General features: G+C 45.1%; 48 protein-coding genes (1 of these 48 running past the window's edge). 20 read left to right on the forward strand and 28 right to left on the reverse strand.

The genetic code is table 11. The features are described from left to right. Nucleotides 1–295: 295 nt before the first annotated feature. From AB1401_08685 to AB1401_08700, 4 genes are all read left to right on the forward strand, one after another. Nucleotides 296–1003: a respiratory nitrate reductase subunit gamma gene (locus AB1401_08685; GenBank protein MEW6615524.1), complete on the forward strand. Its 708-nt coding sequence runs from the start codon at nucleotides 296–298 to the stop codon at nucleotides 1001–1003. A gap of 12 nt (nucleotides 1004–1015) precedes the next feature. Further along, the gene (locus AB1401_08690) at nucleotides 1016–2359 is read left to right on the forward strand and encodes a (Fe-S)-binding protein (protein ID MEW6615525.1); all 1344 of its coding nucleotides are present in this window, start codon (nucleotides 1016–1018) and stop codon (nucleotides 2357–2359) included. Between the two features lie 48 nt (nucleotides 2360–2407). Next, complete coding sequence (locus AB1401_08695; GenBank protein ID MEW6615526.1) at nucleotides 2408–2848, forward strand: response regulator; 441 nt, start codon at nucleotides 2408–2410, stop codon at nucleotides 2846–2848. 63 nt (nucleotides 2849–2911) lie between these two features. Then, nucleotides 2912–4969 carry an ATP-binding protein gene (locus AB1401_08700; protein MEW6615527.1) on the forward strand — a complete coding sequence of 686 codons (2058 nt, stop codon included), beginning with the start codon at nucleotides 2912–2914 and terminating at the stop codon, nucleotides 4967–4969. Nucleotides 4970–4982: 13 nt separating this feature from the next. Here AB1401_08700 and AB1401_08705 read toward each other — a convergent pair whose 3' ends face one another. The 6 genes from AB1401_08705 to AB1401_08730 all read right to left on the reverse strand — a co-directional run bounded on the left by AB1401_08705 (nucleotide 4983) and on the right by AB1401_08730 (nucleotide 8641). Further along, on the reverse strand, nucleotides 4983–5417 hold the full coding sequence (locus AB1401_08705; GenBank protein MEW6615528.1) for an Rrf2 family transcriptional regulator: 435 nt from the start codon (nucleotides 5415–5417) through the stop codon (nucleotides 4983–4985). 9 nt (nucleotides 5418–5426) lie between these two features. Then, nucleotides 5427–6101 carry a hypothetical protein gene (locus AB1401_08710; protein ID MEW6615529.1) on the reverse strand — a complete coding sequence of 225 codons (675 nt, stop codon included), beginning with the start codon at nucleotides 6099–6101 and terminating at the stop codon, nucleotides 5427–5429. 139 nt (nucleotides 6102–6240) lie between these two features. After that, nucleotides 6241–6873, reverse strand: coding sequence for a PHP domain-containing protein (locus tag AB1401_08715; GenBank protein MEW6615530.1), 633 nt, complete (start codon nucleotides 6871–6873; stop codon nucleotides 6241–6243). Between the two features lie 5 nt (nucleotides 6874–6878). Beyond that, nucleotides 6879–7370 carry a DUF2889 domain-containing protein gene (locus AB1401_08720; protein ID MEW6615531.1) on the reverse strand — a complete coding sequence of 164 codons (492 nt, stop codon included), beginning with the start codon at nucleotides 7368–7370 and terminating at the stop codon, nucleotides 6879–6881. Next, the gene (locus AB1401_08725) at nucleotides 7370–7882 is read right to left on the reverse strand and encodes a DUF2889 domain-containing protein (GenBank protein ID MEW6615532.1); all 513 of its coding nucleotides are present in this window, start codon (nucleotides 7880–7882) and stop codon (nucleotides 7370–7372) included. Before AB1401_08725 ends, AB1401_08720 begins: the two co-directional genes overlap by 1 nt. Before the next feature lie 102 nt (nucleotides 7883–7984). Then, nucleotides 7985–8641 carry a CBS and ACT domain-containing protein gene (locus tag AB1401_08730; protein MEW6615533.1) on the reverse strand — a complete coding sequence of 219 codons (657 nt, stop codon included), beginning with the start codon at nucleotides 8639–8641 and terminating at the stop codon, nucleotides 7985–7987. Nucleotides 8642–9167: 526 nt separating this feature from the next. Between AB1401_08730 and AB1401_08735 the strand changes: the two genes are divergently transcribed. From AB1401_08735 to AB1401_08750, 4 genes are all read left to right on the forward strand, one after another. After that, complete coding sequence (locus AB1401_08735) at nucleotides 9168–10373, forward strand: ABC transporter substrate-binding protein (GenBank protein ID MEW6615534.1); 1206 nt, start codon at nucleotides 9168–9170, stop codon at nucleotides 10371–10373. 167 nt (nucleotides 10374–10540) lie between these two features. Beyond that, nucleotides 10541–11740 (forward strand): ABC transporter substrate-binding protein, encoded by a 1200-nt coding sequence (locus AB1401_08740; protein ID MEW6615535.1) that lies wholly within the window; start codon nucleotides 10541–10543, stop codon nucleotides 11738–11740. A 172-nt stretch (nucleotides 11741–11912) separates the two neighbouring features. Next, entirely contained in the window at nucleotides 11913–13118 is a 1206-nt protein-coding gene (locus tag AB1401_08745) for an ABC transporter substrate-binding protein (protein ID MEW6615536.1), read from the forward strand. A gap of 146 nt (nucleotides 13119–13264) precedes the next feature. Beyond that, on the forward strand, nucleotides 13265–14476 hold the full coding sequence (locus AB1401_08750; GenBank protein ID MEW6615537.1) for an ABC transporter substrate-binding protein: 1212 nt from the start codon (nucleotides 13265–13267) through the stop codon (nucleotides 14474–14476). Nucleotides 14477–14678: 202 nt separating this feature from the next. Here AB1401_08750 and AB1401_08755 read toward each other — a convergent pair whose 3' ends face one another. Continuing rightward, the gene (locus AB1401_08755) at nucleotides 14679–17090 is read right to left on the reverse strand and encodes a sodium-translocating pyrophosphatase (GenBank protein MEW6615538.1); all 2412 of its coding nucleotides are present in this window, start codon (nucleotides 17088–17090) and stop codon (nucleotides 14679–14681) included. Between the two features lie 527 nt (nucleotides 17091–17617). On the opposite strand from AB1401_08755, the gene AB1401_08760 reads away from it, so the two are divergent. The 11 genes from AB1401_08760 (at nucleotide 17618) to AB1401_08810 (ending at nucleotide 29526) form a co-directional block, all read left to right on the forward strand. After that, entirely contained in the window at nucleotides 17618–19408 is a 1791-nt protein-coding gene (locus tag AB1401_08760) for an ATP-binding protein (protein MEW6615539.1), read from the forward strand. Between the two features lie 16 nt (nucleotides 19409–19424). Then, on the forward strand, nucleotides 19425–19835 hold the full coding sequence (locus tag AB1401_08765) for a response regulator (GenBank protein MEW6615540.1): 411 nt from the start codon (nucleotides 19425–19427) through the stop codon (nucleotides 19833–19835). A gap of 6 nt (nucleotides 19836–19841) precedes the next feature. Beyond that, nucleotides 19842–20234, forward strand: a complete 393-nt coding sequence (locus AB1401_08770; protein MEW6615541.1) for a response regulator — start codon at nucleotides 19842–19844, stop codon at nucleotides 20232–20234. A gap of 149 nt (nucleotides 20235–20383) precedes the next feature. After that, complete coding sequence (locus AB1401_08775) at nucleotides 20384–21874, forward strand: ATP-binding protein (GenBank protein ID MEW6615542.1); 1491 nt, start codon at nucleotides 20384–20386, stop codon at nucleotides 21872–21874. After that, the gene (locus AB1401_08780) at nucleotides 21852–23291 is read left to right on the forward strand and encodes a sigma-54 dependent transcriptional regulator (GenBank protein MEW6615543.1); all 1440 of its coding nucleotides are present in this window, start codon (nucleotides 21852–21854) and stop codon (nucleotides 23289–23291) included. The genes AB1401_08775 and AB1401_08780 overlap by 23 nt, the downstream gene beginning before the upstream one ends. A 479-nt stretch (nucleotides 23292–23770) precedes the next feature. Next, complete coding sequence (locus tag AB1401_08785; protein MEW6615544.1) at nucleotides 23771–24331, forward strand: hypothetical protein; 561 nt, start codon at nucleotides 23771–23773, stop codon at nucleotides 24329–24331. Further along, entirely contained in the window at nucleotides 24328–25416 is a 1089-nt protein-coding gene (locus AB1401_08790; GenBank protein MEW6615545.1) for a sulfite exporter TauE/SafE family protein, read from the forward strand. The genes AB1401_08785 and AB1401_08790 overlap by 4 nt, the downstream gene beginning before the upstream one ends. A gap of 156 nt (nucleotides 25417–25572) precedes the next feature. After that, on the forward strand, nucleotides 25573–25773 hold the full coding sequence (locus AB1401_08795) for a hypothetical protein (protein MEW6615546.1): 201 nt from the start codon (nucleotides 25573–25575) through the stop codon (nucleotides 25771–25773). Continuing rightward, nucleotides 25766–26419, forward strand: coding sequence for a hypothetical protein (locus AB1401_08800; GenBank protein MEW6615547.1), 654 nt, complete (start codon nucleotides 25766–25768; stop codon nucleotides 26417–26419). The genes AB1401_08795 and AB1401_08800 overlap by 8 nt, the downstream gene beginning before the upstream one ends. Beyond that, nucleotides 26406–26777, forward strand: a complete 372-nt coding sequence (locus AB1401_08805; GenBank protein MEW6615548.1) for a response regulator — start codon at nucleotides 26406–26408, stop codon at nucleotides 26775–26777. The genes AB1401_08800 and AB1401_08805 overlap by 14 nt, the downstream gene beginning before the upstream one ends. Before the next feature lie 85 nt (nucleotides 26778–26862). Next, entirely contained in the window at nucleotides 26863–29526 is a 2664-nt protein-coding gene (locus AB1401_08810; protein ID MEW6615549.1) for a PEP/pyruvate-binding domain-containing protein, read from the forward strand. Here the strand turns inward: AB1401_08810 and hypE are convergent. The 21 genes from hypE to acs all read right to left on the reverse strand — a co-directional run bounded on the left by hypE (nucleotide 29523) and on the right by acs (nucleotide 56958). Next, nucleotides 29523–30521 carry a hydrogenase expression/formation protein HypE gene (gene hypE / locus AB1401_08815; GenBank protein ID MEW6615550.1) on the reverse strand — a complete coding sequence of 333 codons (999 nt, stop codon included), beginning with the start codon at nucleotides 30519–30521 and terminating at the stop codon, nucleotides 29523–29525. The two genes, AB1401_08810 and hypE, sit on opposite strands and share 4 nt — an antisense overlap. Continuing rightward, complete coding sequence (gene hypD / locus AB1401_08820; protein MEW6615551.1) at nucleotides 30514–31596, reverse strand: hydrogenase formation protein HypD; 1083 nt, start codon at nucleotides 31594–31596, stop codon at nucleotides 30514–30516. The genes hypE and hypD overlap by 8 nt, the downstream gene beginning before the upstream one ends. A 44-nt stretch (nucleotides 31597–31640) precedes the next feature. After that, nucleotides 31641–31853, reverse strand: a complete 213-nt coding sequence (locus tag AB1401_08825) for a HypC/HybG/HupF family hydrogenase formation chaperone (GenBank protein ID MEW6615552.1) — start codon at nucleotides 31851–31853, stop codon at nucleotides 31641–31643. Continuing rightward, nucleotides 31853–34162, reverse strand: a complete 2310-nt coding sequence (gene hypF, locus AB1401_08830; protein ID MEW6615553.1) for a carbamoyltransferase HypF — start codon at nucleotides 34160–34162, stop codon at nucleotides 31853–31855. Before hypF ends, AB1401_08825 begins: the two co-directional genes overlap by 1 nt. A gap of 28 nt (nucleotides 34163–34190) precedes the next feature. After that, nucleotides 34191–34841, reverse strand: a complete 651-nt coding sequence (hypB, locus tag AB1401_08835) for a hydrogenase nickel incorporation protein HypB (protein MEW6615554.1) — start codon at nucleotides 34839–34841, stop codon at nucleotides 34191–34193. Nucleotides 34842–34875: 34 nt separating this feature from the next. After that, a complete protein-coding gene (gene hypA, locus AB1401_08840) occupies nucleotides 34876–35217 on the reverse strand; it encodes a hydrogenase maturation nickel metallochaperone HypA (protein MEW6615555.1) in 342 nt (113 codons plus the stop codon). An 18-nt stretch (nucleotides 35218–35235) separates the two neighbouring features. Continuing rightward, a complete protein-coding gene (locus AB1401_08845) occupies nucleotides 35236–37107 on the reverse strand; it encodes a GAF domain-containing sensor histidine kinase (protein MEW6615556.1) in 1872 nt (623 codons plus the stop codon). A 93-nt stretch (nucleotides 37108–37200) separates the two neighbouring features. Then, the gene (locus tag AB1401_08850; GenBank protein ID MEW6615557.1) at nucleotides 37201–37614 is read right to left on the reverse strand and encodes a response regulator; all 414 of its coding nucleotides are present in this window, start codon (nucleotides 37612–37614) and stop codon (nucleotides 37201–37203) included. A 175-nt stretch (nucleotides 37615–37789) separates the two neighbouring features. Next, nucleotides 37790–38428 carry a hydrogenase maturation protease gene (locus tag AB1401_08855; protein ID MEW6615558.1) on the reverse strand — a complete coding sequence of 213 codons (639 nt, stop codon included), beginning with the start codon at nucleotides 38426–38428 and terminating at the stop codon, nucleotides 37790–37792. Between the two features lie 3 nt (nucleotides 38429–38431). Then, nucleotides 38432–39862: a Ni/Fe hydrogenase subunit alpha gene (locus AB1401_08860; GenBank protein MEW6615559.1), complete on the reverse strand. Its 1431-nt coding sequence runs from the start codon at nucleotides 39860–39862 to the stop codon at nucleotides 38432–38434. 12 nt (nucleotides 39863–39874) lie between these two features. Further along, nucleotides 39875–40417: an NADP oxidoreductase gene (locus tag AB1401_08865; protein MEW6615560.1), complete on the reverse strand. Its 543-nt coding sequence runs from the start codon at nucleotides 40415–40417 to the stop codon at nucleotides 39875–39877. A gap of 62 nt (nucleotides 40418–40479) precedes the next feature. Beyond that, nucleotides 40480–42540, reverse strand: a complete 2061-nt coding sequence (locus AB1401_08870; GenBank protein MEW6615561.1) for a molybdopterin-dependent oxidoreductase — start codon at nucleotides 42538–42540, stop codon at nucleotides 40480–40482. Nucleotides 42541–42587: 47 nt separating this feature from the next. Further along, complete coding sequence (locus tag AB1401_08875) at nucleotides 42588–45746, reverse strand: NADH-ubiquinone oxidoreductase-F iron-sulfur binding region domain-containing protein (protein ID MEW6615562.1); 3159 nt, start codon at nucleotides 45744–45746, stop codon at nucleotides 42588–42590. Nucleotides 45747–45959: 213 nt separating this feature from the next. Further along, complete coding sequence (gene nuoE / locus AB1401_08880; GenBank protein MEW6615563.1) at nucleotides 45960–46463, reverse strand: NADH-quinone oxidoreductase subunit NuoE; 504 nt, start codon at nucleotides 46461–46463, stop codon at nucleotides 45960–45962. A gap of 351 nt (nucleotides 46464–46814) precedes the next feature. Further along, nucleotides 46815–48776 (reverse strand): cache domain-containing protein, encoded by a 1962-nt coding sequence (locus AB1401_08885; GenBank protein MEW6615564.1) that lies wholly within the window; start codon nucleotides 48774–48776, stop codon nucleotides 46815–46817. A gap of 48 nt (nucleotides 48777–48824) precedes the next feature. Then, nucleotides 48825–49634, reverse strand: coding sequence for a hypothetical protein (locus AB1401_08890; GenBank protein ID MEW6615565.1), 810 nt, complete (start codon nucleotides 49632–49634; stop codon nucleotides 48825–48827). 23 nt (nucleotides 49635–49657) lie between these two features. Then, nucleotides 49658–50713 (reverse strand): AAA family ATPase, encoded by a 1056-nt coding sequence (locus AB1401_08895; protein MEW6615566.1) that lies wholly within the window; start codon nucleotides 50711–50713, stop codon nucleotides 49658–49660. A gap of 26 nt (nucleotides 50714–50739) precedes the next feature. Then, the gene (locus tag AB1401_08900; GenBank protein MEW6615567.1) at nucleotides 50740–51105 is read right to left on the reverse strand and encodes a response regulator; all 366 of its coding nucleotides are present in this window, start codon (nucleotides 51103–51105) and stop codon (nucleotides 50740–50742) included. Beyond that, entirely contained in the window at nucleotides 51098–53521 is a 2424-nt protein-coding gene (locus AB1401_08905) for a PAS domain S-box protein (protein ID MEW6615568.1), read from the reverse strand. The genes AB1401_08900 and AB1401_08905 overlap by 8 nt, the downstream gene beginning before the upstream one ends. 68 nt (nucleotides 53522–53589) lie before the next feature. After that, nucleotides 53590–54888 (reverse strand): OFA family MFS transporter, encoded by a 1299-nt coding sequence (locus AB1401_08910; GenBank protein ID MEW6615569.1) that lies wholly within the window; start codon nucleotides 54886–54888, stop codon nucleotides 53590–53592. 105 nt (nucleotides 54889–54993) lie between these two features. Continuing rightward, nucleotides 54994–56958 (reverse strand): acetate--CoA ligase, encoded by a 1965-nt coding sequence (gene acs, locus AB1401_08915; protein MEW6615570.1) that lies wholly within the window; start codon nucleotides 56956–56958, stop codon nucleotides 54994–54996. A gap of 450 nt (nucleotides 56959–57408) precedes the next feature. On the opposite strand from acs, the gene AB1401_08920 reads away from it, so the two are divergent. Then, nucleotides 57409–57671, forward strand: partial view of a cache domain-containing protein gene (locus AB1401_08920; protein MEW6615571.1) — the 5' end (the start) only. It continues 961 nt past the right edge of the window; the window shows 263 of its 1224 coding nt (coding positions 1–263); it begins with the start codon at nucleotides 57409–57411; the stop codon falls past the right edge of the window.

Raw genomic sequence — 57671 nt, forward strand, 5'->3', positions numbered from 1 at the left:
TTGTCATCAGTGGAGGTATTGCCAAGAATATAGGGGTAGTGAAAAGGATAGAAGAGAAGGTAGGGTTAAAGGCAAATATATGTTTTGAGCCTCAGATAGTAGGAGCCCTTGGCGCGGCAGTTTTTGGCAGGGAAATCCTCGAAAAAAAGGCTAAAAAGCAAATGATATAGTACTTTTAACCCTATCTTATAGGGGGAGGTAAGCCTATTTCAAGTAACATGTTGGGAATAAAGGGGTTTTTGCCTAAAAGATAAAAATATTTTGACAATACGAAATTAGTTTTAAGGAGGATATTATGACAGTGATTAAACTAGTTGTTGGTGGGATACTCCCGTATATTACATTGGTTGTTTTTTTATGGGGTATTATTTACAAAATCCGCAAATGGAACAGGGCTGCCCAGGGGAAGATGACCCTCTACCCTACTTCCTCAACCCCAGGTGGGAAATGGAGAAAAATTATTAAAGAAGTTTTTATTTTCCAGAGCCTTTTTAAAGGCAACAAGACTCTGTGGGGTGGGACTTGGATATTTCACGCTAGTCTTGCCCTGATTTTCATCGGTCATTTCAGAGTGGTAACCGACTTTCCTATTCTATGGCATGCACTTGGAATGGGAAAGGATGATGTGGACACTTTCTCTGACACGGTTGGGGGAATAGCTGGGTTAATTATTCTTGCGATGGGAATATACTTGCTTTTTCGACGAATTGTGATTCAACGTGTTAAGGAAATCTCTGATTGGGAAGATTACTTCACATTAGGTTTGGTCCTCGCCATTATCACTAGCGGAGATATAATGCGGTTTATAACCCATTTTGATCTTGCTCAAACCAGGGAGTACTTTGCAGCCCTTGTCACTTTTAGTATAGTATCTGTCCCTGCTGATCCTGCTTTTCTTGTGCACTTCTTTTTGGGACAGTTATTGATAATCTACATACCTTTTAGCAAATTTTTACATATACCCGGCACATTCTATAGCAAATCAATAATTTATCAAGAATAGAGAGGTGTTATAATGAGCGAAGAAAGAGTGATTTCCCATAGTGATATCGAAAAAGTAATCAACTCTGTAAATGCCATCAAGGATGGCCCCAGAGCCCTTCAACTATATATGGACATCTGTGCTAAGTGTGGAACGTGTGCTGAGCAGTGCCATGTGGCTAGGGCCAACCCTAATCGTCGAACAAACCCGGCTGCCCGATCTGACCTTATCCGAAAGCTGTATAAACAAGATGGTTCAATACTCACAAAGATCAGTGGTCTCTTAAACGGCGACAACAAGAATTTAAGTGCAGATGACGTGCAAATATGGGTGCGAGACTTCTACGAGTGTTCTGGTTGTCGCCGCTGCGCATTATACTGTCCTTTTGGTATCGACAACTCCGTGATCACGCGTAAAGGTCGTGCTGTTGTTCATGCTCTTGGCCTCTCCCCAAAGATGATGGTGCAAACCCAAGAGACATCCGATAAATTCGGAAACGATGAAGGGCAAACTTATAAGTCCTTCTTGAATGCCGTTGAATTCCTCGAATCGGAGTTAGAGGAAGAGCACGGCATTCCTATCAAAATACCTGTTGATCAGGAAGCAGACATTCTATTTGTGCCGGCTTCGGCAGACTTAATCTCATTTCCCGAAACTCAGATGGGATCTGCAACGTTTTTCCATGCAGCTGGATTAAACTGGACAATGAGCTCAAAGGCCTTCGACGGCGCAAATTTTGGGCTATTTACTGGTGACGATGCCCACATGAAGCGCAAGAATAAGGTACTCCACGACGCTTGCCTGGAGCTTAAGGTAAAGAAACTTGTAATTGGTGAGTGTGGTCATGCTTATCGAATCGCTAAGCGTATCGGGGGACCTTTCTATTGGGGCAATGATATTCCTTATGAGGTTACTAATATATTTATACTCGCGGCAGAAAAGCTAAACAAAGGAGCCTTTAAGCTTGACCCAAGTAGAAATGCAGAACCTGTAACCTATCATGACCCGTGCAACTTCGCACGAAGCACTGGGGTAATTGAAGAACCACGAGCTTTATTGAGGGCATGCGTAACTGATTTCCGGGAAATGACCCCAAACCGGGAAAATAACTGGTGCTGTGGAGGCGGAGGTGGCCTGGCAGTTATGGATGGCAAAGAAGGGGTAGAGAAGAATGAGGTTACTTTTATGGAGTATAGAATGAATGTAGGGGGAAAGATGAAGTTGAATCAAATTAAAGAGACGGAAGCAAAATACGTGGCAGCTCCATGCGCTAACTGCAAACGACAGATTATGCAACTTATGGACTACCACAAGATGGATGTTAGGGTCGGAGGGGTGTTCGACCTCTTTGATAAAGCTGTAATCTTGGATAAATAAGTAATGAACGCAGAAAAAGTAAGAGTTTAAAAAAGGAGGGGCATTAAAATGGGACATTTGGAAAAGGAAAATTTAAGAAAAAGAATTGTTGTCATCGATGATGAGGAAGACTTGACAACCTACTTCTCAACAATATTGGAAGAGAATGGTTTTTCCGTTAAAACAGCCAACAATGCTGTGGACGGGGAAAAATTGATAAGAGAGGACCCTCCTGATTTGATTTGCCTGGATTTATTAATGCCCGGTAAAACAGGTGTAAATCTGTTCCTATGGTTACGTCGACCAGAAGAGCCGTTAAGGGATGTTCCCCTGATTATAATTACGGGTATTAAGGAACAAATCAACGTCGATTGGAAAGATATCATCTCTAAATCCAAAGTTCGAGTACCTGATGGTTTTATTGAGAAACCTGTAACGCCGCAACGCCTTATGCGTGTCGTCAACAATGTTCTCAGCCGTGGATCTGAAAAGGAGGTTGTATTTGGATAAGAAATGAACATGGTGTTAAATTTATTGGGTTGATTCCCTCAATTTATTCTTTGCAGGTTTAATATGCAAGTCTTGCCACCTTTATCGCGCCTTCAGTTTCACGGAAATCGCCCTACTCTCATATACAGCAAACTGTCATTTCACAACAAAATACTGCTTATTGTCTTCCTCCTGCTGATTCTTTTTGGCCTAGTGGGGGCGATCGCTCTTCAATGGGCACTTAAGGTTCATCTTATAAAGGAATACGAGAACCACTTCCAAACTATCACCGATTCATTGTCTCATCACCTGGTGTCTCTGGTTTTGATTGGAGACAGAACTGGAGTGACACATTTGCTTTCAGAAGAGAATAAACTCTATGGAAGCAGTCTCTATATGATTGTTAATAACAAAAACGGAGAAACGCTGGGGCAATCGTTAGACCGAGAATTACCGTTACAACATACCCAAAATAATCTTGGGAACGAAGCCACCGAAAATAAAAACAGCCAAAACATTAAAGCCCACGATAAAACCATCATGGAGATAGTTTCGCCTATTATTCATGAGGGGAAAAACATCGGTGCAATAAAGATCGGTTTTTCTACATCATCGATGAACGCTTTCCTCAGGCAGTTTATGACCATCTATCTATCGATCTTCGGTGCCATGATTTTTATTTTCTTCCTCATCGTAAGACCTTTTCTGCGATATACTACACGCCCAATAGTTACTTTGACCCGTGTTGCAGACGAAATATCAGTGGGTAACCTGGATATGGATATTTTCTTTGGGAAGCATGTCAATTGTTGGGAGATTAAAAAGTGCGGGCATAGGGACTGTGCAGCTTACACAAATATAGCGGTTCAATGTTGGTTTGTCGATGGTACGCCTTGTGAGGGTTATGAACCCAAATTCCCCGAAAAGCTCAAAGGATGTCAAAAATGTGAAGTCTACAAAACCCACAAAGGAGATGAGATTGTTCAACTGGCGGATTCATTTCAGCACATGATATACATGCTCAAGACTTCCAGTACCGAACTTGAGAAGTCTTACAAATTTCAGAGCAACATGATTCAGAATTCTTTAATGGGAATCATTGCAGCAAATGAGGTTGGGACTGTAAAGATTTTCAATCTCGTTGCAGAAAACCTCACCAAATATTCCGAATCAGAGGTCATCGACAAACTGTCTTTAAATGACTTATTTTCCGAAGAGATTGCTGTAAAGATTAACCGTCCACTTATATATGATTATGGTGTAGTGTTGCGCGGTTTTAAACCCATGGAATCTGAAATTATGGACAAGAACAAAGAGCCAATACCAGTTAGACTCTCGGGTATAAACCTGTACGAGGAAGAAGAGCATTTAGGGAAGGTTTTCTTTTTTCAGGATCTTCGAGAGATAAAGAAACTTCGTCAAGAACTGATCCAGTCTGAAAGACTTAGCGCTACTGGTCAGGCTGTAGCCAGTATCAGCCACTCGATCAAGAACATCCTGGATGGCCTTTTGGGAGGTGTGTACATTTACAAGAAGGGGAATATGATAAATGATAGAAAGGATACTCAAAAGGGTTGGAAGATGATCGAAAAGAACATCGACCTCATTTCTGAGCTTGTGATTAACCTATTGAACTATGCAAAAGACCGTGAGTCTATTTTTGAGAAGTATGACCCCAAAAATATAGTTGAGGATGTAATTGAAACAATGGAGAATAAAGCCCATAATAAGAATATCGAAATTATCTCGGAATACGAGGGGGATTTCGGTGATATTTACGTAGATTCACACGCCCTGTATCAATGCCTAATGAACTTGGTGTCTAATGCAATCGATGCTACCCCTCCTGGATATCCGGGCCAAATTGCCATTAGACTAAAATCGGAAAATCAGGGGGGGATTATCTTCGAAGTATTAGACAACGGCATTGGAATGAAAAAAGAAATCCGGGAAAAGATTTTTCACGGAATGGTTAGCACCAAGGGTTCAACAGGTACAGGTCTTGGACTATTAGTTGTAAAGAAAATCGTATCAGAACATGGAGGAATTATAAAAGTAGAATCTGAAGAAAATAAAGGCTCGTGCTTTAGAATCTGGCTGCCTAGCAATAACTCAAATGCCCAAGTCTTCGGTTCCAAATAGGTAATCATCTTATTTACTTATTCGCATTAGACATTTGCAAGAAGATCCCCTTTTTAAGAATGTCTTCTAAAGTCGTAGTTCTTAAATAGTCCTTGATTAGCTCACTAAGCTCAACCCATGTTGGACGCGATATGCATTCGTCAGATCGGTAACACAATTTTGCATCTTTAACACAGTCAATAAGCGACATATCTCCTTCGACAGCATAAAGGATGTCAGCTAGGGTTATTTCTGAAGGGGAGCGGGCAAGCAGATATCCCCCGTTTTTTCCTCTAACGACTCTTATGAGCCCGGCCAGTTTTAGAACACCCATTAATTGAGTCAGGTATTTCTTTGAAATGCCCTGATTTTTCTCTATTGTTGCTAGTGGGAGCGCTTCTTTCCCATGATGAAGTGCAAGTTCAATCATCGCTCTAGTGACATATCTTCCTCTACAAGACAATCGCATTTATTTAGATTACAACTCCTCCTTTGGCAAAAATGCTCGTTCTATAACGAAACGAAATGACTGTGTCATGTGTACCATACTTCCCAAATGTGTCTTTGCTGCCACCTTTCTTGCTTGTTCAATGGGAGAATAACAAACAAGCAGTATATCGCTACATGATGCATCAATGTCGGTCTCGTCAGCAAGGGTAATTGGTGCCCAGATTTTTCCAGCTCTGTCACAAAGCACAGGGCATCCTTTCAGACTGAAATTGCTGTCTGTCTGATTCAACATTTCTCCTTCCTTTCCTATACGAAAGACCAAAGGGAAAGAAACATGGGAAATATCCATGACGCTCCATGGGCACATGGATTTCAAAGAAAGAAGGTCTCTGAAGATCACACCTGGCTTTTCAGCCTGAATACCCTGACCACTAAAAACTCTTTTAGCTAAGAGTTCGAATGACGATACACACCTCTCCTTGGAAAGTCCCCCCTTCATTAAAAGTGAACGAGTAGAGAGAACAACAGGTTCCTCCATATACGGTTTATCAAAGAATTTTCTTTGAAATATAGAAACTGCCCCATCGATGGCAATACGCAAGACAGTCTCGTGTTCTCCATTCATTAACCGCAGCCATGCGAAATGGAGGCGCCATCCTGTCAGTTTGTTGAAGCATTCTATTTCTGTAGAAGATGGTAACATCTTATTAGAAATGTCCAGTTAAATGATTATATATAGTATATGGGTAAATATTAAAAATGTCCAGTTAATTTCCAAAAATCGCCGCAGATATTAGTAATTCATCACCTAGATATGTCCATATCTCTCCCTAATCTTAATACTAACCCCTTTGAAAATACCCGGCATTAAATCTTCCCGTCTTTAACTCTCTTATGAGGTCTTCCTGGCTAGCTATCTTATTTTCAAATATGGTAACACATCTGCCAATATCCTTTGTAGAGTGGGCATCACTCCCCCCAACCGGTCTTAGATTCAGTCTATCGCATACCTGGCATGAAAAATCATTCTCCTTGGGCGTCTGCCTCCCACTGAATATTTCAATGCCGTCAACAAACTTAAAGAGATGGTTTTTACTGGCATCGTCCACATTCATCTGCAGTTTGGAAAAACCAAACAATAAAAAACCCCTAAAGGGATGGGCTGCTATCATAAACCCATTAACGTTATTCACCATTTGACGCAAATCTTCAATAGGAGTTATCCCTTGAAAGTTTTTCTGAAGCCCAAAAACCAGTACATGTCCTTCTGTAGTATCTATCTCAACTCCTTGAAAGATCGAGATTCCAGATTTTTTCTCAATCTTCAAAATCTCCTGGGGATCCCAGACCTTATTGTGTTCCGTAAAGCATACCCCGTCCAACCCGATCCTTTTAGCCTCTGAGGCAGCTTCTTCCGGTTCCATCTCACTGCAAGGAGAGAGCCTTTTTGTATGAATATGAAGGTCGACTACCATTTTAATCACCAGGAAACATTAAGTTTTTTAATCAGGCTACTATCCTTGGAATACGTTATGCATCGGTCTCTGATTTTAGGCTCATTGTTTACCAACCCTTTAATAAAATCATCTTTACTGATCCCTTTAGATTTAGCATCTTTCCATTGGGTCTGTATAAGGGCAGGAAAAACAGCATTGCAGCACTCGATAAAGAGGTCTGCCAGATGCCGGCATCCTCCCCTGCCAACAAGCTTCTTTATCTTTGTCTCAAAATCAGAACCGCCTATCTGAATGCCCACCGCATCACTAAGGATGCTCGGGGCTTTAGTACACTCCGGAGTGGTGTATCTCTTCATATTGCCCCTGGCACTGAATATGGTAAGTTCGGGAGTCTTTACCTCTATGTCCAGCTCTATGGTGTAGACATTATCATCCAGAAACCCATGTACCAGAAATATACCACCTTCCCTCTTCTCCACACCTATGGACTTGGTTCTTGTAAATTCAAACATCATTACACCCCCAGTCTTCTTCTCAGTTCGTTACCCTCGGTGAAGGCTATACAGCTCGCAACCCTTGGATTGTGTTCCAGCATGTCCCTGAGTACCTGCTCATAACCTTCATCGGTCTCCGATGCAAGCTGCTTGTCAAGTTCCTCAACGGTAAATCCCATTATCATCGCATTGCAGCCTTCGAGTATCATATCAGCAAAGACATTACACCCATTAGGCCCCCCTATTGTTTCTTTTACCAATCTGGTGACTCCTGCCCCTACACGCATACCAATTGCACGTTTCAAAATCTCTACGTTGTTTTTACACTCCTCGGCAAAGGATCGAATTATTCTGCCCTGTATCGATACGATCTTTAAATCAGGTATTTTAACTTCTATTTCCATCTCGGCAGACATGAACGTATCATCTGCTCTGACCCTTGCTATGGTGTTCCCATTATCCATGTTCTCCGCAGCTGCATGAATATTCTTTGTGTAGCTGAGTACCCTGTTGTCTACATAACCTTGAACCATTGTTTTACCTCCCGTAAGAATCCCTTTTCTTTTTCTGACCTCCCTGGATATATCTCAGATATACACATTCATTCAGGAACTGATAAACAGGGATCTTTTTGTCTACCCTTTACTGTCCGATATATACATCAAATTGAATTTTTGTAACTCTTTCTTCAAAGTCTCAAGCTTAACCCTCTCAATGTTCTTCATTCTTATGTAAGCGTGACGGTATCCTTCTTTTGCCTGTTCATACGATGTCATTATACAGAGCATACGCCCCCCGTAAGACCGCAGTACATCGGCAACTTCTTTAATAGAGCCGGGCTTATCTTGAAGTTCAAATGCAAACTGGATACCCCCTTGTCGGACACCTGTCATACTGATGAGGACCTTAAATAGGTCCGATTCTGTGATAATCCCTACCAGCCTTCCATCCTCCACTACGGGAAGTACCCCAATCTTTTCTTCTGACATAATCAAAGCCGCTTCCTCAACTGTATCTGTTGGAGAAATGGTTTTTAGGTTTTTCTTTGTCATAATATTTTTAATCTTTATCTTATCTATAAGATAATTCAACTCGTTAATAGCCAGGGTTGTAGCCTTGGATGCTGATTCTCTGTTAATGTCAAGATTCGTTACAATCCCTATCAACTTTCCTTTTTTCACAACAGGCAGACGTCGTATATTGTTTTCCTTCATCAGCTTTATAGCCGTGTGCATGGATTCCTCTTCATCGATAGTAATTAAATTCGTATTCATCCAATTTTTTACTAACATATTAAAGCCTCCATTTAATGTTATTCGTTAAGCTCCACCTTCAAAACATCCATACTAATCGTATAGCCTTCTTATATTTTCTTTTTTCTTATTTCCAGGATAACTTAAAAATCCTTTTGAACCTTACACCTCCTTTCTCCTTGAATATCTTCAATATATCTTCATTTCGGAAATTGCTTATAACCCCTATCCTATTAAAATTGAATAATAATAACAGTTCTGCACTGCCATTTCAAGGATTATTCATTAAAAATTAAGGGTGCTTTCAACGTTTCTTTCTATTTTATGCAACTTTCCTTTGACACAGTGTAACCTGTGCGTTTACAATAAAGTTGTTTGCCTTTACTATCCTTATTCTTAGTAGTTGCCAATACCTTGTCTACCATGATTTTCCCACTGATTCTTATTTCATCAGCTGCCTTTTCCTTTTGGCACAATTATTGAACTTAGAATGCCTAGAGAAAGATTACAATGCATATGAAGAAAACGGTGGTTATAAAAAGCATAAATGGAAAGGAGATTGAAAATGAAACTAAAAAACAAATTATTGATATTGATTGTGTTATTTGTTAATATTTTTCTGATTTACGGCTCTTTGAGTTACGCAAAAGAGGTCAGGGGAGTAACGGATACGGTGATAAAAATAGGGGTGATAATGGACCATACAGGTCCTGCTGCCAATGTTACGTTGCCCATTGCTAACGGCATTAAGACTTACGCCAGATATTTTAATGATCAGGGAGATGTTTATGGAAGAAAGCTAAAAATTATTGCAGAAGATGACCGCTATTCAATTCCTGCTGCCATTGCGGCGTATAAGAAGTTGATTTTCAAAGACAGAATATTTACCTTAATAGGTCCTGGTTCAGCGAGCTTTGTCCCGCCACTGTGGGATAAATGGCAAAAGGATAAGTTGCCGACTATGTGTGTGGTATTCAGTGAACTTACCGTAGATCCCTATAAAAAATATATATTTATTGCCTGTGATACCTATGAGCGGCAGGTAATGGTTCTTACAGACTACATAGTCAAAGACTATAAGTTGAAGAATCCAAGGATTGGTATAGTACGTCCTGATACCGAGGCCGGTAAAACCGATTTGAGAGGTGTGCTTCCGAGGCTGAAGGAGTATAATATAGAAGCTGTAACAGAGGAAATAGTGATGGCGGGTGCAGTTGATGTGAGCTCACAGGTCATGAGCTTGAAGAGGAAAAATACTAATTGTATCATGAATATCGGAACAATTACCTCGACAGCTGTTACCTTGGTCAGGGAATTAAAGAAATTTGGATACAAGATACCGGTTTTTAATAGCTGGGGGGCGATGCTTGCAGAGGATCTCAACGAGATTGGCGATGCTGCAAGTCAGACATATGTGGTAACCGGACTCGTTCCATGGTATGGTGAAGGGCCAGGGGTAGAAAACTTGAGGAAAGTCACATTGAGGTATTTCCCCGGAACAGAGAAGCCTTATAGAGGTACAGGATTTACTTACGGATGGGGGCTTTTAACCATTTTAACTGAGGGGCTAAAAAAGACTGGCAAGGACCTGGATGAGGACGGTTTGATAAAGGCTCTCGAAAGCCTTGAGAATTATGATACCGGTGGACTTCTTCCACCTATCACGTTTACCTCGAAGAGCCATAGAGGAGGGCAGGCATCAAAGATTTACAGAGTAAACCCTGCCAGGAAACAATTTGTCGCTCTGACGGGATGGAAGAGACTAGAGTAGTCGTTGCTTAAAATTAAAGTTTAACCTTATCTTATAGGGGGAGGCGAGCAAATTTAAACTAACGTTTTGAGAATAAGGGTTTTTTTGCCTAAAAAGTGAATTGCCCCGCCCACAGGACGGGGCATCTGGGTTAATAGAAAACATTTTATTTTTGGAAGGAAAAAATTATGAGAAAAATTGTTTTTGGACTGGTTGCAGCCCTGTTTGTATTCTTGACTTTATCCTGTACTAATAATGTCAACGCTGAAGTACGAGGTGTAACAGATAAGTCAATAAAAATAGGGGTGAGTATTGATATGACAGGTCCCGCAGCGGGTACTTGCGTCCTGGCGACTGAGGCGATGAGGACATATACCAGGTATATTAACGATAGTGGTGGTGTCAATGGAAGACAGTTGAACTTAATTATAGAAGATGACCGTTACTCGATTCCACCTGCTATTGCCGCTCTTAAGAAGCTGGTTTACAGAGACAAGATATTTGCTTTGATAGGGCCTTCATCTATAAGCCAAACCAATGCCCTGTGGAAGAGCATTCAGAAAGAGAAGTTACCGACCATATCTATCTCACTGCCTGAGGTTGCTGTTAGCCCTTTTAAGAGGTATTTATTTGTGATCACCGATATCGCTCCGGGCCAGGCGAAGGTTCTTGTTGATTATATGATAAAGGACTTCAATCTGAAGGAGCCAAAGGTTGCTCTGGTTTATCCTGACACTGAGGCTGGGAAAACAGACCTTGCAGTTGCAATAGAGAGGCTTAAGAAATACAATATAACACCTGTAACAAAGGAGGTACTGGCTCCTGGTGCTATCGATGCCAGCTCCCAGGTGATGAGTATACAAAGGTACAAAGCAAATGTCATAGCCCATGTCGGGACTATCCCCTCAACAACCATTACTCTGCTCAGGGATTCAAAGAAGATGGGATTAAAGATACCGGTTTTTGGCAGTTTTGCTGCGATGCTTGGAGAGGAAATAAACGCAATTGGTGAGGCAGCAAACCAATTCTACTCTGTTCACGCCATGTCTCCCTGGTACGGTAAGGGGCCGGGCGTGGAAGAGATGAGAAAAATCACACTGAAATATCACCCTGGGACGGAAAAACCCTATCGCGGAACATTTTACACCCATGGCTGGATTCTCAAGACTGTTATGGTAGAGGGTTTAAAAAGAGCCGGTAGAAATCTCGACGGAGAAGCTCTGGTAGATGCCATTGAGAGTATTAAGAATTATAATACCGGTGGGCTCTGTGCTCCTATCACTTACAGTTCGGAAAGTCATAAAGGCGGAGATTCATGGAAGATATACAGGGCAGACCCCGCTGGTGGGAAGTACATCCCCATGACGGAATGGAGGAAATCAGAGTAATTTGTAAAAAGCCAGGCAAAACACCCTGAAAAAGACAGGCTATTAAGTGGTCGAAAAAGCAGGTCTCAGGAAGTAAATTGGAAATATTGGAAAATCTTTGGACGGGAAATCTTGGGGCAACATACTAGTTTTTTGTTGACAGAAGTAATCATAAAATAAGGGGAGACTTAGTATGAAGGTGAGAAAGGATGTATTGTTGGTAGTTGGATTGTTGGTAACTATTTTTTTGATTTACAGCTCTTTGAGCCACGCAAAAGAAGTCAGGGGTGTAACAGATAAATCAATAAAAGTGGGGGTGATTCTTCCTATAACGGGTCCTGCAGCAAGTCTTGGCGTCCCGGCGGCTGATGCAATAAGGGCTTATATCAGGTATGTTAACGAGCATGGTGGTATCAATGGAAGACAGTTGAATTTAATTGTAGAAGACGACCGTTATTCCATTCCCCCTTCTATTGCTGCCCTTAAGAAGCTGGTTTATAGAGATAAGGTATTTGCCTTGCTGGGGCCAGGGTCTGCAAGCCAGGTCAATGTCCTGTGGAAGGGTATCCAGAAGGATAAGTTACCTACTATCCCCGTTGCGACGCCTGAAATCGCCGTTATTCCTTTGAAGAAGTATATATTTATCATCATTGACACCTATGCAGGCCAGGTGAAAGCTCTTATCGATTATATGATAAAAGACTTCAATCTGAAGGAACCCAGGGTTGCAGTGGTCCACCCTGACACCGAGGCCGGTAAAATAGATCTAGCTCCCACACTGGAGAGGCTTAAGAGATACAATCTGACACCTGTAACAAAGGAGATACTGAGCCCTGATGCAGTGGATGCCAGCACTCAAGTAATGAGTTTCAAGAGGTACAATGCTAATTGTGTGCTCCATGTTGGAACTATCACCCCAACAACAATCACTTTAGTCAGGGATTTAAGGAAGCTTAAGTTGAATATACCAGTATTTGCCAGTTGGGGAGCAATGCTTGGAGAGGAAATGAACGCAATCGGTGAGGCAGCAAACCAACTCTACTCTGTTCATGCTACGTCTCCCTGGTACGGTAAGGGGCCGGGTATTGAAGAGATGAGAAAAATCACGCTTAGATACCACCCTGGAACAGACAAACCCTATCGTGGAACAATATACACCCACGGATGGATCATGGCGACTGTGCTTGTAGAGGGGCTCAAAAGGGCGGGGAAGAATCTCGATGAAGAAGCTCTGGTAAGTGCTCTTGAGAGTATGAAAAACTATGATACCGGTGGGCTCTGTGCCCCTATCACTTACAGTTCAGAAAGCCATAAGGGCGGAGACTCATGGAGGATATACAAGGCAGACCCTGCTGCTGGGAGGTTCATCCCTATGACGGACTGGAGGAAGCCAGAGTAATCGTTGTTTAAAATTAAAGTTAGCATATTATAGAATCTGGTTTAGTAAACAATCTCGATAGCAATTGGGTTTGGTCAGAATGCAGGGGAGGGTAACCTCTCGATTTTGCGGATGTTCAGGGTTTAAATGAACAAAGGAGATTTGGTATGAAGGTGAGAAAGGATGTATTGTTGGTAGCTGGATTGTTGGTAAGTATTTTTTTGATTTACGGCTCTTTGAGCCACGCAAAAGAAGTGAGGGGAGTAACGGATACAACGATAAAGATCGGGGTTATATTGGACCAAACAGGGCCTATTGCAGGGGATATAGGGATACCGATAACCGAGGGAATCAGGAACTATACAAGATATGTCAACGATAAGGGTGGAATATTCGGAAGGAAAATAAAGTTGATAGTTGAGGATGACCACTATTCCATACCTGCCTGCATAGCTGCCTTTAAGAAGCTTCTCTTCAAGGATGAGATATTTGCTATGTATGGGCCTGGTAACGCAGGAGGGGCAAAGGCGCTCTTTGGACAGATAGAAAAACTGAAGGTTCCAAACATGAGCATAGCCCCTGATGATGCTCAGATAAATCCGTTAAAAAGGCATATATTTATGCCCTTCAATGTCTACCACGATCAGTGGGGGGTGGTCTTAGATTATATTATAAATGATCTTAAAGCCAAGAAGATCAATGTAACATTTGTATATTGGGACTCAGAGTCGGGCAAGGTAAACCTTGCATCTGTCCGGAAATGGGCTAAGTTTTTCAACTTTAACCTCGATACCGAGATAATAAACATGGGTGCCCTCGATGCTACCTCCCAGGTGATGACCATCAAAAGGAAGAACCCAACTCATATCCTGATACACCATGGTGCTCCAGGCGTTGTGGCTTTACTCAGAGATTTAAGGAAATTTGGTCTTAACATTCCCGTTTATGGAAACATAATATCATGCACGGAAGATACAGTAAGAATGGGAGGTAGTGCATCAAAGAATTATATAGGCGCTCATCCCTTCTCTTCCTGGTACGATGACGGAAAGGGCGCGGAGGAGATGCGAAGGATTACCCTCAAGTATAAACCTGGTACTGAAATGCCATATCGCAGCAAGATGTATACTGGGGGTTGGATGTTTGCTGCCCTCATTTGCGAAGGGCTAAACAGGGTTGGAAGAAATATGAGTATTGAGGGATTTGTAACGGCCCTGGAAAATATAAAAGACATGGATACCGGAGGGCTTTCCGGTCCAGTCACTTTTTCTCCTACCAATCATCAAGGGATACATCGTACAAAGCTTTACAGAGCTGATCCGGAAAGTGGGAAAGTTGTCCCGATTACGGATTGGAGAAAGACTCCGGAAATAAAATGAGGACAATGTTATTTTGAACATCTTTCCCTGCTATCCCGCTTAGACGGGTTTGAAGGAAAGGTTATGTTTGAGTTTATGATAAACGGATAATGATTAACTTCTGCTCCGACAGTAGTAGGGGCATTAAAGCAGTTGACTTGCCCAATGTGGGCAAGCCAACTATTCTGCATTTGAAACTCATTCTATATCGTATCACCGGTCTTTATACTTTTGGAATCCGCATGGCGTAAAATGATCGCCAAACAAATATCAGGCTTACCACAAAAAAGACAATCCCCACCCAACCTGCACTGCTCCTCATTCCTGGGGCGATTGCAATCTCCATGGCTAAAATGCCAAAAAGGGTAGTAAACTTTATGATAGGATTTAATGAAACTGAAGACGTATCCTTATAGGGGTCTCCTACGGTATCTCCAATAACGGTAGCTTCGTGCAAGGGAGTACCTTTTTCCTTCAAATCAACCTCCACCACCTTCTTGGCATTGTCCCAACACCCTCCGGCATTAGCCATAAAAATAGCCTGGAACAGACCAAACACTGCAATTGCAATTAAGTAGCTAATGAAGAAGGATGCCGGAGCATTTGAAACACCCGGTGAAGAAAAGAAGGCAAAGGCTAAGGTAAAGCAGAAGACGGCAACGAAGATATTGAACATCCCTTTCTGGGCATATTGCGTACAAATCTTAACCACCTCTTTGGAACTCTCAGTGGAAGCACTCAGGGTTGCCTTATCATCGAGTTTTATGCTTTTCTTGATGTATTGAACCGCTCGGTAGGCACCGGTGGTTACCGCCTGGATCGAAGCACCGGTAAACCAATAGATTACCGCTCCACCGCATAAGAGACCGAGGAGTGTGTAAGGGTTCAGTAGATTTAAAATGGTTTCTGGTTCAACCCCTAAGGTCTTCTTCAGAAGCAAAATCAAAGAGAAAATCATCGTTGTGGCACCTACGACCGCAGTACCGATTAAGACCGGTTTTGCCGTTGCCTTAAAGGTATTACCACAGCTGTCGTTCTCTTCCAGTTGATGTTTTGCTGTATCAAAGTTTGGCTTGAATCCGAAATCCTTTTTGATTTCAGAAGAGATATTTGGGATCGTTTCAATCAGGGATAACTCATAAATGGACTGGGCATTATCAGTAACCGGTCCATAACTGTCCACCGCTATGGTAACCGGTCCCATTCCCAGAAAACCAAACGCCACCAGACCAAAGGCGAAAATGGAAGAATAAACCATAAAATTATCAAGGCCAAAGGTACTGGTAAAATAGGCAAGAGACATCAAACCAGTGATAGCCATACCGAGCCAGAAAGCGCTAAAATTACCAGCCACAAGACCAGAAAGGATGCCAAGGGAAGCCCCCCCTTCTCGGGCTGCAGTCACTACCTCCTGACAGTGGGTTGACTTAGAACTGGTAAATACCTTCACGAGCTCGGGGATAATTGCCGCGGCAAGGGTTCCGCAGCTTATAATGACCGAGAGTTTAAACCATAGATTATCAGGGTATTGAGAAAGCTGCCAGTAACTGACGATAAATGTAACTATGATGGAAAGAATCGAGGTAATCCATACCAGGGAGGTAAGAGGGGCTTCAAAGTTGATACTTTCTTTACCTCGATTTACAGCTGTTGTGGCTCCTTTATTGATAAAGTAAGCGGCAATAGAGGTAATGATCATCAAGATTCGCATTATAAATATCCAGGTGATGAGTTCTGCCTGGTACTGCGGGAAAACCCCTAAAACGATGAAGCTGATTAAGGCAACCCCGGTTACCCCATAAGTTTCAAAACCATCGGCAGTAGGACCAACGCTGTCTCCTGCATTATCACCGGTACAGTCAGCGATAACCCCTGGGTTTCGAGGGTCATCTTCCTTGATATTAAAGACGATTTTCATTAAATCTGAGCCGATATCAGCAATTTTAGTGAAGATACCACCACACATACGAAGCGCAGACGCACCGAGAGATTCACCGATAGCAAAACCGATAAAGCAAGCGCCGGCATATTCACGGGGGATAAAAACAAGAATCGCTAGCATCATTATGAGCTCCACACATACTAAGAGGAGTCCGATGCTCATGCCGGATCTTAAAGGAATATCAAGTAATTTTAATGGCTTGCCTTCCAGGGAGGCAAATGCCATCCGGCTGTTTGCAAGGGTATTCATCCTTATCCCAAACCACGCCACGCCATAAGAACCGAGTATCCCAACCACCGACCAGCCTAAAATGAGTAAAACTCCATGTGCCGGCATGGCTTGCAATACACCAAAATAATAGCCGATACAGATGGCAATAAAGATCTCCAGAATAATCAACAGCTTTCCTTGCTGGATCAAATACGTCTTGCAGGTCTGGAAAATAATGTTTGATATATCTAACATTGATTTATGAGCAGGCAAGCCTTTAACCTTGATGTATTCATAAAGGCCAAAACACATACCCAGAAAACAAATGAGAAAACCAACCATTAATAGGTTGTTTTGAGTCGCGGTTAGGACAGGAATATTAAGCTCTGCTTCACTTGCAAAGAGGGGGGCAGCAAAAGACAGAAGAGCAAAACTCAATATGCCTGTAGTTACCCATTGCCTAGTTTTTAGTTTTGAAATCATTTTTTTATTTCCTTTCTGAATTTAGTCGTTTTTACAGCTTCTTCAACACGGTCAGGTTAAACCTTCAAAATCTCCTTTCCTACAAGATTCTCAATGATTGATTTAACTCCTTTACATACACTATTACCTCCTTTTTATTAAATTAATCCTATCTTGAGCAGTCGGGATATTTCTATGTCTTCTTTATCTAATTGGATGATTCCGCATGCCGTCCTTGCCGTATGGGTGAGAACTTTTATCCGTTGACTATTATCCTCTTCTTTAGTATTGTTATATTGGATTTAGGCTGGCTATTAAGATTTAAGAGTTTTTAATTCTACCAAATTTGGAGAGTTATTACAATGAATTTTTCGAAAATATTTAAGGCAAAAAATCCCTGAGGCATATCGAGGGAATTTTTTATTGCTTTCCCCACCTCTGGCATATTAGTTGCACTCTCATTCCCGTAGATAAATGTACCCGTGATAATATGAGGGTGGCGATTTTTTTATTAGAGACATAGTACCTTCTTGAAAAGGGGTTCATTCATGAAGCTTGGATCGGAAACTATTGGCAATGGAGATCAGATCGGCGGAGAAAGAGGGGGAAAAAATCATTATTCCAGACTATACCGGAAATTTGTATTCCTTACCCTTATCTGTTCCCTGGCTCCCCTTTTTCTGGTTGGCTGGGGTATCTACATTTACTACTCCGGATTTTCCAGGATGAGGATAGAGAACTACTTCAAGAGTCAGGTTGAACACCACCGGGGAATAATAGAATTGTTTTTAAGAGAACGAACCTCCGATCTCCAATTAGTGATTTTTACCCATTCTCCCGATTATCTGCAAAAAACTCCAAACCTCAGGCGTGTTTTCAACGTCATGAACCGGGAGGGTTGTTTTTTTACGGACTTAGGCATTATCGATGACCAGGGGAGGCATCTTGCCTATGTCGGCCCTTACGATTTGATGGGGAAAAACTATTCAAAGACTTTCTGGTTTAAAGAAGTCATGAAAAAGGGGGTTTATATCAGTGATATGTTTATGGGGTTTCGGAATGCCCCGCACTTTATCATTGCTGTCCTCCGAACTGAGGGGAACAGGAAATGGATTTTAAGGGCGAGTATAGATACGGAATATTTTCGTTCCCTGGTTGAAAACGTCAAGATGGGCAGGACCGGTGAGGTATACCTTTCTAATCGGGAGGGAATTTTGCAAACCACTCCTCGTTTCAGCGGTAAAATTATGGAAAAGGCACCCTTACCGGCGGCGTTTTTCCATAAGGAAAGTGGAATCGGTATTTTAGAAACTGACAGAGATGATCCAAATCAGCAGTTTCCACGTCAGATAATAGCCTATACCTGGCTTCAAAATCCCCGTTGGAAGCTGGTGATAAAACAGGATTATTCCGAAGCCTTCAGGGATGTGAACCATGCCAATCGGGCAGCCTTAATTTTCCTCCACTTAAGCCTCCTTGTCATCCTGATCATCTCTGTGATCAGTACCCGATATATGATTAAAGTCATAAAAAAACGAGACGAAGAGGCAGACCGGCTGAACAAGCAACTCACCCAGGCTAGTAAATTAGCTTCCCTGGGCGAGCTTTCCGCAGGGGTAGCCCACGAGATCAATAATCCTCTGGCGATCATCCTGACCGAAAACCAGGTTATAAGGGATTCAGTTGAGGAAACACCGAATCTAGACGATAGCTTTAAAACGGAATTGTTTACATCTTTATCTCAGGTAGATGCCCAGGTGCAGCGTTGTAATCTTATTACCCAGAACCTTCTCAGGTTTTCGCGCCGTACCAAATCCCGTCTGGAGACGGTAAATCTAAATGCCTTTCTTGAAGAAATCATCCAGCTTATGGAGGGGAGGGCAAAAGGAATGGGCATTCAGTTTTCTGCTGACCTGGATAAGGATCTCCCAGCCTTCCTCTCTGACCCCTCCCAGCTTCAGCAGGTATTTTTAAACCTTATCACCAATGCTTTTGATGCGCATGACGGGAAGCCTTATGGAACCATCAGTATCAGTACCCGTTCCAACAATCAACGCGAGGGGGTGGAGATTGTGGTTGCGGATACAGGTTCGGGCATCTCTCCTGAGAACATGGAAAAAATGTTCGACCCGTTTTTCACCACGAAGCCCGTTGGAAAAGGAACCGGATTGGGACTTTCCATCTCCTACAGCATTATCAGGCGTTTGGGAGGAGACATTTCAGTGCAGAGTGAGATAGGGAAGGGCACCCAATTCAATCTCTTCCTCCCTTTCATGCCGCCTGCCGACGTTCAGGAAAATTTGGATGATGTTTTTATAAATCCTCACTCTTCTGCCTAGAAAGGAGAAACCGAAAATGAAAATACCCAGAATTCTCCTGGTTGATGATGAGGTGGCATTTGCCAACAACGTCCTGAAGCTTCTATCTAAAAGAGGGTATGATGTCATTGCTGTAAATGACGGAGAAAGTGCTATCCGTACCCTCGGGGAAAAAGAGTTCGACGTTGTAATCCTTGACATGAAGATGCCGGGGATGGATGGTATTGCCACACTGAAAGAAATTAAGGAAAAAGAACCTCTTGTAGAAGTGGTAATACTTACAGGACATGGGACTGTTGAATCGGGGATTGAAGGGATGCAATTAGGGGCTTTTGATTTTGTGATGAAACCAGCCAATATTGCCGATCTCCATGAAAAGGTCTGCCAGGCATACCAGAGAAAGTTGATCGAGGAAGAAAGAATCAAACAACAGGAATCAGGCAGGTGAACCGGTATGTCAAATTCAACGCGTGTTCTTCTGATTGATGATGAGAAGCTCTTTCTGGAGTCCTTAACCAAGGTCCTGCGAAAAAGAGGGATGGTAGTTCACTCTGCTTACAGCGGGTCTGAGGCAATTGCCATCATTTCTGCTGGGAAGTTCGACGTCATCGTACTTGATCTCAAGATGCCCGAGATGGACGGGTTGATGACCCTGAAAGCAATCCGAGATCAAGATACCCTTACACCGGTAATTCTCTTGACCGGCTACCTGGACATCGAACGTGTAACCGAGGCACTGAAAATGGGCGTTACAGAAGTCCTCCTCAAACCGTGTCCTGTGGAAACAGTTGTTTCCGCTATCGAGAATGCCCATGAGCGAAAGGCAATAGCAGAAGAGAATAGATGACAGACGGAAATTTTCAGACCTCAGACCTCTAATATCTGACCTCCGACCTTGATGGCGTCGTAAAAAGTCCATCTGTCCGCCTCTGGCGGATTACTTTGCCATTCCAATTTTGACTTTTTACGAGTCCGTCAACCGTGGGGAAGCTGTGTATGCGAAAGATTATTAGCCTGCGGGCACGCATAATACTTATCCTGTCTGTTCTGATTTTAACTGTTATAGGTTGTAGTGTGGTAACAATCTGGTACGCAGAGGTTATAGAATCGCTTTTTACCAGAGTGGTTGATAAGGATGTAACCTCTTTCCGGGTGGCAGTCAACCTGGAAACTGCACTGGCAAGACAGAAGGGGTTCACAAGCTATTATTTCATGGATGGCAACCCTGACTGGTTAAGACAACTGGAGCAGAATCACCAAGTCTTCAATAAAACCCTCAGGGAAGCCCGGGAATCGGTACAAACAGAGATGGGAAGGAATATCCTGGACAGGATCTGGTCGGAATATAGCCATTATAACGATTCACGCAGGCAGGTTATCAGGTTTTATCAGAAGGGAGAAAAGGAAGCCGGTTCCAGGCTTCACATGGAGATTCGCCGGCAGTTCATGGACATTTATAATCTTTGTGAGCAATATAAGGGTATCCATGAAAAGAGTATTGCCATGGTACGAAACGAGGTCCTTTCACGGACTCGATTTAACAATGCTATGATAATGGTATTTATACAGGTTGCTGGCATGACGGGGGTATTACTCGCTTATATCCTTTTTAAACAGGTCTTGGAACCTATTCGTCAACTGACCAGAGAAACACTTCCTGATGACGGCGACAGGGTTCCTTCTTCAGACGAGGTTAAGACTCTCAGCCACCAGGTGTATGGTCTGATCAAGGATGTAGATCAGACGCAGAGCAAACTGGCAAGGAGTCAGGCTAATCTTGTACAATCAGAAAAATTGGCAATGGTAGGAAAATTGGCAGCAGGTGTAGCCCACAGTATCAGGAATCCTTTGACTTCGTTGAAAATTCGATTATTTTCCCTGGGGCGTGCCCTTTCCCTCTCTGCTGGCCAGAAGGAGGATCTTGAGGTGATTTCCGAGGAGATCCACCATATTGATACCATTCTGCAAAACTTTCTTGCCTTCTCCCGTCCGCTCAAGCCAAGGATGGAAAAGATCAGCCCCTCGGATGTAGTGGATCTGGCATGTCAGCTACTCTGGCATCGCTTTGAATCCTCTGGCATTGAGGTAGAACTCTGTCGTGAAAAGAGGCTCCCCTTGATTCTGGCAGATCCATATCAGTTGAAAGAAGCCCTGATAAATATACTGGTCAATGCCTGCGAAATTATGACAAATGGCGGCATCATTAGGATAAAGGAAGAAGAGGGTGAAGGGGATTCAGGAAGAGAGGTTATCATAAGGGTGATAGACAATGGCCCGGGTATCCCGGAAGATCTACAGGATAAGGTCTTTCTACCCTTTTTCAGTACCAAAGAGGAGGGAACAGGCCTGGGTTTAAGCATTGCCCTGCGAATTGTGGAAGAACACGACGGTCGGTTGGATCTCAGATCACAGGAAGGAGAAGGGGCACATTTTATCATTACTCTTCCCTGTAAGGAAAAGGACGATGGGAACTATCCTGATTGTTGACGATGATCATCAATTGAGACAGAGCTTTGAAAAGCTTTTAACAGAGGAGGGACATACAGTATTAACTGCCTCCAGCGGTGAAGCAGGTCTCTCTGTAATAAAATCGGCTATGTCTGATCTGGTTATTCTGGACGTGCGTCTACCGGGAATGAGTGGTCTGGAGACATTTCAGGCTATCCGGGAGATAGATCCGAAGCTCCCGGTAATCGTTATGACAGCCTTCGGCACTACCGAAACGGCTATCGAGGCAACCAAATTGGGGGCATTTGATTATGTCCTCAAGCCTTTCGATATCCCCGACATCCTGAAACTTATTAATCAGGCATTGGAGGCAGGTCGCCTTGTCCGCTCCAGGGTAGAGATGGACGTTGTTTCCAAAACGGAATCTTCTGAGATCATTATTGGACAGTGCAGAGCTATGCAGGAGCTTTACAAGACTATCGGTCGGGTAGCTCCCACTGATGCCACGGTGCTCATCCGGGGTGAATCCGGGACGGGAAAGGAGCTGGTGGCGCGCGCCCTTTATCAGCACAGCCTCAAAGCAGACAAACCTTTTATGGTGATCAACTGCGTGGCTATCCCTGAAACACTGCTGGAAAGTGAACTATTCGGGTACGAAAAAGGGGCATTCACCGGTGCTGTGAGTCGCCGCATAGGGAGGATCGAACAGGCACATAAGGGAACAATATTACTTGATGAAATAGGAGATATGCCATTTAGTATCCAGTCCAAGATACTTCGCCTGCTTGAGGAAAAGAGTATCGAGCGCCTCGGTGGACGTGATCCCATCCCGGTAGATGTCCGTATTATCGCTGCGACCAACCGGGACCTTGAAACAGCAATTGCAGATGGGTGTTTCCGGGAGGATCTCTATTACCGGCTAAAGGTAGTTACTATCTGGCTCCCCCCTTTACGGGAGCGTCTACAGGATATTCCGCGGCTTGCCGATCATTTTCTCGCCAGGTTTGCCAGAGATATGAACATGGATAATCCAGGTATGACCCTGGAGACAAAGGAGATGCTCAACCGTTATAGCTGGCCCGGCAATGTCCGTGAATTGTCCAATGCCATACAAAAAGCCCTGATTTTCAGCCGGGGTTACCCCATTCGGCCGGAGGATATCTCCCAGGCCATTGAGAAAAAGGATGCAATGATTGGAAAATTGGAGGAGCTTTGTCCTGAGGAGACGATCCAGCAATGGGTCCGCAGGGCACTCCTGTCAGGAAATAATGAGTATGTATTTGATTCTTTGCGTGAGCGTTTCACCAGTGTAATCATCCGCGAGGCACTCGATATCGCAGGTGGCAACAAAAGCCGTGCTGCGAAGCTCCTCGGTCTTTCCAGGCCTACCCTCCTGGCCAGAATTGAAAAATACCATATTAAGGTGGAAAGATCGGTGAAAACAGAGGAGATTTGATATCCCGAGTCTCCACCAATGACAGAAAACTTTACAGGTTGTAAAAAATCCTGACATACCTCAGGGAGGGGAAGTCTTCCCCTGCCGGTAAATCGTACATTTTCACACCCATAGAGCAAGCTTTCATCCGTAAGCGATCAGTAACCTCTGGTACATTCTTTCATAAATATGCAACACTGTCATTTCGAGCAAAGCGAGAAATCTCAGTTCCGACCTATCGGGATGCATGATTAGAAGATATCTCCCGGAGCTTGCCCTGAGTGTAGCGAAGTGGTTGATATGACATCTCAATTACAAAACGCTCTACTAGTGCTTTTTGTTTTTGCTGAAAGCTGATGGCTGAATGCTTGTTTATAAAATGGCACGTACTTTGCTAATAATAGTGCCAGGTAAAAATGCGGTCCACGGGGTAAAGAGATCAAAACAAGTCAGGGGCATTTAAAACAGGGTTGCAAAATCTAGATAAAGGAGGTCATTACATGGCAGAGGTATCGAAAGGAAGGGGAGCAGTTAAGTTTCTGTTCTGGACGATAGTGGCGGTAGCGTTATTTTATTACGCATTCCACTCCTATTATTCAGGGCAGATGGTTTCGTGGTATTATTATAAGGCGGGCGCGGAGGGGTACGCTGTTAATACGAAAGCTTTCAAAGACGCTTCGAAGGAGAAACCGGCAATGTTAGAGATTGGTTCCTTTGAGACTATCCACGGCCTTCAGGCAGTGCCGGTCAAGAAAGGGGACCGTTTGCCAGCAAACGCCGATGGAATCATCAATAATGAGGTTATAAAAAAGGGTAAGCGGGCTAAGATAGAAGACAGGTATCTGAAGGTGATGGTGCCCAAGGAGGTAAAAGAGGCAAAAGGTTTTAAATACAAGGACACCTTCAAGCATAAGGATATCAAAACAAATCCATGGTCCGGGGTGTGGAATGTATCTATAATTTTGGCTTTAGGATTGAGTCTAGGGTTGTTGGCAGAGGGTTTCACCGATATTTTAGGATTCAAGGTGGAAAAGATAGAACATTTTGAAGGCATTCATTGATTAGAGGAGGCAGAACAATGTTTGATTTTTTAATTGCAGGTATACAGGCGCCGATATTCCTCCTGGTCTTGACTGGCCTGACGGTAGGTATGGTCGGCGGTTTTATCGGGGTAGGGGGCGGCTACATGGTCACTCCAGCCCTTATCGTGTTCGGTTTCCCGGGCTACATGGCTTCTGGAATTGATATGACCCATATCGCGGGCAAGTCTATCGTGGCTACGGTGCGCCACAGGCAGCTCGGAAATATAGACTGGGTCCTGGGTCTGGCGATGGTGGGTGGAACTATGTTAGGGGTAGAACAGGGGGTCAGGCTTCTTACCTACACTAAAAAGCTCGGGCTTTCCGGTATTATTCTCCTCACCGCTTCAGTGCTCATCATGATTGGTCTCTTTGTTTATACGCAGGTAGAGACCCACAGATCAACCAAGAAGATCAGCGAGCTCGAAAAGAGTGGTAAAAAGGTTGGCCGTGAGCTAAGTGTGAGCAGAGGGCCCAGGATATTCCAGAGCATTCCGTTATTTCCTATTGTGCGCTGCAGGACTGCCCGTATTGTGGTTTCCATGTGGGTCATCGTTGTTGTGGGCATTGTAACAGGGATAATGGCAGGATTCTTCGGTGTAGGGGGCGGCTTTATCAGAGTGCCTGCACTGGTTTATGTGGTTGGTGCCTCGACACACATTGCTGTGGGGACGGACCTACTGGAAATTGCAGTTTCAGGTGGTTATGGTGCCTTGAGACATTCGATGATGGGAAATGTAGACATGATTGCCGTCCTCTTCATGATCGTGGGTGCCATGTTTGGAGCGCAGTTCGGCAGTATTGCCACGTCATACGTGCGCGGGCCTGCTATACGTTACATCCTCAGTTACTCCCTCGTCCTGGCTACAGTGGGGGCATTTTTGAGACTCTTCTATATGTTGACCGGTTCAAAATACGAGGTACTCTCTTTCTTTGCTGTGGTATTTACCCTGGGGGAGATGCTGTTTCTCTGTAGTTTCATCGTTTCTCTGGTGCTATTTTCGCTCCGTTACCAGAAGGGGAAACCTGTCCCCGCATGGATACCCCCGCTGGTAGTGGCAAAATAGCACTTGAACTTAGAAAAGGAGGGCGTTATAATGAGATGGTTTATTGATAGTATGGTAGGATATTGGATCCTGCTGCTGACAATCAGCCTCAGTGTTGCTGCGGTGATCTACGTAGCGTGGCTGCGTGATGCGTTATTATAACGAGGAGGTGAACCAATGAAATTCTTTCATATTATTGCAAACATAGTTCTGTATGGGTTCTTCCTTTGGTTGCTCTATAACTCCACGATCAAGGAATGGGATCCGTGGGATGCCTTTGTTGTGGTCTTTGTTCTCTTTGTGGCTATTGTTACATCCATGATGCCGGGTCTCCATGCTTCGAGAACCTCACCAGGTGAATATCCTTACGATGACTGAAGAGGTATATGCCCTTAGGGCCAGGATCAGAGAACTTTATCCCAAACGTGTCAGGGGTGATCTCACCGAGAAGGCATTTCAGCACGAGCTAACCGGGCGCACGCTGGACCTTTACCGTGCACTCATCAGGATGAGGATGGAGAAGGGGGAGACCATCTTGAGGGAGCATCATGTTGTTCGTTCCCATTTTCGGCTGACCCAGTCGGTACTCAGAGAACCTGACCAGGAGGCTATCAGTATGTTCGCGACGGATCGCCGTCTTTTCTACGTCAAAGACGTGCTGCTGTCTGGCCGACCACCTGGCACCGATGAGGAGGATAATCTTTTAATTGAAGAAGTCTCCTTTGACCGTATCGAGTCTTTACATGTTCGACGTCAGGTGAGGATAGGGGAGATAGGCGTGGGAGGGGCAATGGTGGTTTTTGTTATCTTTCTCTATCCCTATCTTTCTGTAACCGGTCCCTTTATGATGGGACTGGGTGTTTTGGGTATGTTGCATGGCATGTTGTTGCCCACGCGGTGGGTAGAGGTTAAGACCATTAATCCGGCTTCGGATCCGATCATGATATATGCCCTCCGCAAGAAAAGCTGCCGGGAATTAGTCAGATTACTATGGAAGAAAACGAGGCTCTATGGAAGGGATTAAAGTCTTGCTTGTTGACGACGAGGTTGATTTCACGGCCAGTCTGCGCAGGGTCCTGAGCCGTCGGGGCTTCGATGTAGAAGTGGCAGCAGATGGTTTGTCTGCCCTGGCTCGGGTTGTTCAGGGATACTTCGATGTGGTGGTGCTCGACGTCAAGATGCCAGGGATGAACGGTCTCCATGTCCTGTCAGAAATCAAACGCCTCTCACTGCCCACCCGGGTTATCCTCCTGACCGGTCACTCCTCTTTAACTGAAGAGGAAAATACCTTAAAGGGCGAAGCCTTTGCCTATCTTTTAAAGCCATACCCGATTCTGAAACTGGTGGAAATGATAAAGGCAGCAGTGGCAAAGAACCTATAAATCAGGAGGCATAAGAGGGGCGGGGTTACCCCGCCCCTCGACCCCTCGAATTCTTGAAATCTTTTTGCGGCGAAGGCGATCTTAAATGGAAGGTATAAAACCACCCAACAGTTCAGGAAGGGCGGTTGAATGGCTGTGCCGGATAGCTGCCATGCTGTGGCGCAGCATTCTTTTTTTCCTCGAAATAGTTGGTATTTGCAGGGAAGAAAGCATTGACCATGCCGCCCAGGTGGCAAGACTTAAGCTCTATCACGCCGAATTCCGTAAGCTTCTCTCCGCAAACAACAGTTTCCTCGAAACTATGGCTGATCTGGAACACAAATTCTTGAAAAGGGAATATATTGAGCGTTCTTTCATAAAACGGAAGGTAATGCGTGCCATTGCGGATGTCCATGCCATGGTGGAGAGCCTGAATGTCATCTCTGATGCCCGCTATCCCGATTTGAGAAAGGTTCTGGGACAGAACACGGCTGCCCTGACGACTTTAGTTGAGGACTCAAGCCAGACGGTTCCTGCCGAACTCGTGCTCGAAATGTCTGCAATATTCAGAAATCACGCCGATCTGACGGGTGGTAAGATGGCAAATCTTGGTGAGATAAGGAATGTCCTGCAATTGCCTACACCGGACGGCTTTGTTGTTACTACCGAGGGCTTTCGGCTGGTTATTGAAGAAGGCGGTATACGTTCATGGGTGCAGGACAGGCACATGGAACTCCTCTCATCAGGGAATGTAGCAGGGATTAGCCGGGACATCAGAGAAATGATAGAAAAGGTAGAGGTTCCCATCGCTCTCAGGGAAGCTATGTTCGACCTTTATGGACGGCTTGCCCGGAGGATTGGGTCGAGTCCCTCGTTGGCAGTGCGTTCCAGTGCCCTGGGAGAGGACAGTGATTTTTCGTTTGCCGGTCAGTTTTTATCACTCCTCAACGTAGGTCGAGAGGGGCTGCTCAGCGCCTATCTTAAAGTAGTGGCCAGCCTTTACTCTCCTGAAGCGATCCACTATCAGCTCCTCCACGGGATATTAGCTGATTCCGCAGAGATGGCTGTGGGGTGTATCGCTATAGTGGATGCCCTGGTAAGCGGAGTTGCCTTTTCAAAGGATCCCAACCAGCCTGATTCAGGGTATGTACTGATCCAGGCTATACGCGGGCTGGGGCTACCTCTGGTGGAGGGGAGAACCTCGCCGGAGAGTATCTTTGTTCCAAGGGAAGATAGGGGATACGTGATTACCCGGATTCCTTCCCAGCAGAAAAGCCGTTTCATCCCTTCCCCGGATGCCGGGCTGAAAGAGGAAACACTCAGACTGGAGGAGGTTGGACAGGATTGCCTTACCGATAGTGAAGCGCAGCAACTGGCACAGTGGGCTCTTAAGCTGGAGACTCACTTCGGTGCCCCACAGGATATTGAGTGGGCGATGGATAAAAACCGGCAGATCATTCTTCTCCAGTCCAGGCCTTTACGTCTTTTCAAGCATATCGTTCACACCGATATGCCTGTAGACGGTTTCCCGGTACTGGTGAGAGGAGGAGAAGTGGCATGTCCCGGCGTGGGTAGCGGTCCGGCTGTCCACATAACTGAGGATGAAGGCATGGATACCTTCCCCGGTGGCGGGGTTCTGGTTGCCAGAAGGTCCTCGCCCAAGTTCATAAGGGTTATGTCGAAGGCACGGGCTATTGTTACTGACTTCGGGAGTACCACCGGCCATATGGCTTCCCTGGCAAGGGAATTTCGGGTACCAACCCTTCTGAATACCAGGGTAGCAACGCGTGAAATTCCTCCGGGCACGATGATTACCGTAGATGCAAACAACGGCTTTGTATATGAGGGTAAGCTTCCCATAAGGGAAGAGAAAGAGGCTGAGGAATGGGGTTTTTATTCAGGGGTACAAAAGTCCCCCTCACCAAGGTTTCAACTCCTCGAGAGAGTTATCGAGCTTGTTGCGCCTCTTTACCTTACAGATCCGCGTTCTCCTGAATTTACAGCAGATAAATGCCGGACCCTCCACGATCTTGCCCGTTATATCCACGAAAAGTCCTACAAGGAGATGTTCATGATGGGCAAGAGGGTCGGGGATCTCCGGGCATCCAGCTACTACCTGGATGTTTTTCTCCCTATTGATCTCTACCTTATAGATCTTGGCGGGGGTATTGAAGGAATGCCCAGGGGACGAAGGGTGAAACCTTCCCAGATTGCCTCTGTACCCCTTGCTGCACTTCTCAGAGGGATGCTGCACGAAAAGATACCCCGCTTTGGACCGAGACCCATGGACTTTCGGGGGTTATTCTCAATAATGATGCGCCATGCTGTGAACAGCCCGGAGACGGAATCAACCTTCCGAGATCCCTGCTATGCCATCATTTCTGATAATTATCTTAACTACACGGCAAGGGTCGGGTATCATTTCAGCGTGGTAGATACCTATTGCGGCAACACGCCGAATAAAAACTACATCAGCCTGACCTTCAGAGGCGGAGCGGCGGACTACACCCGCCGTAGTCGAAGGGCAAGAGCCATCGCCGGAATTCTCAGAGAGTATGATTTATCTGTCGAGGTAAGTCACGATCTGGTCAATGCTCGTCTGGGGAAGGCAACCAGGGAGGAGACCGTCAGCCACCTGGAGATGATAGGAAGTCTCTTTCAGTTCTTCAGGCAGATGGATGTTGCCATGACTAATGAGGATTCTGTCCAGCTGCTGAAGGATGCCTTCCTTCGGGGTGATTATGACCTTGAAAAGCTCATGGGGTGCTAACATATCCTCGGCAGCTGTTCACCTGCCAGCATATCCAGGATTCTTGTACCACCAATCTTTGTCCTAAGGCAGACCCTGCCGTTTAACTCAGCCGCCACCTCACCAATAATTTCGCTTTCCTTTCCCAGGGGATTACCTTTCATTATCTTAAGCACCTCACCGGTGCAATCCCGTTTCGCTACTACCACCATCTTCCCTTCATTTGCCAGGTACAAAGGGTCAAGTCCAATGAGTTCACACACCGCTGCCACTCCGTCAGATACCCCTATCTTATCCTCATAAACCACAATACCCAGACCTATACCTTCGGCGATTTCATTCAGGGTAGTTGCCAGTCCACCCCTGGTAGGGTCTCTCATAAACTTCACCCCATCTACCTCAAGGATATCAGATGCAAGCTGGTTTAAAGGGGCAAGATCACTTGTAACCCGGGAGCGAAAAGGAAACTCCTCCCTGGCTAAAAGCACCGAAACTTCGTGTTCCCCAACACTTCCCGAAAGTATGATTCTGTCTCCAGTTTCAATTCCTTTCACGGAGAGGTCTTTTTTTACTATCCCGACACCGGAGGTATTTATGTAAATCCTGTCTGCTCCTCCTTTTTCAACTACCTTGGTGTCTCCGGTAACTAAAAGCACCCCGGCAATCTGTGCTGCCTGAGTCATAGAGAGGGCTATCTCTTCGAGTACCCTTTGATCCAATCCCTCCTCTATTATAAAACCGCAGGAGATATACAGCGGTTCTGCCCCCATGACTGCCAGGTCATTCACTGTCCCAAAGACCGAGAGTTTACCAATATCTCCTCCTGGAAAGAATATAGGTTTCACCACATAGGAATCCGTAGTGAAGGCAAGCCTTGTTCCCCCTATCTCAACTATTGCCCCATCATCCTTTTCTGAAAGGAAAGGGTTATCGAAGTTCTTAAGGAAAACCTTATCAATAAGGCTGTGAGATAGACTTCCCCCACTGCCATGAGCCAGGAGTATCTTTTTATCCATATTTGTAATAGGCGGCACAACTTCCCTCGCTGCTTACCATGCAGGGGCCCAAAGGAGAATAGGGGGTACAATTTCCGCCAAAATGGGGACACTGATTCGGAACCTTTCTCCCCTTCAGTATCTCCCCGCAGATGCAACCTTCGTTTTCAACCGAAGGTCTTTCTTTCAAACGAAATACCTCTCCGGCGTCGAGTTCTTTATACTCCTCCCCCATAGCATAGCCACTATTGGCTATTGTTCCGAGCCCCCTCCATTCACTGTCTTTTTCGATAAACACCTTATTTAACAGAGCCATTGCTCCCGGGTTTCCATCATTCTTTACTACCCTTCTGTACTGAATCTCTACAGCAGCCCTTCTTTCCTTAAGCTGGTACAGAATCATACAGATACCCTGAAGGATGTCAAGGGGTTCAAATCCGCAGATGACCGAAGGTATGCCATATCCCTCAGCAAGGAAAAGATATGTATTCACACCGATAATGGTGCTCACGTGACCTGGCAGGATAAAGCCATCTACCTTTAATTCACTGTCTTCTGCCAGTAATCTCAGTGCCGGTGGGATCCGTTTATGGGCAGACAGAAAGTATAGATTCGAAATCCCCATTTTCTTAGCCTCTATAGCTGTCACTGCTACAGAGGGGGATGTAGTCTCAAAACCAACAGCCAGAAATACCACCTTTTTATCAGGGTTATTCCTGGCTATATTCAAGGCATCAAGGGGTGAATAAACTACCGCTATTTTTTTGCCTGCTGCCCTTTTCGTTTCCAGACTTGAAATTGAACCAGGAACCCGCATCATGTCGCCAAAGGTAGCAATTATCAAGTCTTCTGTCTCTGACAGGGCAATTGCATGGTCCAGGTAGGCGGCAGGGGTAACACACACCGGGCACCCCGGACCTGAAAGCAGCCTTATTGACTGAGGAAGGAGGGACCTGATCCCTGAGCGGAAGATGGACATAGTATGGGTTCCACAGACCTCCATAATGGTTACTTCAGAATCTCCCATGATGGATTCCATTTTTTTTATAAGGCACAGGCAGAGATTCCGATCCCTGAATTCATCAATATACTTCATCCAAAAACATCTCCTGTATGCATTCAGCTACCAGTCATCAGTCTTTAGCTTATCATCTCCTTTATCATGGAAAGGGTTTCGACTGCTTCCTTTTCGTCAACCCTGGCAATGGCAAAACCAGCATGTACCAGGACATAATCCCCTGTGGATACATCGTCTACGAGAGCGAGGCTTACCTCAACCTTTGCCTCACCGATAGATACTGTACCCATTTCTCCCCGGACTTCCTCAATTCGGGCAGGGACACCTAGACACATCACTTCTCCAGTTTTTTGAGGGCTACCATTGCCTGTCCCAGAGATATCCCCCCATCGTTGGGTGGAACATCGTGGTGGGTGAGGACAAGAAACCCATTTTTCTTTAATCTGTCAACGGATAAATTCAGCAATCTCACATTCTGAAAAACACCGCCGCTCAATGCTACCATATTTAAGGCTGTCTTTTCCCTTATCCGTCTGCATACCTCAATGATGATAGTTGAGATGGTATTGTGAAACCGTGCTGATACTATACCTTTCTCTGTCCTGGACATAAGGTCATCTATTATGCCCCTTATTACACCTTGAGCCCTGATCGTTAAGGGCAAAGTGTCGAGAAGCTCAAAGGTGTACTCCCCTTCTTCGCCATGAGATGCTAACATCTCCAGCTCTACTGCCGCCTGACCCTCGTAGTTTATCTTTTCCTTTACGCCCAGTATGGCAGATACTGCATCAAACAGCCTACCCATACCTGAGGTCAGAGGAGAATTGATTCCTCTTTCTATCATCTGCTTAAAGATATGAAGCCTTTCAATATCCCATCTTAAGTTAAGGATATTAATCACCCTGAACGCGTCATCAACGAAGCTCTCCAGGAGGTAGGCGAATCCCATCCGGTAAGGCTCTTTGATCGCCTTCTCCCCGCCGGCCATAGGTACATATTCCAGGTGCGCCATCCTCTCAAAGGAGCTAAAATCCCCTACAAGAAACTCACCGCCCCATATCTTGCCATCCTCTCCATACCCTGAACCATCAAATATTACCCCTATAACCCTATCCGTTACACCATTTTCCCCAAGACAGGATGCCAGGTGGGCATGGTGGTGCTGGATCCCTATCTTTTCTCCTCCCTGAGCCAGGGCGTATCTTGTTGAGAGATAATCGGGATGTAAGTCATAGCAGGTTACTTTTGGTCTCACGTGAAAAAGCCTTTTGAAATCTTCTATCCCTCCCTCAAAGGAACGGAGGGTCTCCAGGTTATCCAGATCCCCTATATGATGGCTTAAAAAGGCATGATTTCCTCTGGTAAGACAAAAGGTATTCTTTAATTGTCCCCCACATGCCAGAACCTCACCTCCAGAAAGGGGCAGTGTTATCGAGAGGGGAACATAACCCCTTGATCTCCGTATCATCATTGCGGCGCCGTCGAATATACGAGCTACAGTGTCATCTGTCCTCTGGTAGATTTCTCTATTGTGGAGCAGGAAGTAGTCGGCAATCCTGCCCAATCTCAGTATCGCCTCGGAATCGTGGTAGGCGATGGGTTCATCTGATATATTACCGCTTGTCATCACCAGAGGTCTCTTTACCTCTTTTAAAATCAGGTAGTGAAGGGGAGAATAGGGAAGCATAACCCCAAGGTATCTGTTCCCTGGTGCTACCTCCTCTGAAATAAGATTGGAATCCCCCCTCTTCTTTAAAAGGACTATTGGCCTCTTAGGATCAAGGAGTAGGGACTCTTCCTCCCTTTCCAGATAACAAAAGGTTTTTATCTCTTCAATCCCTTCTACCATCAGAGCAAAGGGTTTATCCTCACGATATTTTCTGCCCCGAAGCCTTGTCACCGCTTCCCTGTTGGTGGCATCACAGGCAAGATGGTATCCCCCAATCCCTTTTATGGCAACAATAAAACCATGAAGGATGAGGTGGGCTACCTCATTGACAATGTCCTGACAATACACCCTTTTCCCGTTACAGTCGAAAAGGGATATCTCAGGCCCACATTTTGGACAGGCATTTGGTTGAGCATGGAATCTCCGGTTCAAAGGGTCTTCGTATTCACTTTTACAGGGTAAACACATGATAAATTCCGACATGGTGGTCTTATCCCTGTCATAGGGGACATCCTTGATGATAGTAAACCTGGGACCACAGTTGGTACAGTTGACGAAGGGGTAAAGGTATCTCCTGTCCGCAGGGTCGAACAGTTCATCGAGACAATCCTCGCAGACAGAGATATCCGGGGAGACAGGAACAAACTGCCCCTCTTCCCTGAGGCTCTCCCTTATCTCAAACCTGTTGTATCCCTGGAGGCTAAGATTGCCTTGAATTTCTATATTTTCTATGTGGGACAATACAGGAGGATTAGAGTTAATCTCATTAACGAATCCTTCGAGATTACGGCTGCTGCCCTCCACTTCTATCTCCACCCCGGCAGAAGAATTGCACACCCATCCTGTAAGGTTGTATTTATTTGCCAGGTTGTAAACGAAAGGACGAAACCCAACCCCCTGGACTATCCCCTTTATTTTAATGGAAAGCCGAATTTTATCTCCATATCTTTCTGCCTTGATTGCTTCCGGAGCCAACGTACCTCTCTACTTTCTCAAATATCAGCTATCTTCCCTCAACCTCTTTAACCAACCATTCATACCAGCCGTCTAACCCACTCTCGGTTTTGCAAGAGACCTCAAAGATACGCAAGTTAGGATTGACCTTCAGGGAATTCTCTCTCAGTCTTATGATATCACAATCACAGTAAGGTAAGAGGTCGATCTTATTTATAATTAATACCTGAGACTCGTGAAACATAAGGGGGTATTTCAGGGGTTTGTCTTCTCCCTCTGCGATACTCAGTATCATTACCTTCATATCTTCGCCCAGTCTGAATTCTGCAGGGCAGACCAGATTTCCTACATTCTCGATAAAGAGGATGTCAATATTTGCCAGATCAAGCTTCCCTATACCTTGATTTACCATGGTGGCATTGAGGTGGCATGCACCACCTGTATTTATCTGAACAACCTCGACCCCCTTCTTATGGATCCTTTCAGCATCCAGTTCTGTCTGAATATCCCCCTCGATAACCCCGATCCTGACCCTGTCTTTTAAAGCAGAAATGCTTTTTTCAAGCAGTGTTGTCTTACCAGCCCCCGGAGAGCTCATCAGATTCATTACAAGCGTCCCTTTTTCCTTGAACAGTCTCCTGTTTCCCTCGGCAATCATATCATTGGCTTCTAGTATATCCTTTACAATCCCTATCTTCATCTAATAAGTCCGTCCTGAAAAATTTCGGGGTGAACTAACAAGCCTCCAGTTCTACTACCTGCAATTCCCTTCCAGAGATTATCTCCAGTCTGTTTCCCGTACAACCGGGACAGATAAAATCCAGTTCATCGAGGATAAAATCCAGTTGACAGTCACTACACCTGTACCTTATGGGGACTGAATCGATCTCCAGTACGGCTCCTTCTGCTCTGGTATCTCTGGTCATGATCTCAAAACAGAATTTCAGGGATGCCGGTTCAATAGCCGCCAGTTTGCCTACCCTCATGCCTATTTTAGTGACCCTGGACAGGTTGTTTACTGAAAGCTGCTCGTTTACTATATCCATGATATTCTGGACAATGGATAGTTCATGCATGCTGTCACCCTTGGGAGTTTATCTCCGAACCCCTTGGGGCAGAGACAAAGGGGGGGATAATGGAAGTATACAGGTGAAGCGGGTCCCTTCTCCTACCTTGCTTTCTACATCTATACTTCCCCCCAGCCGATCAACGACTTCTTTGACAATGATAAGCCCCAGTCCGGTCCCATTCTCCTCTATTGCCTTGGCATTATCAGCCCTGAAGAACTCGGTAAACAGGCGAGGTATATCTTCCCGGGATATTCCGATACCCGTATCCGAAATCTCAAATAAGATCTGGTTTCCCCCCTTCATCGAGAGGTTGATCCTGACCAATCCATTTCTGGGGGTATATTTCACTGCGTTGGAAACGAGGTTAGTAAATATTTCGTCCAGCAGTTCATGGTTTCCAATCATAATATTACCAATTTCTTCAATCTCTGTCCTGAACTCTATTCCTTTCTCAATAGCTTCAGACTGGTATAACTGAACTACCTGTTTAAGTATCATAGAAGGGTTCAAGCCGAGAAATTTTATTCTGTTAATTGCCTTAATGTCATGATCAAACCTCAAAATATCGCTTATAAGGTTACCCAGGAGTTCTGCCCTTCTGTCCGTCCGTATCAGAAGTTCCTTCTGCTTCTCATTTAACCCTCCCACATAACCTCCTGTAACGGTCTTCAGCATACTTCTAATGGCATTAAGGGGGGAACGAATCTGATGAACTGCCTTTTTGGTAAACCATGATCTTGTGAGACTCGATTGGAGATTTTCAATAGCCAGCGCCGTGAGATCCGTCATCAGGGAGAAAAACTTCGTATCTTCTTCATCGAATCGATACGTTTTGTCGCTGTAGACACATAGGATCCCTGTGGAATCTTCTTCCGCCCGAAGGGGTAAACATAACATCGAGGCTATCCCTTCTTTCAGGATATCTTCAGGGTACTGAAAGTAATCTTTCTCATCGATATGACCGATAGCATAGGGAGACCCCTGAATTATCCTGAGGTTGATAGGGCTTTTTTCAATATCTATGCTTTCTTTAGATATATAGTCTCTGCTCAAGCCATATACGGAAGCGAATCGAAGTGTCCTCTTATCATCATTCAAAAGCTTGATAGAACAGCCCTTAACACCCATAATCCTTGTTGCATATCGTGTTGCTGAGTCCATAAGCTCCTTGAGGTCAGAGTGGGAACCCATTTCCTTTACCATCTCATAGAGAGCTGTTAACTTGGCATTAGTCGAATCCAGTTCGTGGGAAACCTCAAGCAAACTCCTTGCCTTCGTCCTCAGAGAAACCTTGACAGAGGTGATGAGAAATGCCGAGATCAGGATGGCAGCGGCGAATGTGAGGTATGGAATCGAGATGCCACTGGATCCATAGCTGTAATGCAATAGGTGTATCTGGAACAGGATGGGCTTTGGGGGCAACATTCCTATATCCTGTAGGACAACCAGACCTCCAAGTGCTGCAATAACCATTACTCCATATAGATAGCAGCTAAGAGGGGAGAGGAGTATCCCCGCTAAAATGATATGAAAGATGACAAAAATCAAAAGGGGGCTGTAAACACCCCCTGTGAAATAAATCAGTGTATATAAACATAGAAGGTCTAAAGATATCTGGGTATGGGCAAATATGGTGAAGGGTCTGACCTCCCTAGGCCTGAACGCCTCCAGTCGCTTTCCTATATAAAGGAATATTGCATTGTAGAAGAGAATAAAGATAAGGACAATGTTTAAAGGGAGGATGGGCAGACTCTGTCCCCCGAGATAGACTGCCCAGGTTATTGCAATGGCCGTCCCTGCCCCTATCCATCTGAGGTGGATGAACCAGAAGACCCTTTCTTTGAGTTCCTGTCTGAAGAAAAGCTGTTCCTTAACCAGGTCGTATCCGACTTTCATAAAAGTCAGTTCCTTTTTGGATACTTTTTCAAAGCTCTCGATATTTCTAACGGAGTGTAGAAGAAAATACCCTTTCGAACCCTCTAACGGAGTTTATCTACCTCCTTGTTCCTTGATAATGGCCTGGATTGTTGAAAGCAATTCTTCAGGATCTACTGGTTTTTCCAAAATGTACGAGACGGGCCAGCTTTCACCCAGTATATGTTGAAACCTTTCGGGGCCTTCTTCCGCCATCTTTTGAGTAAAGCCCGTTTCTAAAATGATGGGGATATTCTTATACTGGGGCTCATCTCTGAGTTTGTATGCGAGATCAAATCCCTCTGTGTCTGTGCTCATCATAACGTCCAGGATGATGAGATCGGGTGTCTTTTCCTTGATTTTCGCATACCCTTCCTTTCCGTTGTAAGCGTATCTCACTGTAAAATCATTGCTTTCCAGGATGATACGGAGAGAGTTAACTACATCCCTGTCATCCTCAATTATAAGTATGTCTCTTCCCGTGCTCATTTGTCCCTCCTGTTTAGCCACCCATGGTATCATGGTATCACAAAAAACTCATTTTGTCAGTTTGTTTTTGAACATAGCGCACCTTCGGTGGGAACCTGTAGGGGTTCGATTTATCGAACCCGCAACGTCGGGCCTCATAAATGCCGCTCCTACCAGGTACTTAAAATGGAAATTCCTATGCAATATAGTTAGACATTAAAAAACCTTTTATCTCAGCAACTACCTCAGATACTCTATCTTCAACCTCCTTTGTAAGCCCTTCTCCGATGTCAAAATCCTCTCCCTGAACAGAAATCATCCATGCTTCTGGATTTTCGTTATACAGAGATTGAAGAAGCCCCAGGAGAAATGCCGGATTAAAATGGTGCGTCAGGTAGGACAAACTCCTGAGTTCAGGCTCTACCCTGGTCCATTCCCATCCCCCTCTCAATTCGTTCATAGCAGCATCAACAAATATAATTAAAGCTGCATCCTTTAGTTCAAAAGCCAGGTCAGGCTCAAGTTGATGAGGGGCAAAAAAATGGATTTCCTCCCTGTGTTTGAGTATCTCTCTTAATTTTGTAACTGCATATGGACCTATTCCATCGTCCCGGCGTTGGGGGTTGCCATAACCTATAATCCATATTGAAGACAGTTTGGTTTCCACATTGACGGCTTCGTAAAAAGTCCATCTGCGGCGTTCCGCTGCATCCTCAGTCGTTGCAGCGTATCTGTAAGTACGCCTCATTCGTTCGGATTTGCGCGCCTTGCATCTGGAGCTTTTTACTGTGCCATCTGATTTTTGACTTTTTACGACTTCATCAACATTGGGCACGACTCAGCCCCTTTGTACTTCATCTATAAGTTCTCCATTGAAGTTGTATATCTGAATCTTAAGGGGCATCTTACCAACAGCATGGGTTGCACAGGACAGACAGGGGTCGTAGCAGCGTATTGCCCCTTCAACCCGGTTTAACATTCCCTCTTCTATTTTGCCCTTGTGGATGTATTCCCTGGCTACAAGCTCAATGGAACGGTTCATGGCAATGTTGTTATGCCCTGTCGCAACAATCAGATTTGCCTTGGTGATTTTGCCGTACTTCTCCACTCCGTAGTGGTGAACGAGTACTCCCCGGGGAGCCTCGATAACTCCGATGCCCTCATTGTTGGCGGGACCAGCAGTGACCCTTATATCAGTGCCACAGATACCCGGATTCTTTAGAAGCTCCTCAGCCCGCTCAAGGCAGTAGAGAAGCTCAATCTGCCGGGCATAGTGGTAGAGGAGTGTACAGCCGAGGAGCCCTTTCTCTGTAAGCTTCCTGAAGTTCTCAAGTTCCTTGTTTGCTTTAGGGGTAGCAATTTGGGTCGCCGCATTCACCCTGCCAAGTGGGCCGACCCGGTAACAACCCTTTGGGTAACCCTGAGACTTGTAGTAGGGGAACTTCATGTAGGACCATGGTTCAACCTTCTCGCCGATATAATCCAGATAATTGGCAGGATCAAACTCGACAAGCATCTTCCGGTTGCTGTCTACAATCCGCCAGCTGCCATCGTAGAGGGAAATACAGCCATCCTTATCCACAAGCCCCGCATAGTTTGACTCGAAATTAGCAAACCGTTTTACTTCATCCAGATTCTTCTCCTGCCACCCCTTCAGAAGATCAATGGCAAGTTGGCAGGTTTCATAGGCATCATTAAGCCCGGCAAGGAGGCGATCACGGTCAGATTCAGGAAGGGCGTTGGTTACCCCGCCTGGAACGGAGAATGCAGGATGTACCTTCTTGCCGCCAAGTGCCTTAATAATCTCCTGTCCGTACTTGCGGAGCTTTATTCCCTTGACTGCCGCATCCGGGAATTTCCCGATTACTCCCACTACGTTGCGCACGGCGGGATCGGCATCCCATCCAAGGAGGAGGTCCGGGCTTGCCAGGTGAAAGAAGTGGAGGGCATGGGACTGGATATATTGTCCCTTATGCAGCAGTTTCCGCAGCAGATATGCGGTCTCCGGGATATTTACCCCTAGGATTGCATCACATGCCTTGGCCGAAGCCAGCTGATGGCTTACGGGACAGATACCACAGATTCTCTGGGTAATTATTGGCATTTCCTCAAAGGGTCTCCCCTGGCAGAATCGTTCATATCCCCTGAATTGAGTCACATGGAATCGGGTATCTGTTACCTCACCGTTACTGTCCAGAAAAATAGAGACCTTCCCATGCCCTTCTAATCGACTTATGGGGTCTATAGTTATCTTTTGTACTGTTGTCATAAGGGTACCTCCTCAGTCAAAATGCATCAGTTCGCTTGGAAGAACGGGTATCCTGCCCTGCAGGATCTCTGTCAAAGAATAAGCAATTGCCTCGGGAGAAGGTGGACATCCTGGTACATATACATCGACTGGCACTACCCCATTAACCGGGAGTACTTTATCCAGAAGGGGGGGGATGTCTTCATGTGTGGGAACCGCCCCTCCCACGGTGCTTTCAGTTTCAATATAGCCATACCTCAGCACCTCATCTTTCGGGATCCAGTTGCGTAAAGTGTTAATACCACCAAAGACTGCACAGTCTCCCCATGCAATGAGAATCTTGCAACATTGCCTGAGCTTGCGGGCAATCTCTACCTGTTCTTCGTTTCCAATGCCACCCTCAATAATACCAACGGTAACCTCTTGAAAGTCAAAATTCTTAAAGTCAGTAATGGGGGTAACAGTTAAATCTACAGCCGAAAGAATATCCAATAGGCCTTCATCCAGATCCAGAAAGGACATATGGCATCCTGCACATCCCTCTAGCCATACTGTTGCTACTTTTGGCTTTCCCATCAATAAACCTCCATTCTTGGTATTCCGTGTCGGTGTCAGGGACGGGAATAACCCCGCCCCTACTAATACATTAAAAATGGGCCAAGTTCCATCTCTTTTTCTACTTTTTTACGTAGCTCCTTCCATGTTTTGAAGTCAGGACGAAATTTGGTTCGGTCAGCCAGAGCCACCATGGTTTGCCATGACCCCTTTACCCCTTCGGGAGGATTAAGTATCTTTTCCCTGTAGCTAAATTCTATGCCATCCAGAGAGGTATATGTTCCACCCTCTTCCATCCAGAGAGGTTTTGGAATAATGACATGTGCCTTATCAGCCAGTGCCTCCGGAAAATAGGGGCTCATAACACCAAGAAAATCGAGTCCACTAAAGCGATCCAGAAGGTCTGAACTTAAAGTTTCTTCTCCACCCAGAAGAATAAGTCCACCTCTTAATTTGTCTTTACCCTTTATCCCTTCACGAGAGGAAACTCCCAGCCTCCATGCTCCGGCACTGTTTCCGTCCGGCTTCAGGATAATAAGCCTCAGGGTGTTCTCGGGAAGGATGCCCTTTAAAAATGCCAGTTTCATAATATACATAAGCCATGATTGATCCTCAATAGCGGTCAGTTCTTCTCCTGCAATAATTATGGGGTTCTTTGACTTGTTAAATATCCTGACCATTTCATACAGGGTCTTTCTGGTTTCCCAATCCATACCCTCCCTTTTCAACATATCTGGAACATTGATTTCTCCCGCTTCCCCGAATGATTCTTTAATGGATGAGATGGCTTCATCCAGAAGGGCTTTAATCAGTAAGAGTTTGTTTCCATTCTCCGGTGACAGATATAGGGACGTCCATGGATGCATAAAATCTCTTGTTCCTATAATAGCGAGTTTAACACCTTTCTCCATAACACATCTGTGTATGAGGGATGAGAGCAGGGGCTGACTTTTGTAAGGGTCTGCGCCTACTGCCAGGATAAAGTCGGATTCAAGGATTCTCTTCCATGATGCCTCCCTGAAAGTCTTTCCCACGTCTTCCCTTGCCCTTGAAATGGTTCTCATGTGGTCTCCGTCCAGGGTGTCTATGTAGCCAGAAGCCCAGCCCCCGGACATAATATCCCTGAAGAGAACAAGTTCCTCATTAGAACACCGGCTTGATGCAAGCCCGAAGATAGCCTTCCCACTGTATGTATCCCTTATAGTACCAAGCTTCTCAGCTACTAAGTCAAGGGCATTTTGCCATGTCTCTTCTACCCATGTCCCATCCTTCCTTCGAACCCTGGGCTGAAGGAGACGAGTTCCAATCGTCTTAAAGGGTTCAAATCTCCCCTTATAGCATAGTTGTCCGAGGTCCGGGCTTCCGCCATTCAGAGAAAGCTTGCCTTCAATCTTCAGCAGGTTGTTATCCCTGACAGAATGAAGCGTTGGGCATAATAATCCACACTGCGGGCAAAAGGAGTCAATAGTCTCCCAGTCCTTTCTGTGTCCTTTAACCGCATAATGTGTCATGTAGCGATTGTATATTGCCCCTGTTGGGCACACCTGCATGCATACACCGCAAGAGTAGCAGCTAGACTCTCCTCTTTCTTCATTGAGGTCCAGACCGATAAGGGAGTGAGGTCCCCTATTTTGAAAGTTCAGCACATAGGCTCCTGCTATCTCCTGGCATCCCCTGATGCACCTTCCGCATAAGACACATCGATTATGGTCTATTGCCATGTATTCACTTGTTATATCAACGGGAAATGCCTGATGGGAAGAAGGGACAGTGAGATGGTCCATCTGCATTTCATAGGCTAGACTCTGGAGCTCACAATCTCCACTCTGGGCGCAGAACATGCAGTAATGGTTCCTCTCGGCAAACATGAACTCAAGGATGGTTCGTCTGGCTTCGATGATCCGATCGTTGGATGTGACCACCCCCATCCCTTCTCTAACGGGCATCACGCAGCTGGCAACCAGTTTGGGAGAGCCATCTACTTCCACCACACAGAGCCTGCACCCCCCCCAATTGGAGAGGCAAGGATGGTGGCAGAGGGTGGGAATACGAATGCCGTTTTGCTGCGCTGCATCCAGGATTGTCGTACCTTCGTCTACCGCTATCTCTCTTTCGTCAATCTTCAGATTTACCTTCTTCTCCATTGGATATCCTCCAAAATTTTATGGCTTCGTAAAAAGTCCATCAAATTTTACACTGTTTGAATATCGCACCGCAGACACCGACATGCCTCATCCATAGCAATTTTGCTTGAAAACCCCAGTTCCACTTCTTTAAAATTTCCAATTCTTTCTGCCGCAGGGATTTCTGGAACACGAATCCTTGGGATTTCCGGGGTCTCCTCATCTATTACCATTGGAATCTCTATCTCATCCTCAAGGGGTGGTATATATGGAGGCTCTGTATAACGCTTCCTGACAGCAGCATCTATCTCATTTGCAGCATGATGGCCTGCCGCTATTGCTTCCACAACCGTAGCAGGACCTGTAACTGCATCTCCTCCCCCATAGATCATTGAATCACTGACACATGTCTTCGTACCTTTCTTTATCTCCAGAAGCCCTCTCTTAGAGATTCTGGGGTCGTCTTTTTCGACAGGGAAAGGGAAAACTGGCTTCTGGCCAATTGCAACGAGCACCTGATCTACATCCAGGGAAAACTCGGCTCCTGGTATAGGCAGAGGTCTTCTTCTGCCACTGGCATCAAATTCACCCAGAGACATCCTCTGGCAGATGACCTTCTGCAGATGACCATTATCACCCGAAAACCTGATTGGAGCCACAAGATATTCGATCTTTACCCCTTCCTCTTCGGCAGCCTGTATTTCTTCTTCCTGTGCCGGCATGTCTTGCCGGAGCCTTCGATAAAGTATGGTAACCTCCTTTGCACCGCATCTCAGGGCAGAACGTGAGGCATCGATAGCTGAATTGCCCCCTCCGATAACTGCCACACGTGTTCCTATCTCCGGCTTTTTCCCCAGGTTAAGTTCCCGAAGATATTCTACGGCTCCCCAAATACCTTCAAGGTCTTCGCCGTCCGCTTCAACCCGGATGCTTTGCTGAGCTCCAATAGCCAGATATATGACGTCGGACTCCTTTTTAACCTGATCCCATGAGATATCCCTGCCTACCTTTGTGTTGCACCGGAGCTCCACACCCAGCGCCAGGATATCTTCGATCTCAGACCTCAAGACATCTCTGGGGAGCCGATATTCCGGTATGCCCCATCGGAGCATACCCCCGGGTTCCGGAAGCTCCTCGAAAACAACTACCTCGCAGCCCCTCAGAATAAGGTCTTTAGCAGCAGTCAAACCAGAGGGGCCAGCACCTATGATTGCGATCCTTCCTTTCCTGGTTACAGGTACCCTGTTTACAGGTGGCCTCCTGGTATTATCTGTAATAAACCGTTTAAGGTACTTTATGTTCACGGGTTCATCCAGGGTGGACCGTCTGCACTTGAATTCGCACTTGTGGTCGCATACCCTGCCACAGACACTGGGGAATGGGTTGGTTCTGAGGAGGATTTTATAGGCATCGTCTAACCGCTCGGCCCGAACCAGGGCAATATAACTTGGGATATCCATCCCCAGGGGGCAGGTGTGCTGGCACGGGGATTTGAAAAAGGCTGAACACACTATGGCAGGACAACGCTTTTCACGAATATGTGCCTCGTACTCGTCCCGGAAGTAACGGAGGGTGGAAAGCACGGGATTGGGAGCCGTCTGTCCCAGTCCGCACAGGGCTGTATTCTGAACAATAGAAGCCCATCGCTCAAGGGTTTCTATGTCTCCCACCTCGCCTTTGCCCTCACATATTCTGGTCAATATCTCCAGCATCTTCTTTGTACCCACCCGACATGGTGTACATTTGCCACAGGACTCTTCCTGACAGAATTCCATGAAGAATCTGGCTACATCTACTACACATTTATCCTCGTTCATAACGATCATGCCGCCAGAGCCAACGATTGCTCCAAGCTGGGTAATCGTTTCATAATCGACCGGTGCATTCAAATGCTGGGCAGGTATACATCCTCCGGATGGCCCACCCAGCTGAACAGCCTTGAACCTTTTCCCTTCGGAGATACCACCCCCTATATCATGGACGATAGTGCCTATAGGCGTTCCCATAGGCACTTCCACCAGTCCTACATTATTTACATCTCCTGTAAGGGCAAAGACCTTTGTCCCTTTGCTTCTCAAGGTACCAAGACCGGCATACCATTTTCCTCCATTAAGGATTATCTGGGGTATACTTGCCAGGGTCTCTACGTTATTCAGAACTGTCGGTTTTTTCCACAGGCCCTGTATGGCAGGGAAGGGGGGTCTGGGCCTGGGCATACCCCTTTTCCCCTCGATAGAGGTCATAAGTGCTGTCTCTTCACCACACACAAATGCCCCGGCTCCACGGTAAACCTCCAGATCAAAACTAAACCCAGACCCAAGGATATCCTCTCCAAGGAGCCCATATCCCCTTGCCTGGTCGATGGCAAGGTTCAACATCTTTACAGCAAGAGGGTATTCTGCACGGCAGTAAATATAGCCCTGTTTGGACCCGATAGCCTTGGCTGCTATGATCATCCCTTCTAGTACTGCATGAGGGTCTGACTCCAGGACGCAGCGATCCATAAAGGCTCCTGGGTCCCCTTCGTCGGCATTACAAAGGACATATTTGATATCTCCGCGGGATCTTGCGCAAAACTCCCATTTCATTCCGGTAGGGAACCCGGCGCCTCCCCGACCTCTAATCCCTGACACCTTAACTTCCTTAATGATTTCATCAGAACTCATCTGATACAGTGCCCTGGCAGCCGCAAGATACCCATCCATGGCTATGTACTCTTCGATCCTCTCTGCCTGGATCAGACCACGATTCCTCATAACACGCAGTTCCTGCAAACCAAAGAATGGGATTTGTTGGATGGAGGGTATTGCTTCGGTTCCTGGAGATGGAGGGCCTTCAAATGCTTTCTCCTTTTGTTCCCAGCCTCTAGAAAATGCCCATTCCGGGATTACCTGGCTCCCCAATACGTGTTTCTGGAAGATTTGGCGTGCTTTTTCTTCGTTCACTTCTGCATATTTTATAGACTCTTCTCCAAGTCTGTCTATAGTAACAAGGGGTTCACGGTTGCAGATGCCTGCACAACCAGATGTAGTTATGAGGATATCAGTTCTCCCAGAGGAGTTAAGCTCTTCCCTGAGGGCAGCCAAAACATTCTCTGCACCAGAGGCGATCCCGCAGGTGCCCATGTGCACCGTGATGAGACAATTACACTTTCCAACCTCCAGTACCGATGACCTGAGAACCTCTCCCTTTATCCTATAAAGATCCTCTATCTTCAGCTTTTGCATAGGTAAACTCCTTCTTTAATTGTCTCCCTCATCGATTGGGAGAAAAACCCTTCCGCCTGAGGAAAGACTTCAGTTGGATATTGTGCGGATGATGCAGGGACAACCCCCAGTGCCCCCCCCTTTGCCAAAGGGGGGGCACTGGGGGGTTACCTGTCCCTTTGTGCCTCAAACCCCGATCCTATCGGGGTAGCTGACTTTTCAGGATGAACTTGATTAATCATAATTCTCCAAAATTTCAGGTATCTTTGTTGGTTTAACCTGTCTGAAGGTATTATTATCGATAACCATTGTTGGGGCAAGACCACAGGCACCCAGACAACGCACAGTGTCCAGGGAAAAACGCCTGTCATCTGTTGTACTCCCGGGGCAAACTCCTAGAATTCCCGAAAGTTTTTCCATGTTTTTTTTGCCCCCTCTGACATAACATGCCGTTCCAAGACAGACCCTTACAGTATGCCTTCCCCTTGGAACCATCGTAAAAAAAGAATAAAAGGTGATAACCCCATAGACCTCGCTAAAAGGAATCCTGAGTCCGGTGGCGATCCTTCTCTGTATGGATTTAGGAAGATACCCGATGGTTTCCTGTATCTCCTCCAGAGCAGGTATTAGTGCCCCAGGTTTTCTAGCGTATCGCTCAATGATGGTATCTACAGAAGCCAGCTCTTCTGCAGAAAATTCTTGTTCCTCAACTATTTCTGATGTCACATTCTCCACCACAGAAATTACCTCCTTTTAAGAAGTTACAAAAAATGCCCACTTTGTCATTGCGAATCCCGATGAAATCGGGATGAAGCAATCTCTGTGCTTTGCCCTGAGATTGCCTTGTCCCGACTTGTCGGGGAAAGCGAGTTTTTCAAAGTCTAATATTGTAAAAACTCCCTGTCCTTTTTGAACTCAAGAATTGTGCCAAAAGGGAACTTATTTGATGAAAAAAATAACCAGTTGAAAAGACAGGTTAAATTGGCTGCCAATTATCACAAGAGAAAAGGATTGTATGGGGGAACGACCTTTCTTGTAAACATCCAGTTTACACTCTGTCAACTGGCGGATACTTTTTTTAGCGATATGTTAGCTCGCGTCCTCTGGTGTGCCAAAGGGTAATGTAAAGATGAAGTTTATCCACTTACCAACTTCAGATTCTGCCCAGATTACACCTCCGTGCTTAGTAACGATATCCTTTGTAATAAAGAGGCCCAAGCCTGTACTGCGTGACCTTTCGGGTTTGTCCTGCAATCGTACAAACTTCTGGAATAGCTGCGATATCTTGTCGGAGGAGAGACCTTCTCCCTCGTTCCATACTTCAAATCTAAAGTTTTTCTCTTCTCTCTTAAAGCCTAGCCTTATTTTCCCGTTATGGCAGCCATACTTCAACGCATTGGTAAGAAGGTTTTTATAAACTATTAGAAGCAGATTAGGGTCTCCCATGATTGGCAAAGTTTCTGGCAACTCATTCTCGACTATAACGGATTGCTCAGCAACTGTTTGTTCTAATTCTCCCAGTACGGGATTCACAACGTCACTAATTAAGTCAATTATTTTTGCTTCAACCTTTAATTCTCCTCTCTCTATTTGTGCCAGGTTGAGGTAGTTACGGGTCATTCTTACGGCTGAGTCAATATTACGCGAGATGCCGTGTATAAGAGCTCCCTGCTTCTCGCTCAAGGGACCAATGAGTCCTGCATCGAGCGCACGCGCTGAAGTGTAGATTACTCCCAGTGTGTTTTTCAATTCATGCGATACAAATCCTAACATATCAAGGTAGTTGGCATTTAGCTGCTGCAGTGAGGCATTAGTATCCTCCAGTTCTATATTGGCAGCTTTAAGTTTCTCTTCCCGGTCGTGCAGACTCGATGCCATTGCATTGAAGGTGCGGGTCAAATCTCGGATCTCATCGTCTATCAAAGGCTCTTCAACCCTGAGGTTGAGGTCCCCTGTTGCTATTCCTCCAGCAGCATCTGCCAGGCGTCTGAGGGAGCCAGTTAGCCGACGTGCGAAGATGAGGCCAACAGCAAGCACAAAGACTGCTGCACCAAATGAAAGACCTCCATAGAATTTCCATAGAGCCAGTTTTATGTCATTGTATTTTTTAGCAAGGACACCAACATAAAGAATACCTATTACCCTGCCTTCGATGTCGTGAATAGGGTTATATGCGCTTATGTACCAATCATTGACAACGAAGGCCCTGTCATACCAATTGAGGTTATTTTCGAGTACTTTATCGTAGACATCTGCACTCACACGGGTACCTGTTGCCCTGTTTCCGTTTGCGAATTTTACATTGGTGGCGATGCGGGTATCCCACTGGAAGATCGTTACGGTGCCTAGGTATCGACCATCGTAAATTTCGTCTTCAAAAACGATGGATCTGATTTTGTCAACAAGCGCATGATTTCGGTTGAGAAGAATGCCAGCATGGAGTGCCCCGAGGATATTACCATTTTCATCGTAGATGGGGGCGGCAGCAACAAGCGCCATGCCAGCCGACTCGGAAGTCTTCGGACGGAACTTTGCCTTGGGTGTCGGTTCAAACACGATGAAGGCACGTTCTTCGAGATCACCACCTTCAACTCGAAGTCTTCCCGGGCTGAGGATGGCAAATCCGCTCACACTTTTACCTTTTAATGCGCTGCTGACAAAGGGGTCGTTAGTTAGATAATCACCCTTATTATATGGTTCAACGGTGCGAACGATAACCTGTCCTCTGGCATCGGTAAGGGATAAAAAATCGAATTCGCACTGTCGTCTCACGGCTTCAAGGGATGCCCGGTGGATCGGAGAATCTGGTGCGTAGTAGGCACTCTCAACTCGTCTGCCAGTACCAAGCACACCTACAAAAAGGTTTAATTTGTCAAGTTCACCCTGAATAACATTCCATGCTGAGCGTAGATCAAGGTTCACACGGAGCTGTGCCTCGTTTAATGTAGTGCGATTGATAAGCATTGCTCCAACCAACGCCCCCAGAATTCCAAACAATGCTATGATCAGTACAAAATTCAGGAAAACTCGCTTGCTCAATTTTATTCGCATATATGTTCACCTCATAGTTTTTATACAGGTTGATTTTTTACGACTTCATCAATACTGAGCATTGGGAAAAGTACAAACTTTTCGAGGCTTATCAATCATTTTGTACATTTTTGGGGAAAACCATGCCCCTTCAAGTATTTCGTCGTCAATGTCATTGAAGATGCCATCGTGGATTGCCCAACTTCGCCCACGGATGGACCTGTGAAACCCTGCCTGTCGAAAGGGAGAAGAGCCATTCAACTTATCATGGAGGATGTTCCCGGAATGAAAAAGTTCCTGAATGCGTTTCATCCTCAGAAACCCTTCAAAATAAGAAAAGCCATACATCTCATAAATGATCGCGTTATGATAGAAAAGGGCATCTAAGACGATCGACTTTATTCCCATAATCCTGGCGAAGTGCTCCAGACAATTGATAAATTGGCCGGTTAACCTGAGTCCTCTTCTAACCTGGCCCGGAGCTAAACCAGCTTTCATAGCTTTTACCTCTTCATTTATATTTCGGGATGCCCGTCCAAAAAGTGTATCCTTACCCATCATATCAACATCAGTGTTAAACCTATCGCTATCAGGATCATTCATAATTATAAAATCGAGACAGAGCTGGGTTCTGTCCGTAGTGTCAGATATCTGGGAAAAGAAGACACAATCATGGTCTGTTACCTCCCGCTTCACTTCGACAATGGCTGCATTGTCTTTAGGCGGACAATAAAATCGAACCAGGCGCTCTTGTCTTTCATTAATGAAGAGAACCGGGCTAATGCGATAACGATGAAATATTGAAGGTGGAATTATAACGCGATAAAGACCTTCTTTTTCAACATCTGAGAGGTGACTTATTTTATATATCCAGGACATGTTCTCGCCATCAGGGATTGAGTTTAAATAACCTGCCTTACAATCTTTCGGATAGCATCTTCCTCACCCATGAGTTGAAGAAATCGTTTAAGCTTGTAGACATCTTTATAAGTGATATGTACTTGCTGATTCTGAATCCTCTCCATGGTATTAAAGGTATCGTAGGGAGCTGAAATCAGCGGGATGCCAAAGTCCTTGCAAGTATTGATTACAATGGGAGCCGGCTTTCGTCCCCCGGTCAGCAAAATGCCAGTAACAACAGGGGTAACAAAATGTACAGGTGAATTATCCACTGTTGGTCCAAGAAGGATAATTTTGTTAAAAATCCTGCAGAATAAATTTAACGAACCCTGAAGGTGAGTGGAACTGATGGAGGTACTTTCCACCAGACTATCCATGTGTTCTTTTCCTGTCAGCACATCGCCCTTAACGATATCAACGATGTGACGAATGGTTAAACAAGCCAGGATCCGATCTTGGGGTACAACAAAGACAACGGGCAGCCCTCTTTCCTGAAAGAGGGGAACGAGTTTTCGGCGGACAGATTCCAGGCTATCAGGTGAAACCTGATTGATGATTACGATCTTGACCCTTCCGTTCAAGAATGAATTTACAGCCAGTACTGAATATATAGACATGCTATCACTCTGAAATTTATCGACCAGCAAAACCGGAGAGTCAAACTGGTTTACAAGATTACCATCGGGTAAATAAGGGGAGTTAGAGTCATAAAAAATTTGCTCTGACCCCATAATTACAAGAACATCTTTTTCTTCCTTTACAATTTCATAACTTTTTTTGATGTTTTTAATCTGTTCTTTCCTGGTGGCTTCATCTCCTGGAGATTCTTCCGGGACAACCGGAGAGATGAGTTCTAAATCTTCCTGAAGATAAAGATACTCTTTCATTAAAAGGGCATCTTTATCTATTATTCGTCCGTCCTTAATCATGGGACGGGTGACAAAGGGCTTAAAAAAACCTGTCCGCATACCTTTTGAATGAAAAATCTCTGCCATAACCCATGCTGCCAAACTCTGTCCCGATTGGTTACCCGTGGAACTAACGAAGACTTTATGCATTTTCTTTTCCCGGTTATAAAAACTATTTATTCCAAAGAATTTTTAACCAACTCAAGGAGACGCTGAGGTGAGATGGGTTTTGGCAAAAACAGGTTGGCACCGGCATCGATACCCTTTTGCGTATCCTCCTTGCTGCTTTTGGCTGTGAGTATAATAATGGGAACAGTACGGTATAGTTCCATTTCCCTGATTTTTCGGCAGAGTTCGAAGCCATCAATACCTGGCATGATAATATCCAGTATCATAAGGTCGAATTTCTCCTCACCTACCTTTTCCAGAGCAATATGACCATTCAAGGCGGTTGACACCTCGTAGCCACAGGGCTTGAGCAGCTCTTCCAGGGCTATCAAAACAAGCTCATCATCATCAACGACAAGAATCTTTTTAGACATTGCCTGTATTTCCTTTCTCTATTGATTTGTTGCTGCCAATCGCGGGCAGGATGACCCTGAAGGTAGTTCCCTTTCCCACCTCGCTGTCTACTTCTATCCTGCCTCCATGCTTTTCTACAATACCATAGCAGATAGAGAGACCAAGTCCTGTCCCGCTCCCCACTTCTTTAGTTGAAAAGAATGGATCAAATATCTTGTACCTAATCTCTGGTGGTATGCCCGGGCCTGTATCGGTAAACGAAATAACGACTTCCCCTGGAGCTCCATCTTTATGTCGGTAAAAAGAACGGATTATGAGTTCCTTATCTGATTCCTGCTTATCTAAGGCATCCCTGGCATTACTGATGATGTTTAAAAAAACCTGTTCGAGTTGAGAGGCGCTTCCTGTTACATCGGGTAATTGGGAGGAAAAATCCTTTACTATTTTAATATTGTGATCGAGGAGTTGCTGTTCAGTTATAAGGAGAGAATTGTTTATCGGTATCCTTATATCTAAAGGTTCAAAATGCGTTTCCGTTTCTCTTGAAAACTCCCGGAGATGGTTAACAATAGTGGCGATACGATCATTGCAACGACCTATCAAACCTATCAGTCTTTCATTGGGGCAGTCTTGATGGAGATTCTCTCTGATACGATAAAGGATAGTCTGAGATGCCATGAGGGGATTGTTTATTTCATGTGCCACACCTGAAACCAGATCTCCCAGTTCCCGCATTTTAGCGCCCTGAATAAGGGATGCCTCAGCTTTCTGGAGATCTGCCTCCAGCTTTCTTTTTTCGGTCAGGTCCTGGAAAATACCCACCGTTCCTATGGTTTCCCCCCTAAAATTTTTTAAGAGGGCGGCAGACGTATTGATGGGGATTTCCCTGCCATTCCTGTCAACCAGAGTCATCTTATAATTGCTGAATTTATGGTCACGACGGAGGCTGCTCATGATCTTTCGAGCATCGGCTATTCCCTCCAGATAGAGAATAGAAACGTGTTTACCGATAACTTCCTCCTTTTTAACATGAAGAATATCTTCCAGTCCTCTGTTAATACGGGTAAGAACCCCTTTCTGGTCAGTTGTTATAATCCCATCTACCGAGCTTTCGAGGATATTTTCTAAATAGTCTTTTGTCTCTTTTAATTCTTGTTCCAGACGTTTTCGCTCGGTAATATCCCGTGATATTTCCAGATATCCAAAAAGTTCACCCCTGGCATTCTTCATAGCGGTTATCACTGTCCTGCCAAGAAATCTTCCGCCGTCCTTTTTCCCTCGCTCTGCCTCTTTTTCTATTGCCCGTCCCCTTCGCAATCCTTGCAATTCTTCTCTTTCAAGGAGGCAATCCTCGCTATTAGCATAAGTCTTGGAAATATTCTCTCCGATCATTTCTTCCCTTGTCCACCCGAAAAGGTTTCTGGCGCCCATGTTAAATTCCAGGATTTCTCCTTCAATATCAATGGCAACAATTGCATATTCAGTGGAACTCTCTAAGATGTTGGTCAACAGTGTCGATATTTTTTTATATTCTTCTTTTGAATCTGCGAGTTCCTGAGTCCGCTGAGCTACAGCCTGTTCTAAATTTTGGGTGTATTCCTGAATCTGTTCTCCCATACAATTAAAAGAGTGTGCCAGTTGACCGATTTCATCCTGTTGTGAAATGTTAACCCGAAGAGAGAACTCCCCTTCTGCCATTCGGGATGAAACTCTGGTCAACTGCAGAATTGGACGAGTTAGAAAACGTGCCAGTATAATCATGAATATCAAGGCTATTCCCAGGCTGGTGGTAGTTAAAATGATAACAGTTTTTTCAGTATCATAAACTGCCTTGAAGATTTCCTCCTCATAGCTCCCTGCTGCTATAATCCACCCCAATTGGGACAGGTAGCGAAACTTCACAATTTTTATCCGGGAAGAGGTTTCCCCCAGTTCCACATTAATCCATGGGTAGCGAATTTCTCCTGTCTTTGATTTTCCCGAGGAGGTCGCCTTTTCAATCATCTCCCTGATAAAATAATTGCCCCTGGAGTCCTTCCAGTGGCTAATATTTTCCCCCTCCTTCGTGGGATGGATGATTAGATTACCCTGCCGGTCAAGTACGTAAGCATAGCCGGTCTTTCCGATAACAATACTTTTCACAATTTCCCTTATCTTGGAAAGCTGGGTGGGTAGAATTAAGGAAGTATTTTCTACGGCTGATAAGTTGGTTTCACAAAGGGCATAAAGGGTATTAACGATATTTTCCAATTTCTGATCTTCCCCTGCTTTTAGAGCTGAACTGAACTCACTTGTTGCGAGGAAAGAGAAAAAGATCAAGGGGATGATAACTAAAAGGGAGATAATAAAGATGAGTTTGTTCCTGAGTCTCCAGTCAGAAAATTTTTTCATGGGCAAAGGTGGGATAAGAAAGCTATGGTTTATCCAGAGCTTCATAGCTTAACTGTTATATTTGTTAACATATTGTTAAAATATATTATTTAACGAAAAAAATCTACCTCTTTTTATTTATCTGCCAGATACTCAGATTTATAGCCCTTCAATGTAAAAGTGAGAGAGGCACCAATAATTAACATAATCCCGGCTATTACAAACGAAGATGTAAAACTTCCTCCACTGGCAGCCTGTAACATCTGGGATACTCGGCTCAACACAAATCCGCCAACGCCCCACGCCGTAAAAATAATACCGTAGTTTATCCCAAAATTTTTTAGCCCGTAGAGGTCCTTTGCAAATGATGGAAAAAGCGATAGATTTGTTCCGTAATTGAACCCGATGAGGGTGGCAAGAAGTATAAGGACACCAGCATATGTGTTCTCAGAACTCACAATCGGAATGGCTGCAAACATTAAAACGGCCTGAAACATAAGCATAATAAACAGAGTAAGACTACGACCAATTTTATCTGAGAGCATTCCTGCAATTATACGTCCGGCAGCATTTCCAATAGCCAGGATTGCAACAGCCACAAATGCAGCTTCCCCCATACTTTTTTTTGCCATTCCAGCAACACTGCTGATAACCATCAAACCAGCCCCTGACCCTATAAAATATATAAACCAGATAATATAAAACGAGGGTGACTTCATCATCTCTGAAGGCTTAAAATCTCTTTGAGTCAGGACTGATTCCAATGGTTTCTCAGCTTTGTCTTTTCTGTCTATACCTTTATATAAAGAAGGGGCTGGATTTGAGGGTAAAAATCCAGCCGGTGGATTTACAAGTTGCGTTGCAAGTCCACATACAACAACAGTAAATGCAATCCCGAAGAACAGCATAGCATTTTGCAGCCCCCATATACTCAGCAGATATTCTGAAAGCGGTGCGATATATACAGATGCAAGGCCAAACCCAGAGACTACCAATCCTGCAATCAGCCCTGTTCTGGCTGGCGGAAACCACTTGAGTGCAGGCGGGGTTGCAGCTGAGTAGCCGAACCCTATTCCAGAACCAGCCAACACGCCAAAACCAAGAACCCAACTTATATAGCCTGTTGTCTGCGAAATCCATATAAATCCGATTCCTACCAAAATACCACCAATCATTGCTGTCAACCGAGGGCCAAACCTGTCCTGACACTTTCCAGCCAGAATCATCATGAAAGCAAAAACCAGGCAGCAAACAGAGTAGGGGTCATTAAGTTGAACAATGTCCCATTTAAAGCTCCCTTCTCCGCCAGTCTCAATCGATTTTCTTATCGCACCCTTAAAAATACTCCAGGTATAGAGAATTCCTAGAGCCAGATTAATCCCTGTACCAGAAAACGTAACAATCCATCCCCTGTTCTTAATTGAGCTTGCCATAGTCTTGTTCCTTTCTTCTGTTGCAACGGAAAATACCTCATTGAGCATGGTAGGGTGGTAAGGAAGGAGCCCGGAGGGCCTGGGCTCCTTTAGGTTATTTGCGCTTTATAGACGTTTCTTAATAAGGACGTCCACCACACTTGGATCGGCAAGGGTAGTTGTATCCCCAATATTTGATATGTCCCCTGCAGCAATCTTCTTGAGGATTCGCCGCATAATCTTGCCGCTTCTCGTTTTGGGCAGTGCATCCGCATAATGAATTTTATCAGGAGCGGCAATAGGGCCGATCTCTTTTCTCACATGGACAATTAACTGCTTTTTCAAGTCATCAGTTTGCGCCACTCCCAATTTAAGAGTCACAAAGGCATATATCCCCTGGCCCTTCAATTCATGGGGATAGCCCACAACCGCTGCTTCAGAAACCGTAGGATGGGATACCAGGGCACTTTCGATCTCTGCTGTCCCCATCCTGTGGCCGGACACGTTTATTACATCATCCAGCCGACCCATCACCCAGAAATACCCATCCTCATCCCGCCTTGCCCCGTCTCCAGTGTAGTAAATGCCGGGGAAGCGGGTGAAGTAGGTTTTATGGAAAAGTTCATGGGCTCCATAGACGGTCCTCATCATACCAGGCCAGGGTTTTTTTATGCAAAGGTAGCCCCCCTCATTTTCTTCAGCCTCAGAACCGTCTTCCCGTAACACCACAGCATCAACACCGGGGAATGGCATGGTAGCTGAACCAGGCTTGGTCGGTATAGCCCCTGGTAGAGGAGTAATGATAATGCCTCCGGTCTCTGTCTGCCAATAGGTATCTACAATGGGGCAGCGTTTTTTTCCAATCACCTCATAATACCAAATCCATGCCTCCGGGTTGATGGGTTCACCCACTGTGCCCAGCAGGCGAAGACTGCTCAGGTCACGTTTGTCAGGCCATTCATTTCCTTCCCTTATCAAGGCACGCAATGCCGTGGGAGCGGTGTAGAATATGTTGACCCTGTATTTTTCCACGACCTTCCAGAATCGGTCAGGCTCAGGCCAGTTAGGTACTCCTTCGAACATAAGGGTAGTGGTACCAATTGACAACGGACCATAAACAATAAAGCTATGTCCTGTCACCCACCCGATATCTGCCGTGCACCAGAAGATGTCCTCATCCCTCACATCAAAGATCCACTTCATGTTGGCATGGATATAAGTGAGATATCCTCCGATAGTATGGAGTACCCCTTTCGGTTTTCCGGTGCTGCCACTGGTATAGAGAATGTAAAGGGGATCTTCTGCATCCATGACTTCTGCTGGACAATCGGTATCAGCCTCTGCCATTAATTCATCCCACCAGAGGTCTCTTCCCTCTTTCATAGGGGTATCTTTATCAATCCTCTTTACCACAACCACCTTTTTAACATCCGGACAGTCCTTGAGTGCATCATCAGCATTTGTCTTAGAAGAAAGGGTTTTGCCGCTTCGGTAACCGTAATTGCTGGTAACGAGGAAGGTGGCTCGACAGTCGATGATTCTATCCCGTAAAGAGTCAGCACTAAATCCCCCGAAAACAACGCTGTGAATAGCACCTATTCGGGCGCAAGCCAGCATAGCAATGGGAAGTTCCGGTATCATAGGGAGATAGATGGTAACGCGGTCTCCCTTTTTTACCCCCAGTTTTTTCAGAACATTGGCGAATTTACAGACCTCAAGGTAAAGCTCTTTATATGTGAAAGTGCGGCTTTCTCCCTCTGGCTCCCCTTCCCAGATTAGAGCGGTTTTGTCTCTCCTGGGGGTGTCAAGATGTTTGTCCAGACAGTCTTTTGATGCATTGATCTTTCCATTAATAAAAAATTTTATATCAGCTTTGTTAAAATCCCATTCCCAGAATTTGTCCCAGCGCTTATCCCAAAGCATGGAATCTGTTATCTTTTCCCAAAACGCCTCCGGATTTTCCACCGATTCCCGATGCATCTTCTTGTATTCATCCATACTTTTCACTGCCGCTTTCTGTTTGAACTCATCCGACGGTTCAAATACACGATCTTCAGCCATCATTGAAGTAATGGTTTTTTCCTCTGCCATAATTAACTACCTCCTTTAGTAATGTTAAAGCCAAGAACATATACCGCTTTATTGGTCTGGTTGGGAGTGCTTTTCTGTCTATTAATGAACTCAAGAATTGTGCCAGAAGGGAAACGTATTTGATGAAAAGGAATAACCAGTTGAAAAGATAGGTTAAATTGGTCAATGCCTATTAACAAGAGAAAAGGATTGGATAGAAAAGACCTTTTTTGTAAACATCCAGGTTACACCACGTCAACTGGTGATTACCTCCAAAAAAAAGGATTATGATACAGTCTCCAGGGGGGGGAAATTACTTTTTACTCCGCTTTTATAACAGCAGGCTTAAGCCTACTGTTGTTTAAACAGCCGGGGGAAACTTCTTTTCCCTGTTACTCCGCTTTTATAACAGCGGGCTTAAGCCTGCTGTTGTTTTCCCCCACGTTACTGTCACCCTGAAGATTACACCCGATGCTTTCATTCTGGAAATTGGGGATAATAAAAAAACAAAAAATCCATATATCTAAGAGGGTTATCAGTTATGCTCCTCTATTGATAATATTTGGCATATATCTTGAATTGATAAAAACTTCAAGCCCCTTTTTTTGTCAAAGAAACGGTGTGCTGATTCAGGAAAGATTGTACCTGGGGGTAAAAAAATGGCTTCTGGTGACGCAATACATGGAAATAAAGGGTAGGGCTAATAACAAAAACAGGGAGAGACGGCGTAAATC

Source organism: Thermodesulfobacteriota bacterium (assembly GCA_040757775.1).
GTDB lineage: Bacteria > Desulfobacterota > UBA8473 > UBA8473 > UBA8473 > UBA8473.

Excerpts from the sequence above, each read along its gene's own strand:
- AB1401_08885 (MEW6615564.1), bottom strand. The coding sequence starts at position 48,776 with ATGCGAATAAAATTGAGCAAGCGAGTTTTCCTGAATTTTGTACTGATC.
- hypA (MEW6615555.1), bottom strand. The coding sequence starts at position 35,217 with ATGCATGAACTATCCATTGTCCAGAATATCATGGATATAGTAAACGAG.
- AB1401_08730 (MEW6615533.1), bottom strand. The coding sequence starts at position 8,641 with ATGTTAGTAAAAAATTGGATGAATACGAATTTAATTACTATCGATGAA.
- acs (MEW6615570.1), bottom strand. The coding sequence starts at position 56,958 with ATGGCAGAGGAAAAAACCATTACTTCAATGATGGCTGAAGATCGTGTA.
- AB1401_08850 (MEW6615557.1), bottom strand. The coding sequence starts at position 37,614 with ATGAGCACGGGAAGAGACATACTTATAATTGAGGATGACAGGGATGTA.
- AB1401_08905 (MEW6615568.1), bottom strand. The coding sequence starts at position 53,521 with ATGAAGCTCTGGATAAACCATAGCTTTCTTATCCCACCTTTGCCCATG.
- AB1401_08845 (MEW6615556.1), bottom strand. The coding sequence starts at position 37,107 with ATGAAAGTCGGATACGACCTGGTTAAGGAACAGCTTTTCTTCAGACAG.
- AB1401_08895 (MEW6615566.1), bottom strand. The coding sequence starts at position 50,713 with ATGCATAAAGTCTTCGTTAGTTCCACGGGTAACCAATCGGGACAGAGT.
- AB1401_08765 (MEW6615540.1), top strand. The coding sequence starts at position 19,425 with ATGAAAATACCCAGAATTCTCCTGGTTGATGATGAGGTGGCATTTGCC.
- AB1401_08870 (MEW6615561.1), bottom strand. The coding sequence starts at position 42,540 with ATGGAGAAGAAGGTAAATCTGAAGATTGACGAAAGAGAGATAGCGGTA.
- AB1401_08795 (MEW6615546.1), top strand. The coding sequence starts at position 25,573 with ATGAAATTCTTTCATATTATTGCAAACATAGTTCTGTATGGGTTCTTC.
- hypD (MEW6615551.1), bottom strand. The coding sequence starts at position 31,596 with ATGAAGTATATTGATGAATTCAGGGATCGGAATCTCTGCCTGTGCCTT.
- AB1401_08800 (MEW6615547.1), top strand. The coding sequence starts at position 25,766 with ATGACTGAAGAGGTATATGCCCTTAGGGCCAGGATCAGAGAACTTTAT.
- AB1401_08710 (MEW6615529.1), bottom strand. The coding sequence starts at position 6,101 with ATGTTACCATCTTCTACAGAAATAGAATGCTTCAACAAACTGACAGGA.
- AB1401_08735 (MEW6615534.1), top strand. The coding sequence starts at position 9,168 with ATGAAACTAAAAAACAAATTATTGATATTGATTGTGTTATTTGTTAAT.
- AB1401_08755 (MEW6615538.1), bottom strand. The coding sequence starts at position 17,090 with ATGATTTCAAAACTAAAAACTAGGCAATGGGTAACTACAGGCATATTG.
- AB1401_08875 (MEW6615562.1), bottom strand. The coding sequence starts at position 45,746 with ATGCAAAAGCTGAAGATAGAGGATCTTTATAGGATAAAGGGAGAGGTT.
- AB1401_08685 (MEW6615524.1), top strand. The coding sequence starts at position 296 with ATGACAGTGATTAAACTAGTTGTTGGTGGGATACTCCCGTATATTACA.
- AB1401_08695 (MEW6615526.1), top strand. The coding sequence starts at position 2,408 with ATGGGACATTTGGAAAAGGAAAATTTAAGAAAAAGAATTGTTGTCATC.
- AB1401_08770 (MEW6615541.1), top strand. The coding sequence starts at position 19,842 with ATGTCAAATTCAACGCGTGTTCTTCTGATTGATGATGAGAAGCTCTTT.
- AB1401_08725 (MEW6615532.1), bottom strand. The coding sequence starts at position 7,882 with ATGGTTCAAGGTTATGTAGACAACAGGGTACTCAGCTACACAAAGAAT.
- hypB (MEW6615554.1), bottom strand. The coding sequence starts at position 34,841 with ATGAAGATAGGGATTGTAAAGGATATACTAGAAGCCAATGATATGATT.
- AB1401_08860 (MEW6615559.1), bottom strand. The coding sequence starts at position 39,862 with ATGACAACAGTACAAAAGATAACTATAGACCCCATAAGTCGATTAGAA.
- AB1401_08740 (MEW6615535.1), top strand. The coding sequence starts at position 10,541 with ATGAGAAAAATTGTTTTTGGACTGGTTGCAGCCCTGTTTGTATTCTTG.
- AB1401_08810 (MEW6615549.1), top strand. The coding sequence starts at position 26,863 with ATGGAAGGTATAAAACCACCCAACAGTTCAGGAAGGGCGGTTGAATGG.
- AB1401_08715 (MEW6615530.1), bottom strand. The coding sequence starts at position 6,873 with ATGGTAGTCGACCTTCATATTCATACAAAAAGGCTCTCTCCTTGCAGT.
- AB1401_08760 (MEW6615539.1), top strand. The coding sequence starts at position 17,618 with ATGAAGCTTGGATCGGAAACTATTGGCAATGGAGATCAGATCGGCGGA.
- AB1401_08750 (MEW6615537.1), top strand. The coding sequence starts at position 13,265 with ATGAAGGTGAGAAAGGATGTATTGTTGGTAGCTGGATTGTTGGTAAGT.
- AB1401_08745 (MEW6615536.1), top strand. The coding sequence starts at position 11,913 with ATGAAGGTGAGAAAGGATGTATTGTTGGTAGTTGGATTGTTGGTAACT.
- AB1401_08690 (MEW6615525.1), top strand. The coding sequence starts at position 1,016 with ATGAGCGAAGAAAGAGTGATTTCCCATAGTGATATCGAAAAAGTAATC.
- AB1401_08775 (MEW6615542.1), top strand. The coding sequence starts at position 20,384 with ATGCGAAAGATTATTAGCCTGCGGGCACGCATAATACTTATCCTGTCT.
- AB1401_08785 (MEW6615544.1), top strand. The coding sequence starts at position 23,771 with ATGGCAGAGGTATCGAAAGGAAGGGGAGCAGTTAAGTTTCTGTTCTGG.
- AB1401_08910 (MEW6615569.1), bottom strand. The coding sequence starts at position 54,888 with ATGGCAAGCTCAATTAAGAACAGGGGATGGATTGTTACGTTTTCTGGT.
- AB1401_08720 (MEW6615531.1), bottom strand. The coding sequence starts at position 7,370 with ATGATGTTTGAATTTACAAGAACCAAGTCCATAGGTGTGGAGAAGAGG.
- AB1401_08900 (MEW6615567.1), bottom strand. The coding sequence starts at position 51,105 with ATGTCTAAAAAGATTCTTGTCGTTGATGATGATGAGCTTGTTTTGATA.
- AB1401_08865 (MEW6615560.1), bottom strand. The coding sequence starts at position 40,417 with ATGGGAAAGCCAAAAGTAGCAACAGTATGGCTAGAGGGATGTGCAGGA.
- AB1401_08805 (MEW6615548.1), top strand. The coding sequence starts at position 26,406 with ATGGAAGGGATTAAAGTCTTGCTTGTTGACGACGAGGTTGATTTCACG.
- AB1401_08890 (MEW6615565.1), bottom strand. The coding sequence starts at position 49,634 with ATGTCCTGGATATATAAAATAAGTCACCTCTCAGATGTTGAAAAAGAA.
- AB1401_08825 (MEW6615552.1), bottom strand. The coding sequence starts at position 31,853 with ATGTGTCTAGGTGTCCCTGCCCGAATTGAGGAAGTCCGGGGAGAAATG.
- AB1401_08705 (MEW6615528.1), bottom strand. The coding sequence starts at position 5,417 with ATGCGATTGTCTTGTAGAGGAAGATATGTCACTAGAGCGATGATTGAA.
- AB1401_08780 (MEW6615543.1), top strand. The coding sequence starts at position 21,852 with ATGGGAACTATCCTGATTGTTGACGATGATCATCAATTGAGACAGAGC.
- AB1401_08700 (MEW6615527.1), top strand. The coding sequence starts at position 2,912 with ATGCAAGTCTTGCCACCTTTATCGCGCCTTCAGTTTCACGGAAATCGC.
- hypE (MEW6615550.1), bottom strand. The coding sequence starts at position 30,521 with ATGGATAAAAAGATACTCCTGGCTCATGGCAGTGGGGGAAGTCTATCT.